We start from the raw sequence: 54,662 nt of genomic DNA, 5'->3' as shown, positions 1-54,662 counted from the left end.
ACCGCGCCCCTGAGGGGGTGCGACGGGGCGGGCCGGTGCGGTCAGGTCCAGGTGGCGGTGACCTTGCGGGTGTCGACGTGCATGCCGAGCGGTACGCGCCAGCTGTCCACGCAGACGGTGTACGTCTGTGTCCGGGAGGCTCCGGCGGCGAGGGGGCCGGGGAGGGGCTGTGTCGTGTGGATGGTGGCCCAGTCCACGCCGAGGGAGCCGATGATGTGGGTGGCGAAGGTGACCGTGCCGGTGCGGGCGGGGGTGCCTCCGGTGTTGCGGAAGGTCACGGTCACGCGTTCGCACCAGCGTGTGTCGGCGTCCGCGCGGACCGGCGCGGAGAGGGTGAGCGCGGCCGGTGCCGGCGGCGGTGCCGGGGGTGTGGGCCGGGGTGCCGGTGGCGGTGTCGTGGTGCCCGGTTTCGGTGGGCCTGGCCGGGGGGCTTCCGGCCCGGGTGTGCCGGGAGGGGTGGTTCCGGGGGTGTCGGGCCGGTCCGGTGTGGCGGGGGTTCCCGGGGCGGGGGCCGTACCGGCTGCCGTCTGCGTGCCCGCGCCCGGGTTCGTACGCGCGTCCCGGTCGTCGTCCGACGGCTCGCCGCCGGCCTCTGGGGGTGGGGACGGTGAGGAGGTGCTGGAGGTCGTGCCTCGGGCGGAGGGGCTGTCGAGGGGGACGAGGGTGACCTTTCCCGGCGGGCCTTGCGGCCCCTGGGGGGTGGCGCCCGCGCCCACCGCCGCGTACCCCTCGCCGTCGCCTCCGCCGCACGCGGTCAGCGCTCCGCCGAGGCAGAGCGCGAGCGCGACTCCTGTCAGACGTGACCTCTGTCGCCGCATGGCGCCAGTGTGGCTGACGGATCGTCAGTCGACCAGGGGTCGGGGGGTTCCGGTCCGTACCGTCCGGCTTCCTGGGCGCCCGGTCTCCCGGCGATCCGCGCTGGGGCGAGCCGCCGGGTGTCCCGCGTCGGGTCAGTCGGCGATCAGGCCCTGGCGCAGCTGGGCCAGGGTCCGGGTCAGCAGTCGGGAGACGTGCATCTGGGAGATGCCGACCTCCTCGCCGATCTGTGACTGGGTCATGTTCGCGAAGAACCGCAGCATGATGATCTGCCGCTCCCTGGGCGGCAGTTTGGCGAGCAGCGGCTTCAGCGATTCCCGGTACTCGACGCCCTCCAGGGCCGTGTCCTCGTACCCGAGGCGGTCGGCGAGGGAGCCCTCGCCGCCGTCGTCCTCGGGGGAGGGGGAGTCGAGCGAGGAGGCGGTGTAGGCGTTGCCGACGGCGAGGCCGTCGACGACGTCCTCCTCGGACACGCCGAGCACGGCGGCGAGTTCGGGGACGGTCGGGGAGCGGTCGAGCTTCTGGGCGAGCTCGTCGCTCGCCTTGGTCAGCGCGAGCCGCAGCTCCTGGAGCCGGCGCGGCACGCGGACGGACCAGGAGGTGTCGCGGAAGAAGCGCTTGATCTCGCCGACCACGGTCGGCATGGCGAACGTCGGGAACTCCACGCCGCGTTCGCAGTCGAACCGGTCGATCGCCTTGATCAGGCCGATGGTGCCGACCTGGACGATGTCCTCCATCGGTTCGTTGCGGGAGCGGAAGCGGGCCGCGGCGTACCGCACGAGCGGGAGGTTCAGCTCGATGAGGGTGTCGCGGACGTAGGTGCGCTCCGGGCTGTCCGCCGCGGTGCCTTCGTCGTCGAGGGCGCGGAGCCGCAGGAAGAGGGAGCGGGAGAGCGTGCGGGTGTCGAGGGCTTCCGACGAGACGACAAGCGGCGTGGTGGGCGCTTCGCTCGGCACGGACGTCTGCTCCGGTACGTGAATCTGTACCGGCGTCTGCGCGGGCGTGAGCGTGAGCACCTTCGAGCTGCCCTGTTCTGCGGACATGCCACCCCCTTGAGGTCGCGGACGGTCGCGGCGGCCACGACCATCGGAGGAACGCAGCCTCCACCTGAATACCGGAGGCGGGGCTGCGGCAAACGCGGTTCCAGCAGAATGTCACATGTCGGCAACACGCTGTAGTGACTTGTCGACACAGCGGCGGTGGATTTCCGCAGGAAACAAGGGGTGTGCGGCTTTTGGTGTGCCGAACTTCCGCGCAGAACTGCTCCGAACCGGTCTACCCGTTCCGGTTACGCCTCGATCCTGTTTGCGGACCTCAATCGGGCGAAGCTGCGGGCGAGGAGCCTTGACACGTGCATCTGCGAGACCCCGAGCTCCTGGCTGATCTGGGACTGCGTCAGATTGCTGTAGTAGCGGAGCATCAGGATCCGCTGCTCGCGTTCGGGCAGCTGTACGAGCAGGTGGCGTACCAGGTCCCGGTGCTCGACGCCGGCGAGGGCCGGGTCCTCGTAGCCGAGCCGGTCGAGGAGGCCCGGCAGGCCGTCGCCTTCCTGGGCCGCCTCCAGGGAGGTGGCGTGGTAGGAGCGGCCCGCCTCGATGCAGGCCAGGACCTCGTCCTCGCCGATCTTCAGCCGCTCGGCGATCTCGGCGGTGGTGGGGGAGCGGCCGTGGGCCGTCGTCAGGTCCTCGGTGGCGCCGTTGACCTGCACCCACAGCTCGTGGAGCCGGCGCGGCACGTGGACGGTCCGGACGTTGTCGCGGAAGTAGCGCTTGATCTCGCCGACGACGGTGGGCATCGCGAAGGTGGGGAACTGGACCCCGCGGTCGGGGTCGAAGCGGTCGATGGCGTTGATCAGGCCGATCGTGCCGACCTGGACCACGTCCTCCATCGGTTCGTTGCGGGAGCGGAAGCGGGCGGCCGCGTACCGCACGAGGGGCAGGTTGGCCTCGATGAGGGCCCCGCGCACCCGGTGGTGCTCCGGAGTACCCGGCTGCAGCTCCTTGAGCTGGCCGAAGAGCACCTGGGTGAGGGCCCGGGTGTCGGCGCCCCGGGTGCTCTGGGGCCGCGGGCGCGGGGTGTCCGGGCCGCCTGCCTCGGGCCGTGGGCGCGGGGCGTCCGAGCCGCCTGCCTCTGGCTGGGGCGGGACTTGAGGCGCTGTACTGGCCGGCACGTTCACGCCACCCCTTTGTCTGGTCTTGCTGGTCAACTACGGTCAACTCATCCGTCAAAAGCGGTCATAGCATCACAAGACATGTCCACTGTGTGCAAGCACCGTATAACCACGTGTTGACGGCAAGTTGGGCTAAAAGGGAAGGCCAAGAAGCCGAAAGGCCCCCCGCCGTGACGGCGGGGGGCCTCGGAAGTGGGAGGAGGAGCGCCTCAGAACTCGTAGTCCGCGATCACCCACGTGGCGAACTCACGCCACTGGGCGACGCCCGCCTGGTGGGCCGGGTGCTCCAGGTAGCGCCGGAGCGCATCGGTGTCCTCGACCGCCGAGTTGATGGCGAAGTCGTACGCGATGGGCCGGTCGGTGATGTTCCAGTCGCACTCCCAGAACGTCAGCTCCGGGATGGCCCCGCCCAGCGCCCGGAAGGCCTCGACGCCGGCGACCACGCGCGGCTCGTCGCGCTTGACGCCGTCGTTGAGCTTGAAGAGGACCAGATGGCGGATCACGGGGGGACTCCTAGTTGATGAGCGCGGTCATGAACTCGCCGACGCCCTGCGCGGCGCTCGATATGCCCTCGAACCCTACCTGGACGAGATCGGCGGCCCGGCTGGGGGAATTGATGATCGTGTACAGCACAAAGACCACGATCGCGTAGAGCGCGATCTTCTTCGCTTGCGCCATCTGCCGCGCCTTCCCCTGTGTGCCCCGTCGGTCTGCCCTTGCCCGGCCTGCCCGTGCCCCCCGCGGGGTCGGGTGAGTCTAACCGAGCCTTTTCACGGGGTCTTTATGGACCAAGGACCCGGTGATCGGGGCCTTTCGCCGCCCCCCGGAAGGGTGACGGCGGAGCAGGATGGATGTCGAGCCCCGGCGGATCCGGCAGGAGTCCGCGGGGGCCTGGAACCGGTCTCCACTGCGGGGTCCGTGCCGCGGGCTTCCCCCTGATCGCGGCCGGACTTGCGGGCCCGGTTCTCGTCGGGGGGAGCGGCTTGTCCCCCCGATGCCGCTCCCCCCGCCCCTGCGAAGCGAAGGCCCCGGCCGCGTGAGACCCACGCGCCGGGGCCTTCTCGCTGCCCCCCGACCCCCTCACCGGCCGACGCCGGATCCTGCGGGCCGACGTTCGCCCCTGTCACCGCCCGGTGGGGTGAGCGTCACCGCCGTCGCCCGGCGCGAGCCGGCCGGCGAGACCGTCGAGGATCCGGTCGAGTCCGTACGCGAAGCGGTCCTCGCGCACCTGCCGCGGGTCCGCCTCCTCGCCGAGGTCCGAGCTGTGGCCCGACAGCCATTCGCGCTCGGGGACACCACTGCGGGCCACCAGGGAGAGGTATGCGGCCTCGCTGGTGGCGATCCCCACGACATAGGCCATGAGGGCCCCCGCGGCCTGGTCCTCCTCGTCCGCGGGGAAGCCGGCCGCCTGGAACTGTGCGAGGAGGCCCGAGGTCATGCGGAGGGCATTCGGGCCGACGTGGAGCAGCCCGACCTGGCCGAGTTCGGGGCCGACCCAGGGGTGGCGCAGGACCATCGCCCGCAGGTCGGTGGCGGCGCGGGCGGCCGCCGTGCGCCAGGTGCCGTGGGTGGCGGCGACCGGCGGGTCCAGCTCACCGAACACGTCGTCCACGGCCAGCTGGATCAGCTCGTCCCGATTGGCCACATGCCGGTAGAGGGACGTGGCGCCGGCCTTCAGCCGGGTGCCGAGTTTGCGCATGCTGAGCGCTTCGACACCCTCCGCGTCCAGCAGCTCGATCGTCGCGGTCACGATCTGCTCCCGTGTCAGCTGCTCTCGCTGCGGGCGATGCGGACGTGTCCACACCGAGGTGATCGGGTTCGCGTCGGCAGGCATGTGCGCTCATTTCCCTCGGTCGATCCGCCGCTTGGCGTCCCTCACCGTAGCCGACACCGTACGCCTGTTGCGAACGCTGACTCTTGATGCGTACAGTGTGCGCATCGAGGAACGCTGTACGAATCAAGGGGGAGTAGACCGTGCCGAACCACGTGACATCCGACGAACGAGGCAACTGGAGCGCCGCGGGGGCGTGGGGGACCCGGAACTCGGCGGGGCGGAAGCTGGACCTCGCCCGCTGGCAGGCCCGCCTCGACCGGCTCTGCGCCGAGCACCACGTGCCGGGAGCGTCCTTGGCCGTCCTCGTCGACGGGACCGTCCACGCATGGGCGAGCGGCGTCCTGCACCGCGGCACGGGCGTGGAGACGACGACCGACTCGGTCTTCCAGATGGGCTCGATAGCCAAGATCTACACGGCCACCCTGGTGATGCAGCTCGTCGAGTCCGGCCGGTTCGAGCTGGACGCACCGGTCACGGACGTGCTGCCGGAGTTCTCGCTCGGCGACCCCGAGGTGACCAGGATGATCACCATCCGCCGGCTGCTCAGCCACACGAGCGGACTCACCTGCGACTTCAACCACGACAGCGGGCGCGGCGACGACTGCCTGGAGAAGTACGTCGAGGCCGCGAAGGCCGTCGCGCTCGACTGCCCGCCCGGCAGCGCGATCTCGTACAGCAGCGTCGGCTACAACGTGCTCGGCCGGATCGTCGAGGTGGTGACCGGCAAGACGTGGGACGAAGCGCTCAAGGACCTGCTGCTGACCCCGCTCGGCCTCACCCACACCATGACCCTGCCCGAAGAGGCGCTGCGCTTCCGCGCGGCCATGGGGCACCTGGGCGAGCCGGGCGAGGATCCGGCACCGGCACCGCAGTGGGACATGATGCCGCGATCGGCGGGCCCGTACGGCAGGGTCATCGCCTCCGCGGGCGATCTCGCCCGGCTCGCACGGATGCACCTCGCCGGCGGCGTGGCCGAGGACGGCACCCGGGTGCTCTCCGAGGAGTCGGTCGCTCTCATGCGACGCCGGGTGGTGGACTGCCCCGACAAGTGGACGGTCAGCTCGGACGGTTGGGGTCTGGGCTGGACCCTGTACGACTGGAACGGCGTCGAGGGCTACGGCCACGACGGCGCCTCCATCGGCCAGTACGGCTACCTGCGCGTGGTGCCGTCGGCCGGCGTCGCCGTCGCCCTGCTCACCAACGGCGGTGGCGCGCGTGAGGTGTACGCGGCGCTCTACCGCGAGCTCCTCGCCGATCTGGCGGGAGTGACCATGCCGGAGCCCTTCGCCCCGTCGGCCACGCCGCCCGCGGTGGACTGGGAACCCCTCGTGGGCACGTACCGGCGCGAGGGTGTGGTCATCACGGTGACCGAGAAGGACGGCGCCGGGCACGCGCTCTACGAGTTCGTGGACGGCATGAAGGACCTCTCCAAGCCCCTGGGGATCGACCTGCTGCCGGTCACGGAGACGGCCTTCGCCGGCACGGGTGTGGGTTCGGCCTTCAGCACGGACTACACACCGGTGGTCTTCTCCGTCCTGCCCGACGGCACCCGCTGCGTCTACATCGGCATGCGCTGCGCCCCCAAGGTCGCCTGAACGGCCCGACGACGTCTCCGCGGCCCGCACCTGTCGTGACCTGAGCGGCGGTGGTGGGCGGGACCCCCGGGCCGCGGGTGCAACTCCCCTGCTCGTCCCGGGGGATGAGGGAAGCGCCGCGGCCACGGCCGCACTCCGCTTACACGAAGAACACCCCTCCGACCGCATTTCTGCGGGTCGAAGGGGTGTTTCTGGCGGTAGCGGAGGGATTTGAACCCTCGGTGACTTGCGCCACACTCGCTTTCGAGGTCTGTTCGTGCTGGTCAGGGGGTCATTCAGGTCAGTTCAGCCTGGTTCATTCGCGCGTTCCCGCGAGCCGAGTGAACCGCGCTGGACTACTCCGGACGGGGATGAATGAGACGGAAACTGAGACGGAGAGCGCCTACCTGACCTGCGCGTCTGCGCCTCTGGCAGGTCAAGGGCGAGAGTCGTCCAGGGCCGCGATCACGGTCTCAGGGTCACCGTCGTACGACAGGTGGGGTTCGTCGGCCTGAGGGGGGATGAACCGGGTGCGGTATCGCTGTAGGTCGCTCTCGGAGAAGTAGATCGAGTTCGGATCGTTCGCGTGGAACTCGTTGCGCGTACTGATCCGCTCCCACAGCTCTTCATGGCTGGCTTCGAGGTAGACGAGCACAGGGGTCGCGTCGGCGTCACTCGCTATCGCTCGCCACTTGGCCCGGTCCTCCGGTGTCCAGAAGCCGTGGTCAACGACGACATCGTGCCCTGCCTTGAGCTTCTCCCTGAGATCAGCCGCCACGTCTTCTAGGACCGGACGCTCAAGGGTCGGGAAGACACCCCGGGGGAAATCCACTCCATAGACGCCATGCCGACGGAACATTTCTTCGTCCGGGCACAGCCGCACGAACCCGCGATCGGTGAGCGCGCGGGAAAGGGTGGTCTTGCCGGAGCCGGGGAGACCGGCCATCAGGACGCAGAGTGGCGGGCGTGGAGGCATGGATCTCGTCAGGGTCCGGGAGATGGCAGCCACCTCCGCTTCGGCTTCGGGCGTGATTGTGCCAGCCCTGCCGGCCGCCAGGTGGGCGCCAAGCCGGGCTTCGAGCACATTCGTGAGCGTGTCATCCATGACCGTCACGAGACCTCCGATTCCGTGCGCCACGTCCGGCCGGGTCCCCCAAGGTCTACGCCGTACTCCACGATGTTGCCCTCACTGTCGACGAACTTTGCCGTCATGACGACGACGGGGGCCGTGGGCAGGTTGTCGGCGTCCAGTTCCAGGAGCTGCGCGTGCTCCGGTGTCAGCAGGGATGCAGAGGCGGTGTCGATGCGGTGGCTGATCGGATGGCCGGTTGCCTCGGCAATGAGCTGGAGCGACGTACCCCCAGTCAGGCGCTCGCTCTCCGCTAGCTGGGGGATCAGCTTGCCGTACCGGGCCGGAATCCACGACGTGCTGTGAGCGACGATGCCGTGCCGGTCCCTATATACGCGGCTGCGGCGGACCACGTCCGAGCCGGGCTGAATGTCCAGCGCTTGCGCCACGTCGGCGGGCGCGGGTACTACGGCCGCCTGGTGCGAGTCGGACCTCTCGCCGTCTCCCCAGCTAGACCCGGTACGACGCCCCCGGTCCTGCCGCTGAGAGCCCGAGGACATGGGCGCCGGCTGGTCGAGAACCTCGGTGCCAATGCCGTGGATGCCTCGCACGAGCCCATCGTTGCGCAGCTTGCGCAGGGCCTTTTCGGCGGTAGCGGTGCTCACCTTCCACTCTTCCGCGAGGTTCTTGATGCTCGGCAAGAGGGTGCCCGGCTGTAGCTGGCCGGTCGAAATCAGCTCTGTGTAGTGGGCAGCGATCTTCGCGTACGGCGCCCGATTGTCGGCCTGGCCTGCCATGTCGCCTGCTCCCTGTCGTGACTTCCCTGAGGTTCCCTAGCTTACTGCTTGACACCGCAGGGAACCCTAGGGAACCTTAGGGATGTGCCCGCCGGTCGGTTCAACTGGCCAGGGGGTGCGGGACGTCGACGTGCCCAACTCAGGGCCGTTCGAGGTCAAGGGGCCCGGGACAGAGCGGGCCGAGGGTCCCGGGTCCCTGGTCAACCGGAGGGCAAGGCCGAAAGGCCGCCGTCTCGCAGCCTGCAACGGGAGCGCGCTCCCGAAGGCGAGACAGGAATGACGAACGTCGCCGCGCTGCTACACGGCGGCCGGTTGCCTCCTCCGCCCGTCTCGTACGGGCGGGGCTGAGGGGAGCCGGAATTTCCCGGACTACTTTCAAGGGAGTGCACTGTGGAAGCTGTTGTCACCAGCGTCATTGCGGTCCTCGGCACCCTGCTGGGTGCGGTCGTCGCCGGGACCCTTCAGCACCGACTGGCCCGTGAGGCGCGGGCCGGTGAGTTACGCCGTGAGCGCCTGACGGCCCTGACCGGCCTGATTGCCGCGCTCGCTGATCACCGGCGGGCCATGTGGGCCCGCGAGGACATGCGGCTGAGGGGCGCCGACGCCGCCAGTTACGAGCAGGCGCGGGCCGCTAGCCACGCCACACGATCCACGATCACCGCTCCGCTCACGGCCGTGCAGATTCTCGCCCCGGTGCTCGCCGATCGGGCCGACGCGGCGGCTCGCGCCGTCTACGGCCTGCGGCACGCCGCCGACGCCGACATGCTCACCGCCCGCCGCGAGGAAGCGATCGAGGCGGCCGAGCGGCTGGTGAAAGCCGCCGCCACCGTGATCTGACCACAGCCCCGAATGGTCGAAGGCCGGGTTCGACTCCCGGCCGGGGCGCTGCCCGCGCCATAAGGCGAGAGGCCCCGGAGGTGCAACTCCGGGGCCTCGGTTCGGGCCGTTCCTTCTCGAAGGGAGCACGACCCAATGAAGTCCATCGCTGCACTTCAGGCCGTCGTTACGGCCGTCCCGTTCGACGGTGAGCCGTCGGGCGCGGAGCTGGACGCGATCGAGAGCGAGATGCCGCTGATCCTGGCGGAGGTCGACCTGCTCGACGCGCAGATCATGACCCTCGACCGGCCGGTCACCGAGCTGGACGCCCGCCGGATCCGCAGGGCCCGCAACCGGGTCATGGCGGCCCGCCGGGACCTGACCAACCGCACCGGCGTAGTCCAGTCGGGCGGTGCCGCATGAGCACCCAGCCCAACGTTCCGCTCACGTCTGAGGCGCGGGTGGAAGCGAACCTGACCGCCGCGCACGCGGAGGTGAAGGCGGAGATCGCCCGCACCGACACCAAGGCGTCACTGCTCCTGGCGTTCGACGGCGCGGCCCTCGCCGCGTGCTGGACAGCCGTCACCGGCCTGCGCCTCCCGACCGCGTCCCTGGTGGTCGCTGGTGTCGGTGTCGCGCTGCTGGTCGCCGCCGCCGGCGTGCTGCTCGCGGTGGTCCGCCCCCGGCTCGGCGGCCCGGCGCCGGTCGGCTTCCCCCGGTGGGCGACGCTCACGGCCGAGGAGATCCGGGCCGAGCTGCGCGGCGATCACCGGCCGCAGGACATCGCGGCGCTGGCCCGGATCGCGGTGGCGAAGTTCGCCCGACTCCAGAGGGCCGTGGATCTCACCCGCGCGGCCGGCGTCGTGTTCACCCTCGCCGCCGTGATCGCCGTGGCGGCGCGGATCGGCGGTGGGGCATGAACCGCGCGGGGAAGACGCTGCTTGTTCTCGCCCTGGTCGTCGTGGTCGGCATGGCGTTCCGCGTCTCGTGGAACGCGCTGCGGGACGTGGCCACCGCCGTGGGGGCGGACGAGACCGGCGCGAGGCTCTACCCGTTCGTGGTCGACGGCCTGATGGCCCTCGCCCTGGTCGCCACGCTGGTACTGACCGATCGGGCGGACAAGCGGTTCGCGCTGCGGGTCCTGGCCGCCTACACCGCCGCCTCACTCGTCCTCAACTTCGTCCACGGACTCGTCCCCGAGCTGCACGGCGAATCGGTCGACTGGACCCGACTGGCCGACTGGGACCCGGTCAACTGGCTGCTCGTCCTACTCGCCACCTCCCTGCCGGTCGGGTCGATCTACTTCGGCTCCGATCTCGTCGCCAAGGTCCTGCACCATCGACCGGCCGACCCCGCCGATGCGGAGGAATCGACGCAGATCGATACAGAACGGTCTACCTCTGACGTGGCGGAACCCGCCCCAGAGCCAGTCCCCGCGCTGGTCGAGCCGGTCGCTATCGAGCCGCCCGCACCGGTCGATTCCCCGCTCGATGAGGAGTCGACTGATCGGGTCATCGTGCGTGCGGTCGCGGCCGAGCAGTCGGCCCCGCGTCGGGCGACCGGTCGGGTCCCCGAGGCGGCCCGATCGACCCGACCGCGCCGCACGGCCGATGAGCTGCTGGCCGAGGCACGGCAGTTGACCGAGTCGTGGCCCATCGAGCAGTTGACCGCCGAAGGCATCCGCAAGGCGCTGCGCACTTCCCCGGACAGGGCCCGGATGCTGCGCGAGACTCTGCGGGCCGAGCGGCCCGCCGGGCAGGTGGCTGAGCCGGTCGCGGTCGCGTGATGGGCACCGTCCCCGTCTACCGGTGGCGTCTCGCCCCCGATGGGTTGGCGACGTTCCGGCAGTTGCGTGCGATGGGGCTGCGCCCGGCCGGTCAGCCGGTCGTGGCGCAGCTCGAACGCCCCCGCCGCCGGCGGGGGCCGCTGGTCGCCTACCTCTACCGGATCGACCAGGCCAAGCCCGTACGCCCCATGACCCCCGCCCGGTGGGCGGCCCTGCGACGGGCGAACGCCGCCCGGCAGATCTGCCCCGAGTGCCGCCGGGATGCCGGATACCGCATCCCGCCTTCCCTCGGCATGTGCACCCCCTGCGCCTTCCCCGAGCAGCCAGAAGGGACATGACCGTGAACCATCTGCCCGAGCCCGCGCCCGTGGTGCGGCTCCCTGACGGCACCTACGTCTACGCCGACCACCTGCCCGCGCCCCTGCCGGCCGCGCCGCAGGTGGTCCACCAGCACATCCACCAGGCCGCCCCGGACCGCACGGTCCAGCGGCTCGCGCTCGGCTCCGGGGTCGGTGCCGGAGCGGTCGCCGCCGGGGTCTACTTCGGCCCGCTCCTGGTCGGCGCGCTGACCGCGATCGCCGCCAATCTGGCGATCCTGGCATTCCTCGCCGTCGTCCTCGCCTGGGGCGTCGTGTCGGTCGTGAAGACCGTGGGCGGCACGGACGGTAAGGCTGCCGCGAAGACGGTCCGCAGGGCTCGTCGCCGTCGCTGACGGCTGCCTGTCCGCCCCGGATGCCCGGGGCGGGTGGGGAGCCGGACAGACCGGCCCCGGAAGGGAACGTCTGCTGTGACCAGCAACGAGTACCGCGAACGCGCCGAGAAGCTCCTGGCCGCTCAGGTCTACCGCGACCAGTGGCCCGGGATCGTCGCCGAGGCCGCCGTGTGGGCCCAGCTCGCCCTCGCCGCCGCCCTCACCGAGACCGTCGCCCAGAGCGCGGAGGTGAAGTGATGGCCGATCACCCCAAGCTCACACCGGGCGAGCACGCCCGGATCGCGTGGAACGTCGCCCGCATGGCCAAGCGCTCGATCGCCGGGGAGAACGTCCACCAGGCCGACCTTGAACGCAAGGTCGAGCGCGTCATCGAGGGCGCCCGTAAGCGCGCCGAGAAGGACGCCAAGCGCAAGAAGTAGCGGTGCCCCGGGGCGGCCGACAGCCGCCAAGCATCCCGACCGCCCCGGGCCCATCCCTCCACCCTTACGAGCAGCAGGAGAACCCCAGCATGACCGAGAACGTCATCCCTCTGTTCAAAGACCCTCAGACCGACCAGCCCGCCGCCCCGCCCATCCTCGCCGCCGTTGCGCCCGTGGTGGAGCCGGTCAAGCCGGTCCGGGTGTGGAAGCGAACCGGCCGCGCCGTCGCCGACGTCGTCACGCATGACCGCACGAAGGGCGCCGGCCGGGCCGTCGTCCGCCACGGCTCCTACGTCCTTGGCGGCACCCGGATCGTCACGCGTCGGGCGTGGGACGGCCGGACCGGCGCCCGCTACGAGCGGCTGCTGCGTGCGGCCGAGGCGGCGGGCAACTACGAAGCCGCGGGCGACTGGGAGGAGCGTCTGCACCGCTTCCGCGAGCAGCGGCACAAGCGGCGCATGGATCTGCTGATGGCCCCGGAGAAGCTGGTGAAGGGCGCCGCCTACGGCGCCGGCGGCGGCATCGGCGCGCTGGTGGCGATCGGGGTCGCGCTGGCCATAGCGAACAAGGACATCACCGACGTCGTCACCCCGCTGATGGCGCTGGTGGAGCTGATCCGGCTGTTGGTCACCCTGGTCACGATCCTGTGGGGGCCGCTGGTCGCGGTCGGGCCGTGGCTGGCGCTGGCGGGGGTGTGGGCGGTCGGCCGGCACCGGGGCGCCGCCCCGCAGTGGGCCCTCCCCGCCCACTCGCGCAGCGACGATGCCGGGGCGCCGATCACCCCGTCCATCGTCGTCACCGCCCTGCGGGACCTGGGCATCGCGCCGCTGCGGAACGCCATCAAGGAGATGGGCGACGCCGGGGCGGCCATGCTCGGCCCCATCCGGATCGCCGGATGCGGCGTCGAAGTCGACGTCACCCTCCCCTCGGGCGTGTCGACGGCGGAGGTGCGGGCACGGCGCAAGAAGCTCGCGGAGAACCTCAACCGGCACGAGCACGAAGTGTTCATCACGATCCCCGAAGCGGCGCGCACGGTCCGGTTGTGGATCGCCGACTCCGGCGCCCTGGACGAGCCCATCGGACCGTCCCCGCTCACCACGGACGAGACGATCAGCGCCGACTACGCCAAGGGCAAGGCCCCGTGGGGCCAGGACCTGCGGGGGGACGCCGCCGAGCTGAGCGTGTATCAGCGTCACCTGCTGATCACGGGTAAGTCCAACCAGGGCAAGACCGCCGCCGTGCGCTCCCTCGCCCTGTGGCTCGCCCTGGACCGCTCCGTGGAGTTCCGGATCGCCGACCTCAAGGGTGTGGGCGACTGGGGCATGTTCGACGGGATCGCCACCGTCCTGATCCAGGGCCCGACCGATGAGCACGTCATCGAGGCCACAGAGATGGTCGAGGCCGTGGTGGCGGAGATGGAACGGCGCATCCAGGCACCCCCCGGCACGAAGTTCACGCCGCTGATCTGCCTGGTGGACGAGGCGCAGGTGGCGTTCATGTGCCCGGCCGTCGGAGACGACAGGCGGCCCTACGGCGGCACCAAGGCCACGTCCCGCTACTTCCAGGCCGTCCGTAAGGTCCACAACCAGGGCCGGGCCGTGGACGTCCTGATGTGGCAGGGCACGCAGGACCCGACCGACCAGAACCTTCCCAAGCTGGTCCGCGAGGGCGCCCACACCCGCGTCTCCCTCGTTCTCGGCACCGAGTCGCAGGCCCGGATGGCGCTGGGCGACAGTGCCGTTGACGGCGGCGCCGCACCGCACATGCTCCGCCAGGGCCTGGACAAGGGCACCGTCGTGGTCGCGTCGGACGGCATCAAGATTCCCGCCGGGCAGCCGTCGATCACCGTGCGCACGCACTACATCGACACCGACACCGCGACCGCCATCGCCGAGCGGGCCAAGGCCCGGCGCGACGGGGTCACGACCCTGCATGTCATCGATCAGGGCGAGGAGCGCGACGCGCTCGCCGACATCGCCACCGTCCTCGGTGACACCGCCCGGGTTCTGACGGCTGACGTGCTCAAGCGGCTGTCCGCGCTTAGCGAGAAGACCTACGGCACGTGGACGCCCGGCGACCTCAAGCGCGTTCTGGAGGACGCCGGCGCCGAGCCGTACAAGTCCGATGGCCGCATGGTCGTCGGCCGTGAACGCGTCGCCCGCGCCCTCGCCAACCGCACCCCTGAGGGTTCCACTTCCGCCGAAGCGTGACAGGGAAGCGACCCCCCCAACCGGCAGGGAGGCAGGGAGAACTCCCTGAACCCCTCCCTGACCCCCTCTCTGGCCCTGACCTGCGAAAACAGTCGATCAGGGAGGCAGGGAGACACCCCGCCGCCACCTGCGGGAACCCCCTCCACAAGCCATCCGGCAGGGGGTACCTCCGCCTCCCTGACCCACCGCAAGCCGTGGTTCCGGTTGTGGTCCCCACGAACGCCGAGAGCGGCCCACATACGTCCGCCAAGACCGGGCCGCTCTCGTCCACCAGCCCCTGTGAGAGAACTGGAGACATCCAGCATGACCCATGACCCCCGTCTAGCGCTGCTCCGCGCAGCGCTGGACGCAGCCGAGCGCGGCTGGCCCGTCTTCCCCTTACGGCCCGGCGACAAGCGGCCTGCTGGCCACCCCGAAGCGAACTGCCCCGGCACCGGCCGGTGCGCGGAGGGGCACCGCAAGCCCGAGGAGCGCGCCACCACCGACCCGGAGCTGATCCGGGCCGCGTGGAGCGCGCGGCCGTACAACGTTGGGATCGCGACCGGCCCGGCCGGGCTGCTCGTGGTCGACCTCGACACGCTCAAGGCGAAAGACCCGAAGGGGACGCCTGACGGCGCCGCTTCCTTGCAGGCGCTCTGCGAGCGCGCCGGGCAGGCTGTCCCCGCCACCTACCGGGTCCGGACTGCGAGCGGCGGAGCACACCTGTACTTCACCGCCCCGCCCGGAATCCGCCTGACCAACACGGCGGGCAAGCTCGGCCGGCACATCGACACCCGCGCGTGGGGTGGATACGTCGTCGCCCCCGGCTCCATTGTCCCCAGCGGGTCGTACGCCGTTGTGGACGCTCTCCCGGTCGCCGACCTTCCCGCGTGGCTCGTGGAGGCTCTGACTCCCTCACAGCAGCCCGTACGGCCGGTCACGCTGTCCATGCCGAGCCGTAAGAGCCGGTACGCGGATGTGGTGCTGGAGCGCGAGACCGCCGCCGTCGCCTCTGCCCTGGAAGGGGGCCGTGAGGCGGAGTTGTTCCGGGCCGCCCGCGCCGTGGGCCGGTTCGTCGCGTGGGGCGACCTCGACCGGCACGTGGTCGAGGAGGCTTTTCAGGCAGCGGGGGCGGCGGCGGGGCTGCGGCCGGCCGAGTGCCGCTCGACCCTGCGCAGCGCCCTGAACTGGTCCATCCGTACCGCCCGGCCCCGGGAGACGGCATGAACCCCCGCCCCACTCCCCGCCGGAAAAGCAACCCCCCGAACACCGACCGCGCTGCAGCCGCCGAACGGCCCCGGCACCTGCGGCTGGTAGGCGCCCCGAAGGGCGTCGCCGAAGGCGTCCCCTCTGCTCTCCTCTCGGACCCCGGTGACCCGACACCGGATCAGCCCGGAATCCGCATCTACGCGGCGCCGGTATACCGCTCGCACTACGACGGCGCCCGGTGGTCCAAGCGCACCGACGGCGCCCCGAACGCCGCGTACGCCTGCGCATGCGGGCAGACCGGTACCGCCACCGGTTTGGACACCGTGGCGGTCCTGGTCGCCGAGTACGACCACCACAAGACCACCTGCACCGGGACCCGGGTCCCGCTCACCGAAGGGAGGGGTGCCGCATGAGCGAGCAGCCCATTGACGGCGCCACCTTGCTCGCCGAAGTCGAGACCTTCCACCGACGGTTCAACGTCTTCCCCCGAGAGGCCGCCTACGTCGCCGTGGCCCTGTGGGACGCCCACGCCCACCTGATCGACGCGTTCGACTCCACGCCCCGCATCGCGTTCCTCTCCCCGGAGCCGGGGTCGGGCAAGTCCCGCGCGCTGGAGATCATCGAAACCCTCGTCCCCAACAGCATGGCCGCCGTCGACGCCTCCGCCTCGGCTCTCTTCCGCGCCGTGTCGGGCGTGGACGGAGAGCGGCCCACGATCATCTTCGACGAGATCGACACCGTGTTCGGGCCGAAGGCCGGGGACAACGAACAGCTCCGGGGCTTCCTGAACGCCGGGCACCGCCGGGGGCGGCTGATGTACCGGTGCGTCGGCGACGGCTCCAACCAGACCGTGCAGGGCTTCCCCTCGTACTGCGCCGTGGCCGTCGCCGGACTCGGCTCGTTGCCCGACACGATCCTGACCCGCTCCGTCATCATCCGGATGCGCCGCCGGGCCAGGAACGAGAAAGTCGAGCCCTACCGGATCGGCGACCACGAGAAGCAGGGCCACGCCATCCGCGACCGGCTCGCCAAATGGGCCGACCAAGTCCGTGACCGGGTGGGCGGCGCCCGACCCGTCATGCCGGACGGGGTCACCGACCGGCCGGCCGACGTGTGGGAGCCGCTGCTCGCCGTCGCCGACGCCGCCGGGGGCGACTGGCCCGAACGTGCTCGCGCCGCCTGCGCCGAGTTGGTGAAGGCCTCGCAGACCGACGACAAAGGCTCCCTCGGCGTCCGACTGCTGACCGACCTGCGTGACCACGTCCTGATCGGTATGGACAAGCTCCCCACCGTCGCCATCCTCGACCGCCTCAACGCCCTGGAAGACGCCCCGTGGGCCGACCTCCACGGCAAACCGTTGGACAACCGCCGCCTGTCCAAGATCCTCCGCGAGTACATGACCGGCGACAACGAACCCATCGTCTCGCGCAACATCCGCACCGCCGGCGGGATCCTCAAGGGCTTCTTCGCCAAGGACCTCCACGACGCCTGGACGCGCTACTGCCCGCCGCCCCAGGAAGCCGCTACAACCGCTACGCCGCTACAGCCCAGCTCAGACCCCCTCTTCGCGTAGCGGCACATCCGCGTGTAGCGGCTACACCGCCACGCTCCGGACGCCCCACCCGGGACCGCCGCGAGCGGGCCGTAGCCGCTACACCCAACCTTCCCGCTACACAAAACCCGCCGCTGACCTGCGATGTAGCGGCGTAGCGGATGTAGCGGACTTCTCAGAAGGGGGCCAAGAGCCTCCCCTCACTACGTCAGAGGAGCACCGCATGGACGCGGCCCTTTCCGAAGTGACCGTTGATTCCACGCTCGTCCTGCTCACCGTCGAAGAGGCGGCCCGCCGACTCCGCGTCGGCCGCACCACGTGCTTCGCCCTCATCCGATCCGGAGCGCTGGAGTCCCTGATGGTCGGCGGACTCCGACGCGTTCCCGCCGACGCCCCCGCCGCCTACGTCGCCCGACTCCGCACGGAGCAGCGCGCGGCCTGATTGCGCCGCCTCACACCGGAGCGCCATCCCACCAGGGAGGGCGCTCCGGTCTTTCCACCCAACCCAACCTGAAGGAGTCCGCCAGTGGCGGAGGACAAGAAGCGCACTCGGCAGCCCAACGGCCGGTCCTCGATCTATCTCGGCAAGGACGGGAAGTGGCACGGCCGAGTGACGGTCGGCATCCGGGACGACGGCAAGCCGGACCGCCGGCACGTCGAGCGGAAGACCCGGGCCGAAGTGACCGAAGCCGTACGCGAGCTGGAGCGGCAGCGCGATGCCAAGACCGTGAAGAAGCCGGGCAAGGCGTGGACGGTCAACACATGGCTGACGCATTGGATCGAGAACATCGCCCCGCTCAGCGTGAACGAGAACACGATGGTGGGATACGGCGCCGCTGTACGGAAGCACCTGATCCCCGGACTCGGTGCCCACCGCCTTGACCGGCTCAAGCCCGAGCACATCGAGACCTTCTACGCCGCGATGCAGGCCAAGGGCAGCAAGCCCGCCACCGCGCACCAGGCACACCGCACGTTCCGGACCGCGCTCAACGAGGCGGTACGACGTGGACACCTCGGACAGAACCCCGTACGTCTCGCCAAGGCCCCACGCGTGCGGGAAGACGAGATCGAGCCGTACAGCGTCGAAGAGGTCCGCAGCTTGCTGCGGGCCGCCGACAAGCGCAGGAACTCGGCACGGTGGGCCGTGGCCCTCTCGCTCGGGCTTCGGCAGGGCGAGGCACTCGGGCTCAAGTGGACCGATGTGGATCTGGACGGCGGTGTCCTGATGGTGCGTCGCAGCCGTCGGCGCCCGCGCTACGCCCACGGGTGCGGCGACACCTGTGGCCGGAAGGCCGGGTATTGCCCGGAGCGGAAGCGCACCAACCCGGAGACGGCCGACACCAAGTCCCGTGCCGGGCGCCGGGCGGTCGGGCTCCCTCCACAGCTTGTGGACCTGCTTCGGACGCACCGGAAGCGGCAGGACGTCGAGCGGGCGACGGCCGGTGACAGGTGGACGGAGGAGGGCTGGCTATTCGCGACGGAGGCCGGTCGGGGCACTTCGCCTCGAACGGACTACGACGGCTGGAAGGAACTTCTAAGCGACGCCAAGGTGCGGGACGGTCGGCTGCATGACGCGCGACATACGGCGGCCACGGTCCTGCTCATCCTCGGAGTGTCTGAGCGTGCCGTGATGGGGCTCATGGGCTGGTCGTCCACATCCATGGCCGCGCGATACCAGCACATGGTGGATACGGTCCGCACCAACATCGCCCGGCAGGTCGACGGGCTCATCTGGCAATCGGGCGCAGAGGGGCCGGGCGACGAAAACGGCGCGCTCGGGGGGACCTCTGTGCGGACCGACTGAACAGAACGTGAGGCGCCCGCGGCTGGGCGCCTCACGCTTGCCTCTCAACTTCCTGCGGGCTGCCGGTCACTCGCGGCATTCTGCAGCCATGGATGCGGAGATAGTGGCGCTCGTGACTGCTGGAGTCGGGCTCCTGGGGGCAATGGGTGGTGCTGCCATCGGGGGCATGGCGGCTACGCGTGGAGCGCGCATCGGGGCGGAAACGGCGGCAAGGGCGACGGAGAAGCAGGTGCGAGAACAGGCTCTCAACGAACATGAGCACTGGCTGCGAGAGCAGCGCGTCCAGGCTTACAGGCAGTTTCTTGTCGCATACGACGAGTACGCAACAGCCGCCACGCAGATGAGCAGCATGCTGGATTGGCTCAGGAGTGACGCTAATCCGAATCCGGTCGATGTTGGAGCACCAGCAAACGCAGTCACTAGCGCTTACGTGCTCATCAAGATGCTTGGGCCTGAGGACGTTCGGGGTCCGGCCACGGAACTATGGGAACGCGTGCACGAGGGCTTCGCCTGCCTGTCGAGGTGGAGGAAGGCGTTCATTCGACAGGATGACGAAACGTCCGAACAGGCTAGGGCCGAATGGGAGCGCCTGGGCAGCATGGGGAGTCTGCACGGTGCTTTCGTTCAGGCGGCGACCGAAGCAGTGGCCAAACCAGAGGCAGCGCGACGTGGTGAATCCTCCATCCCCAGTGCGTAACTGAGACGGAAACTGAGACGGAGTACTACGAAGGGCCCGGTCCATCGGACCGGGCCCTTCGTCTACCAGCGGTAGCGGAGGGATTTGAACCCTCGGTGACTTGCGCCACACTCGCTTTCGAGGCGAGCTCCTTCGGCCGCTCGGACACGCTACCGAGAGAGAGCTTAGCCCAAAGGTGCCCCTGCGATGAAATCCGTATCCCCCCGCAGGTCACGGAGGTGTCGGGAGGGCCCGGGGCGGGGAGCGGACGGCGTTTCAGAAGGCGTCTCGGAAGGCGTCCCGGAACGCGGCTCAGAGGGTGCGGAAGAAGGCCGTGAGCTGCTGGGCGCACTCCTCGCCGAGGACGCCGGCGATCACCTCGGGGCGGTGGTTCAGCCGGCGGTCGCGCACCAGGTCCCAGAGCGAGCCGGCCGCGCCCGCCTTCTCGTCGTACGCGCCGAACACGACGCGCTCCACCCGGGACTGCACGAGCGCCCCCGCGCACATCACGCAGGGCTCCAGGGTGACGACGAGCGTGCAGCCGGTCAGTCGCCAGGCGCCGGTCCTCGCCGCGGCCCGGCGCAGCGCCAGGACCTCGGCGTGGGCGGTCGGGTCGCCGGTCGCCTCGCGTTCGTTGTGGCCGGTGGAGAGGAGCTCGCCGTCGGCGGACAGCACGAGCGCGCCGACCGGTACGTCACCGGCCGGCGCGGCCCGATCGGCCTCCGCGAGAGCCATGCGCATGGCATCCCGCCAGGGGTCCCGTACGGGGTCGTGCTCCGGGGCGGGCCCGGGTCCTGCGGGGGTCACAAGCGAACGGTCTCCAGCACCTCCGCGGCGCCGAGCGCGTCCGCGATGTCGGCCAGCGCCTCGGTGTCGAGCGCCAGCAGTTCCTTCTCCGACAGGCCGAGGTCGGCCAGGATCTGCCGGTCGCCGACCGGGGCGGCCGGCACGGCGTCGGCGGCGACGTCCGGCGCCGCGTCCGGGTCCTCCTCGTCCTCCCGGTCGAGGGGCTCGCCGTCCTCCGTGCCGTCGAGGTCCAGCGCGTCCAGGTCGTCGGCGTCGTCCAGGTCGTCGCCGAGGAGTTCCCTGGTGAGGATCTCCCCGTACGAGGAGCGGGCGGCGGCCGCTCCGTCCGACACGTAGATGCGAGGGTCGTCCTCGCCCTCGACCCGGAGGAGGCCGAACCAGGCGTCCTCCTGTTCGATGAAGACGATGACCGTGTCGTCGTCGACCGCCGCCTCACGGGCCAGTTCGGTCAGATCCGACAGGGTCTCCACATCGTCGATCTCTGTGTCGCTCGCTTCCCACCCGTCTTCGGTGCGCGCGAGCAGTGCGGCGAAGTACACCGTGACTCTCCCACTGATCAGAGGTGTGACGATCCGGCGGTGCGCTCCTGGTGCCCCGCCCAATCGGCATCGTGGCAGAAACGGCGGCTTCAGGAGAGGTCTTCGGCTCTTGCGTCGTGCATCAGTCTGATCGAGACGGCGAACGGACGGGCGTACGGCCCCGGCGCGCGGACGGCGCACGACCGCGCCCCGCGAGCCTCCGACCGCCGCCCGGGTCACCAGCGGAAGGTCCGCATGCGCATCGCCTGGCGCATCCTGGCCGCCCGCGCGCGCCGGGGCTGGACGCGGTCGCGCAGCGCCTTCGCCTCGTGCAGTTCGCGCAGGAACTGGGCGCGGCGCCGACGGCGCTCGGCGTCGGTCTCCGGCGGCTCGTCGTGCGTGTCCTTCGTCTTCTTCGGGTCCTTCGTGTCCTTCGTGTTCGGCATGGGCCACACCACCCCGCGACTGGGTTTCCGTGCACCCCCACCTTCCCTCCACGGCATGGGTTGATGCCAGTCCCGGTTACTGTGGTGACCATGCGTCTCCACGTCGTCGATCACCCGCTGGTCGCCCACAAGCTCACCACTCTGCGCGACAAGCGCACGGATTCCCCGACCTTCCGCCGTCTGGCGGACGAGCTGGTCACCCTGCTCGCCTACGAGGCCACGCGGGACGTGCGCACCGAGCAGGTCGACATCGAGACCCCCGTCACGCCGACGACCGGTGTGAAGCTGTCGTACCCGCGTCCGCTGGTGGTGCCGATCCTGCGCGCCGGTCTGGGCATGCTGGACGGCATGGTGCGGCTGCTGCCGACCGCCGAGGTGGGTTTCCTGGGCATGATCCGCAATGAGGAGACGCTGGAGGCGTCGACCTACGCGACGCGGATGCCGGAGGACCTCTCGGGCCGCCAGGTGTACGTCCTGGACCCGATGCTGGCGACCGGCGGCACGCTCGTGGCGGCGATCCGGGAGCTGATCAAGCGCGGTGCGGACGATGTGACCGCCGTGGTGCTGCTCGCCGCCCCCGAGGGCGTCGCGATCATGGAGCGCGAGCTCGCGGGCACCCCGGTGACGGTGGTGACGGCCTCGGTCGACGAGCGTCTCAACGAGAACGGCTACATCGTCCCGGGTCTGGGCGACGCGGGCGACCGCATGTACGGCACGGCCGACTAGTCCCGGCCGAGGCTGGTACCGGCCGCTGCCGGTGCCGTCCCCGGCCGGACCGGCCGGGGGTGTGAGCCTCGGGGGGCGGCCGTCGGCGGTGCCTCGTGCCGTCTCAGCACTTACCGGCGGGCGCGGGCTTGGGCTTGTTCAGAGCGACCAGGGCCGCGTCCGCCGCCGTTTTCGGGTCCAGGGCCTTGAAGGCGGTCCCCAGGATCAGGTCCACGTCCGCCGTGGCGCGGGCGTCCGTCTTGGTGGTGGCGGTCTTCAGCTGGGTGCCCAGCACGGGGAAGGCGCCCTTGGTGGCCCCGGGGGCGGCCAGCAGGATCGCGGCGCCGGGGACCTTCTTGTCGTAAGCGACGGGCGCGTTGCCGACCTTGCCGATGGTGAAGCCGCGCTTCTTCAGCTCGTCGGCCGTCGACTTCGCGAGGCCGCCGCGCGGGGTCGCGTTGTAGACGTTGACGGTGATCTGGGCGGGTTTGGGGAAGGCCGCGACGGCGGCGGCGGTGGGCTTCGGGGCCGGCTTGCAGTCGAGGCCCGCGCCACGGGCGGCCGTCGTCTTCGTGCCGTCGCCCGAGAAGACCTGGACGAGCTGCAGGGTGCCCCATCCGGCGGCGCCGAGCACGACCACTGCGGTGGCGGACGCGATGACGATCCTGCGCCGGCGGCTGGGGCGGCGCATGCGCGGGTAGGTGTCCCCCGTGATGCGGTACTTTCCGCCCATACCGGGGGGAGTGAGCATGCTCATGAGCGCAGCGTAATGCCGCTCGTCGGGGATGCCTACTGGATGATCATGTGATCGCGTCCGGATGGGTGGAAGTGGCCCCGAAAGGGTCAGTGACGAGGCCGAGCGCCTGGGCTCGATCCGGACGAAAGGCCCTAGTCCATTTCCAGCACACGGGCGTGCAGCACCTGCCGCTGCTGGAGCGCGGCGCGGACCGCGCGGTGCAGGCCGTCCTCCAGGTAGAGATCGCCCCGCCACTTCACGACGTGCGCGAAGAGGTCGCCGTAGAAGGTGGAGTCCTCGGCGAGCAGCGTCTCCAGGTCCAGCTGGCCCTTGGTGGTCACCAGCTGATCGAGGCGGACCGGGCGCGGCGCCACGTCCGCCCACTGCCGGGTGCTTTCCCGGCCGTGGTCGGGATACGGCCGCCCGTTACCGATGCGCTTGAAGATCACACGGAAAGCCTACCGGGCGAGCGGCTCCCGGCGCAGCCACGAGGGCGCGGTGGGATGCTGGGGCGAACCGCCGCAAACCGTCGTAAAGCCCGGAACGGGGTCCTCCATGAGCGTGCGTGAACAGCCTCTGAACGGGGAGAGTCCGCAGGTCGCGGAGATCGCGGCGGGATACGCCTTCGGCGGGGCGGCACTCGAATTGGGGGCGCTGCTGTGGGACGGCGCGTGTCACCCGGACGTGCCGGTCCGGGTCCCGCTGGCCATGCTCAACCGCCACGGCCTGGTCGCCGGAGCGACCGGCACGGGCAAGACGAAGACCCTCCAGCTCATCGCCGAGCAGCTCTCGGCGCACGGTGTGCCGGTCTTCCTCGCCGACATCAAGGGCGACGTCTCCGGCGTCTCCGCGCCCGGGGAGGACGGCGCGCGGGTCCGGGAGCGGGCGGCACAGGTGGGGCAGGCGTGGGAGGCGAAGGGGTTCCCCTGCGAGTTCTACGGGCTCGGCGGGAGCGGCCCCGGCATTCCGGTGCGGGCGACGGTGACCAGCTTCGGGCCGGTGCTGCTGGCGAAGGTGCTGCAGCTGAACCGGACGCAGGAGCAGTCGCTCGGCCTGATCTTCCACTACGCGGACTCCAAGGGGCTCGAGCTGGTCGACCTGAAGGACCTGCGGGCGGTGGTGGCCTTCCTGGTGTCGGACACGGGGAAGGCGGAGCTGAAGGGGATCGGCGGTCTCTCGACGGCGACGGCCGGGGTGATCCTGCGGGCGCTCACGGCGTTCGAGCAGGAAGGGGCGGGCGGGTTCTTCGGTGAGCCGGAGTTCGACACGGGTGAGTTCCTGCGGACGGCGGAGGACGGGCGCGGGGTGGTGTCGGTCCTGGAGCTGCCGGCGGTGCGGGACAAGCCGCGGCTGTTCTCGACGTTCCTGATGTGGATGCTGGCGGACCTCTTCCACGACCTGCCGGAGGTCGGGGACCTGGAGAAGCCGAAGCTGGTCTTCTTCTTCGACGAGGCCCATCTGCTCTTCGACGGGGCGTCGCAGGCGTTCCTGGAGTCGATCACGCAGACGGTGCGGCTGATCCGGTCGAAGGGGGTCGGGATCTTCTTCGTGACGCAGACGCCGAAGGACGTGCCGGGGGACGTGCTGGGGCAGCTGGGCAACCGGGTGCAGCACGCGCTGCGGGCGTTCACGCCGGACGACGCGAAGGCGCTGAAGGCGACGGTGCGGACCTTCCCGAAGTCGGGGTACGACCTGGAAGAGGTCCTGACGAGCCTGGGGACGGGCGAGGCAGTGATCACGGTCCTGAGCGAGACGGGCGCCCCGACGCCCGTGGCGGCGACGCGGCTGCGGGCGCCGGAGTCGCTGATGGGTCCGGTGGAGGCGGCCGCCCTGGAGGCGGCGGTGCGGGGGTCGGCGCTGTACGGGCGGTACGCGGAGGCGGTGGACCGGGAGTCGGCGTACGAGCGGCTGACGGCGGCGGAGACGGCGCCTGCCGCGGAGACGCCGGCGCAGGGAGAGGCGGCGAAGGAGAAGGAGCCGGGGCGTCCGGCCGCGCCGCGCGAGGACCCGTCGGTCGTGGAGCAGGTGGTCGGCAGCGGCGTCTTCACCTCCCTCGCCCGCTCGGTCGGCACCCAGCTGGGCCGCGAGATCACCCGCTCCCTCTTCGGCACCACCCGCCGTCGACGCCGCTAGCGCCGGGGGGCGGACGGGACGACTGCGGCCCGGCGCGCGGGGATCGCGTGCCGGGCCGCCGGGGTCGTGCGGGGCCTGGCCCCGGACCGAGTGCGCCCGAGGGCTACTCGGTGACCTCGTGGTCGTGGCCGTCGTGCAGGCCTCCGCCGCTGCCCGCGTCGCCGTCCGTCGGGGTGGAGACGACCGGCTTGCGCAGGGAGCTGATGTCGTGGGCGTAGGTGCCCACGGCGTTGGCGATGACGTCGATGTTGACGTCGAAGGCCGTCATGTTGATGTTCGACAGGTCGTCGCCGGCGGCGTGGTAGTTCACGTCGTACGCGACACCCGCCGTCCCGCCGAACTTCGCCGCCTGCGCCGCCGTCTTGATGCCCTCGGCGCCGGTGAAGGTGCCGCCGGACGGGATGCCGACCTCGATGAACGGGCCGTAGTCCGAGCGGCCCGTGAAGTCCGTACCCTCGTGCGGCTTGCCCTGCTTGTCCAGGAAGTCGTTGATGTCGCGCTCGAGCTGCGCGGAGCCCGCCGGGCCGGCGCCCGAGCCCACGCCGTCGGAGTTGTCGCCGTCGTAGACGAAGAGGCCGTAGTTCGGCGAGGCGATCATGTCGAAGTTGAGGTAGAGCTTGACTTCCTTCTTGTCCAGCTCGCTCATCTTCGCGACGTAGTGCTCGGAGCCGAGCAGCCCGTTCTCCTCCGCCGACCACCAGGCGAAGCGGACCTTGTTGCGGACCTTGTCCTTCGACTCGGCGAGTTCCAGGGCCGCCTGGAGCAGGCCGGCGGAGCCGGAGCCGTTGTCGTTGATGCCCGGGCCCGCGGTCACCGAGTCGAGGTGCGCGCCCAGCATCACGGTGTTGGCCGCGTTGCCGCGCTTGGTCTCCGCGATGACGTTGTTCGTCGTGCGGTTCTCCTGGAGCTGGCGGATCTCGAAGGAGACGGTGACCGGGCCCTTGGCCAGGTCGGCGGCGAGCTTGGCGCCTTCCGCCTGGGTGATGCCGCCGGTCGGGATCTTGCCGGCCGCCGGCTCGCCGAGGGTGCCGGAGAGCACGCCGTCCGCGTTGTTGTAGATGATCGCGCCGGCCGCGCCCGCGGCCGCCGCGTTCTCCTGCTTGACGGCGAAGGCGCAGCCGCCGCGCTGGATCAGCGCCACCTTGCCGGTGAACGCGCCGGCGGCGAAGTCGCCCGGCTCGCACCCGGTGGTGCCGTCGGCGTCGACCGGGACGGCGGCCAGGGCGGCCTTGATCCCGCCGACCGGCGTCGACTTGGTGTACGTCATCGCCTTGATGTCGAGCTCGCGCGGGGCGGGCGAGACGACGGACGCCTTCTCGGCCAGCGTCTCGGTGTAGACGAAGTCGAACTTCTGGTACGAGACGTTGTAGCCGGCCTTCTTGAGCTGCTGGTACACGTACGCCGCGGAGGCGTCGTGTCCGAGCGAGCCGGCGGCGCGGTGGCCGCCGGTCGAGTCGGCTATGGCCTGGAACTTCTGCAGGTGCTTGTAGGCGCCCGCGGCGGACGTCTCGCGGACGAGCTTCTTCGCCAGCTTCGCGGCGTCCCGTGCGGGTGCGGCCCCCGGGTCGGCGGTGGCGGTGGCGGGGGAAGCGGCGGCCAGCAGGAGCGGGGTCGCGAGTGCGGCTGCGGCCAGAGTGGCCGCGGCTCTGCGATGGGATGCGTTCACAGAGGTCCTTCCCGGGTGCGAACGAGGATGAGGGGAAGTTAGCGATCTCTGGCGGTCCCTGTGAACAGCTTGGTCGCAATTCCTGTCACTTTTAGCAGGATTGACATCCGGAATCATCAATTCCCCGTAGGTTTCGCGGCTTTCGCCGCTTTCTCGGCCTTCGCGGCGGCCTTCGCCTCCTGCTTGAAGGCACGCACCTTCGCGAGCGACTCCGGCCCGGTGATGTCGGCGGCCGACCGGTACGCGCCCTCGTCGCCGTAGGAGCCCGCGGCCTCCCGCCAGCCCCCCGGACGCACCCCGTACTGCTTGCCGAGCAGGGCGAGGAAGATCTGCGCCTTCTGGACCCCGAAACCGGGCAGCGCCTTCAGCCGCTCCAGCAGCTCCTTGCCGGTGGCCGCGTCCGACCAGACCGCCTCGGCCTCACCGCCGTACTCGTCCACCAGGAACCGGCACAACTGCTGGATCCGCTGCGCCATCGACCCGGGGTAGCGGTGCACGGCCGGTTTGTCGGAGAGGAGCGCGGCGAACGCCTCCGGGTCGTACGCGGCGATCTCCCCGGCGTCGAGGTCCTCCCGGCCGAGGCGCCGCGCGATGGTGTACGGACCGGAGAACGCCCACTCCATGGGCACCTGCTGGTCCAGCAGCATGCCCACGAGCGCGGCGAGCGGGGAGCGGCCGAGGAGCTCGTCGGCCTGGGCCTGCTGGGCGAGACGGATCTGGGTTCTCATACTCCGATGATCGCGCGACGGGCTGCCCGGCGCGCGGGCTGTGGACAAACCCTTCACCCGTCCGCGAAACGCTCCAGCGCCGCCAGGATCCGGGCCCGGGTGGCGTCGCCGCCGAGGTGGCCCTTGCCGGCCTTCGGGGCATCCCCGGGGCGTCCCTAGGGCGGGCCAGGCGTCGCGGGCCAGGCGGGGCTCCGGACGCGACCTACGGGCGCAGGCCGAGCACGTCCGCGATGCCCGCCTTGAGTTCGGCGGCGGTGAGGTGCCGTTCGACCGAGAGGTGGTGCATCAGGCTCGGCGAGAACGGTGCCAGCAGGAGATGCGCGAGGAGCGCGCCGTTCGCGTCCGGCCGGACCTGGGAGACCAGGACGGCGACGTGCGTGTGCATCGCCAGGTACGCGCCGCTGGTGTAGCGGGCGCTGGGGGCGGCGGCCTGGGCGGCGAGGAGGAGTTCGCGCTGCTCGATGACCCGGTCGACGAGCGCGTCCAGGAACGCGGCCAGCCGCTCGGCGGCCGGGGCCCCGGGACCGAGCGGCGCCGGGCCGCTCATGTACGCCTCCTGGAACTGCCGTTCCCGGTCGTCCAGGAGCGCCCAGAGGAGCTGGGCCACGTCGCCGAAGCGGCGGTAGACCGTGCCGACGCCGATCCCGCTGGCGTGGGCGACCTGGTTCATGGTGACGGCCTCGGGCCCGACCTCGGCGACGATCCGGGCGGCCGCGTCCAGGATCTTGCGCCGGTTGCGTGCGGCGTCGGCGCGCTCGGGAGCAGGCCGGTCGGCGGTGGGCAGGAGGGTGAGCGCCGACGGGGCGGGCCGGGTGAGGGCGAGGGCGGCCGGGCCGCTCCCCTCGGCCGGAGCCGCGCCCCGCGCCGGGGCGTCCACGGGCGCGTCCACCGTCGTGCCCCGCGGGGTGTCCCGCGGTGTCCCCTGGGGTTCCGGCCGGGTGCCTCGCGGCGCCCGCCGGGGTGTCTTCGCGCTCATCGTGGTCCGCCTGCCCTTCGTCCCGTGCCCCCTCGTTCCGCCTGTGTCACGAGCATAACGGGAGCCCTATCCGGTTCCCCCAGGCTTCCGCTTGCGAAGTGGATGGCTATCCGCTTAACCTCGTGGTGTGAAGCGGAAAAGAATCCGCTTAAGGGATTGCGTCGAGGGATCGAGGGCTCGCCATGTCCGTCAAGGTTGCTGTCATCTACTACTCGGCCACGGGCAACGTCCACGCGCTCGCCCAGGCCGTCGCCGAAGGCGCCGAGAAGGCCGGCGCGGAGGTCCGTCTGCGGCGCGTGCCCGAACTCGCCCCGGACGCCGCCATCGACGCCAACCCGGCCTGGCGCTCCCATGTCGACGCGACCGGTGACGTGGAGGTCGCCACGCTCGACGACCTGGAGTGGGCGGACGCGTACGCGCTCGGGTCGCCGACCCGGTTCGGGAACGTCGCCGCGCAGCTGAAGCAGTTCATCGACACCAGCGGCGGGCTGTGGCAGCGGGGCGTGATGGCCGACAAGGCGGCCACCGGCTTCACCAGCGCCCACAACGTGCACGGGGGCAACGAATCGACGCTGCTCGCGCTCTACAACTCCTTCCACCACTGGGGCTCGGTCATCGTCTCGCCCGGCTACACCGACCCGGCGGTCTACGCCGCCGGCGGCAACCCCTACGGCACCGCGCACCCCGGCGGCAGCGGCGCCCCGGAGGAGAACGTCCTCCAGGCCGCCCGCTACCAGGGCACTCGCCTCGCGAGGATCGCCAAGCGCCTGAAGGGGCTCGCGACCGACTGACGGTCGTGATCGGTCGGGCTTCGTGATCGGTCGGGCTTCGGATGGATCGGGCTTCGCGGCCGGTCGAGGGAGGTGGCCGGCCGTTAGAAGGTGGCGTTCGGTCGGGCATCACGACCGACGGAGGTCCTGGCCGAAGGCGGCCCGCCCCGCTCACTCTCCCTGGGCGAGGCGGGCCGCCTTCGTCCGCAGGTAGTGGCGTTCCGGGACGCTGAGGGTCAGGCGGGCCGCCGCCGTGTAGGCGGCGCGGGCGGCCTCGGGGTCTCCCGCGCGTTCCAGGAGGTGCGCGCGGACCGCCTCGAGGCGGTGGTGGCCCCGCAGCCGGGGCTCCAGGACGGCCAGGTCGCGCAGCCCGGCCTCGGGGCCGTGGACCATGGCGACCGCGACCGTACGGCCGAGTTCCGCCATCGGGTCCGGGGAGTCGGCGACGAGCACGTCGTAGAGGGCGAGGATCTGCGGCCAGTCCGTGTCCTGGGGGCGGGCCGCCTCGTCGTGGAGGGCCGCGACGGCCGCCTGGAGCTGGTAGGGGCCGGGCGGGCCCTCCGTGAGGGCCTCCTCGACCAGGGCCGTCCCCTCGGCGATCGCCGCCGCGTCCCAGCGCGTCCGGTCCTGCTCGTCGAGGGGGATCAGCTCCCCGTCCGGTCCCGTACGGGCCGGGCTGCGCGCCTCCGTCAGCAGCATCAGCGCCAGCAGACCGCTCACCGCGCCCTCCCGGGGCAGCAGCCGGCGGACCTCCCGGGTCAGCCGGATCGCCTCCGCCGCCAGATCGGCGCGGTGGAGGGCCGGGCCCGACGTGGCGGTGTACCCCTCGTTGAAGATCAGGTACAGAACGTGCAGGACGGCCGGGAGCCGGTCACCCTGCGGGTCCTCGTGCTCGTCACCGTGCCGGTCGTCGTCTCGCCACGCGCCCGGTGTGAAGGGCCGGTCCTTCAGCTTCCGCTTCGCCCGGCTGATCCGCTGCGCGATCGTCGCCTCCGGTACGAGATGGGCCCGGGCGATCTCCGCGGTGGTGAGACCCCCCACCGCGCGCAGCGTCAGCGCGACCCGGGCGGCAGGTGTGAGCACCGGGTCGCAGCAGAGGAAGAGGAGCGTCAGCGTGTCGTCGTCGGACGGCGCCGCCCGGGCCTCGCGCGGCTCCAGACGTACCGCCGTCTCCTCGCGCCTGGCCCGTGCCTCGTCCGCCCGCAGCTGGTCGGTCAGCCGCCGCGCGGCCACCCGGATCAGCCAGCCGCGCGGATTGTCGGGCGTCCCCGTCTCCGGCCACTGGCGTGCCGCGGCCAGCAGGGCCTCCTGCGCGGCGTCCTCGGCGGCGTCGAAGTGTCCGTACCGCCGCACGAGCGCGCCGAGGACCTGCGGCGCGTTGCGGCGCAGCAGGTCCTCGATGCGGGTCTCCTCCACGATCAGACGTCGCCTCCGCCGCTCTCGTCGATCTGCCGGATCACCACCGGGTAGTCCTTCGACCCGGCCGGCACCGGGCACTGCGCCACGCGGGCCGCGATCTCGGTGACCCTCTCCAGGCTCTCGCAGTCGAGCACCCAGTACCCGGCGAGCAGCTCCTTCGTCTCCGGGTACGGGCCGTCCGTGACCACCGGCCGGCCGTCCTGGTCGGCGGTGACGAACCGGGTCTTCGCGGGCTCGACCAGGCCCTGCGCGTCGACCATCTCGCCGGATTCGGAGAGGTCGTCGTTGATCGAGTTCATGTAGGCGAACATCGCCCTCAGGTCCTGCTCGTTCCACGCCGGGCTGTCGGGGGAGGGCTTGCCGTTCATGGCGTCGTAGTCCGCCTGCGAGCCCTGCACCATGACGAGGTACTTCATGACGTGCTCCTTACGTCGTCTTCCTCGGCTGTATGCCTTTCACAGGGGACGTCGGAGCGGGGTCCCGATTCTCGACACCGCGCGGAAGCCGATCCGGATTTTCCCGGGATTCCACTCGCAGGAACCCATGATTCCGGGGGTGAACGCTCTCAGCTTCTCCGCCGCCTTCATCACCTTCTTCTCGGTCGTCGGCCCTCCGAAGGTGCTGCTGGCCTTCGCCGGTCTGGCCCAGCTCCACCCGACCCGCCAGGTCCGGACGATCGCCCTGATCGCGTCCGGCGCCGCCGTCCTCGTCGGGCTGCTGACCGGCATCACCGCGCCGTGGCTGCTCGACCTCTTCCACATCAGCACCCCCGCCCTCCAGCTCGCGGGCGGGGCCATCTTCTTCCTGTACGCGGTGGGCCTCGTCCTCGGCCTGCACCTCGGCTCCGACGGCCCCGACCAGGACGCACCCGACCTGATCAGCGGGGTGCGGGCGCTGCTCATGCCGTACGTCGTGAGTCCGCTGGCGATGACGGCGGTACTGATCGAGGCGGCGGCCCGCGACTCCTGGAGCTGGCGCTCGACGGTCGTCGGCGCGTACGTCTGCGTCATCGCGCTCGACCTCGTCTGCGTGCTGGTGCTGGCCCGCGTCCTGCGCCGCACCCACCACGCCACGATCGAACTCCTCGGCCGCCTCCTCGGCCTGCTGCTCGCGGCGGTCGGCGTGGACCTGGTCCTGGACGGCCTGGCGGAGCTGGGGGTGAAGGGCCTGGACCGCGACGGCCACTGAGACGCGCGTGCCCTGGTCGACGGTCAGGGGCCCGGGGCCGCCAACTCCCGCTCCAGGGGCGTACGGAAGCGGGGGGTCACGCGTACGGGACCGACCCAGGCGGTGAGGCGGGCCGCTTCGGCCGCGACGGCCGTACGGGCCTCCTCGCCGATGTCGTCGAGCAGCCGCCAGGCGACCTCGCCGTCGGGCCGCTGGGCCCAGCCGCCGACGATCCGGCCGTCCCACCAGACCGTCGGACCGATGTTCCCGCTGCGGTCGAAGAGGGCCGGGCGGTGCGCGGGGTCCAGGAACCAGTCGCGGAGCTGCCAGCCCATCGCCGTCGGGTCGAGCGCGGGCAGCAGCGCGGCCCAGGGCTCCGGTGCCGCTGCCGGACCGGTGTCGTCACGCAGTACGTACCCGGTGCCCTCGGCCAGCTCCACGGTCTGCGCGCCGACCGCCGCGAGGGCCTTGCGGACATCGGTGACCCTCCAGCCGGTCCACCACTTCAGGTCGGCCTCGGTCGCCGGGCCGTAGGCCGCCAGCCACTCCCGTACGAGCGCGGCGTGGGCGTCGGCGTCGGAAGGGTCGGGCAGGTCGGGTGCGAGGGACCAGCGGAAGCGGCTGGAGGTCCAGGCGCCCTGGGGGCGGCCCCGGGCGATCCTGCCCTCCATGCCGAGGACGCGGAGCAGCCGGCTGGAGAGCGGCTGCGGGCCCTCCCCCCGGGTGCCGACTCCGTAGACGTACTGCACCCGCAAGCGCGGGACGGCGGTCCCCAGTTCGGCGCCGGTGGCCTCGCCGCGCGCCGCCAGCTCGGCGAGGACCAGCCGCTCGGTCTCGGCGAGCCAGTCCGCGTCGTAGGAGCTGCCCGCCGCGAGGTGCGCGAGGAGCGAGGCACGCTCGCGGATGGCGACATCGCGGGTGGTGGAGGCGTGCACGGCCGGGACGAGGGAGGTGGGGAAGACGAAGATCGTGTGCCGCATCCCGTGCATGCGGGTCAGCGACCGGTCCTCGTACAGGGCCCGCTCCAACCGTGCGACGGGCCCGGTTTCGCCGGGATCGCGGGCCTGTTCGGTCCCTCGGGCCTCTTCGGGACCTCGGGTCTCTTCGGGGCGGTCGGCCCTGTCGGGGCTCCCGGGCGCTGGGTCGGACGGTGCGCCCCGGCCGCCCACCTCGCCCCCCGCCCCTTCCGTTCCGTCCCTCTCATTCGATTCGTCCCTCAGACGGGCGCCGACGGCCAGGAAGACGGTGGCCGGGTCCGTCGCGTGCAGGGCGACCAGCGAGGCGGCCACCTCCTCGACGGTCCGCGCCTTCGCCGTGCCCGCCAGCCGGTGTCGTACGGCCAGCCGGGCACGGCGCTCCGCCGCGTCGATCCGTCGCCGGCCCTGCTCGGTGCTCCCCATACGGACAAGCATGGAGGAAGGGTCTGACAACGCACGTCAGGCGCCAGGGAGTCGGCGGGGGCCGCCGGCCGGCGTGGGGCCGCGGGGAACCGTCCGGCACGGGCCGGCCGGGGCGACCTCACTCCCCGGCGGCGCGGTCCCGCACGGGCAGGCGCCGCAGCGAGGCGTCCGTCAGGGCGGGCGGGCGCCAGACCCCGTCCGGCTGGTAGAGGTTCGTCCCGGGCGGCACGATCGCGTCGACACGGTCCAGGACCTCGTCGTCCAGGACGAGGGGGGCGCCCTTGAGCAGGCCCTCCAGCTGGTCCATCGTCCGGGGGCCGATGATCACGGAGGTGACGGCCGGGTGCGCGGCCGGGAAGGCGACGGCCAGTTCGGGCAGCGAGCAGCCGATCTCGTCCGCGAGGGCGACCAGCCGCTCCACCGCGTCCAGCTTGGCGTCGTTCCCGGGGGCCGCCGGGTCGAAGCGGTGCGGGGTGAGCGCGGCCCGCCCGCTGGTCATGTCGACCGGCCGGCCCTTGCGGTACCGGCCGGAGAGGAAGCCGGACGCCAGCGGAGCCCAGGTCAGCACGCCCATCCCGTACCGCTGCGCCACCGGCAGCACCGACGCCTCCACACCGCGCGCGAGCAGGGAGTACGGCGGCTGCTCGGTGCGGAAGCGGCGCAGCCCGCGCCGCTCGGCGACGTGGTGCGCCTCGGCGATCTCCTCGGCGGGGAAGGTGGAGCAGCCGAACGCCCGGATCTTGCCCTGGGTGACGAGGTCGCCGAGGACGCCGAGGGTCTCCTCGGTGTCCGTGCGGTGGTCGGGCCGGTGGACCTGGTAGAGGTCGATCCACTCCGTGCCGAGCCGCCGCAGGCTCTCCTCGACGGCCCGGGTGATCCAGCGGCGGGAGTTCCCGCTCCGCCCGCGCCCCTCGCCCATCGGGAAGTGCACCTTCGTCGCGAGGACGACGCCGTCCCGCAGCCGGGGTTCGCGGAGCGCCTTGCCGACGATCTCCTCGGACTCGCCGGCGGAGTACATGTCGGCGGTGTCCACGAAGGTGATGCCCTGGTCGAGGGCGGCGTGGACGATCCGTACGCAGTCGTCGTGGTCGGGGTTGCCGACGGCGCCGAACATCATGGTGCCGAGGCAGTACGTGCTGACGTCGATCCCGGTCCCGCCGAGTATTCGATAACGCATGGGCGCACCTTACGAATTGGAGTGCGCTCCAAGGCAAGGGCCGAGGAAGTCCGCGATCAGGGCGTGGAGGGCGTCCGGCCTTTCGAGGTGGAGGTCGTGGCCGGTGCCGGGGACGCTCGCGGCGCGGGTGTCGGGCCGCAGGCGCACCATGGTGTCGAGGTCGTCGGCCCGGATGATGCCCTTCTCGGCGACGACGGCGAGGGTGGGGCAGTCGACGGCCCGCCATTCGTCCCAGAAGGAGCGGGCGGCGTTGTCGGCGAGCGAGCGCACCATCACCCCGGGGTCGAACCTCGGCCACAGACCGGGCCCTTCGCCCTCCCGCTCCTCGAGTCCGTCGGCCCATCCCTCGCCGACGGGGCCGCCGCCGAGGAAGCGCACGGCCGCCTCCCGGGAGGGGAAGGGCAGCGGCCAGGAAGCGAGCCAGCGGCCAATCCCGTCGGCGACCTGCGGGTCCGGCCCGCCGGGCCCGGCTTCGACCAGGACGAGACCGCCCAGCCGGCCGGGGCGGGCGGCGGCGGTGAGCAGGGCGGTGTGGCCGCCGAGCGACTGGCCGACGAGGACGGGACGGTGGAGGGCGAGGTGGTCGAGTACGGCGAGGGTGTCGGCGACGTACGCGGCCCGGGAGACGTCCTGCGGATACCGCTCGCCGGCGCCGTGCCCCCGCTGGTCGAAGGCGACGATCCGGTGCCCGTCGGCGTGCAGGAGCCGGGCGAGGACGTCCCACTCGCCGGCATGCCCGGCGAGCCCGTGCAACAGGACGACGTCCCGCCCCCGGGCCCCCTCGCGCGGGCCCGACTCACGGCAGGCGAGCCGTACCCCGTCGTCCCGTACGACCGTGTGCGCGGTCCAGTCGGGACGGGCGGGCGGTGCGGGCGGTGTCATTCGGCGAGGGTGTGGGCGACCAGGGCGTTGGCATGGCCGTGGCCTAGGCCGTGCTCGGTCTTGAGCCAGGTGACGAGCTCCATGTGCTTGGTCAGCGGGGAGGTGCGGATCAGGTCCTTCCACTCCTCGATCGGACGGCCGTACTTCTTCTCGATGGAGGGGAAGTAGCTGGCGGGGCCCTTGACGGGCTGGGGCTGGGACATGGGTACGGCACCTCTCGGGGGGCGAACTCGCTCTTGCGAGGATTCTGACCGAACCCGTGAGCGAAACTCATCGGTTCAGTCGCGCCGGATGTGCTCCGGATCGACATGCCGCCGCACCAACGGCACCGACGCGACCCCACCGGCGACCAACACCCCGAGCGTGCACCCCAGCAACAACGGCAACCCACTCCAGTCCCAGTGCACGGCCCCACCCCCGGTGATCAGATAACTCGACTCGGCCAGCCACCCGGTGACGACGGCGGCCCCCAACCCGACCCCCAACGGCACGACCACCTGCACACACTGCACCACCCTCAACGTCCCGGCCCGCGCCCCGAGCAGCACGAGGGCGGCGACCTGACTGCGCCGCTCCATGGCCCGATCGGCGACGGAGACGACGAAGGCGGCGACGCTGATGACGAGACCGAGGACCATGCCGGAGGCGAGGAGGCTGCGGATGACGGTGAGTTGCTGGAGGGCCTCGATGTTGATGCCGAGGGGACGGACGTCAACAGTCGGGGCGATGGCTCCGATGCTGTCGAGGACGTTGCGGACGGTGTCCGGGTCGGATTCGCTCAGCAGGGTCAGCTCACCCTCCGCAGGGAGGGCTCCCCCGGGGAGATGTGAGGGAGGCACGAGTACGTCCGGTGCGACACCGGGCAATGCGAAGTTCTCCACCGTGGCCGGTTGCTGCGGGAGGTTGATGGAGAGCGTCCCGCCATTGTCCAAGGGGAACGGGTAGGGAATCTGCGCTTTGGTGTTCTGCTCGTCCGTGAGGTTGGCGTGGTTCAGCTCGGTGATCCGGCCGTCGACGCATCCCCTCACCGATTTGGTGAAGGTGGCGTACTGCTCACAGGTCGCGATCGCCGCGGTGATGGAAGGGCGGAAGGAGTCGTCGTCCGAGTTTTCCGAGCTCATGACGATCGCGTGCGCCCGCACATCGCGCACTCGGGTCATCTTCTCCCGTTGTGGGGCGGTCAGCTCCTCCAATGTGAGCCGGTAGGCCTGTACGGGATCGTTGTTGCGGTTCACCTGGCTGAGTTCGACGAGTACGCCTTGGGTCAGCGACGTCGCGTAGACGAGCAGAACGAGTCCGGTGACGACCCGCAAGGAACTCCCCGGTTCGACTTCCATCCGGCGCATCGCGAGTGTCAAGGGAAGCGAACGCGCGGTACGCGCGAGACGGCGGGCCAGCCACGAGGTCACCGGCGCCAGCCCGAAGACCAGGCCCGCTCCGGTCAGAAGAACGGCGCCGGGTACGAGAAGCGAGCTTGCGGATCCCCCGGACGGGTCCCTGCCGAGCATGCTGAGGACGCAGTACCCGCCGATGACCCCAAGGCCTGGAACGAGAAGCAGAGTCCCGTACTTGTTGGGTGACTTGCGCACCGCACTGCGGCGGACGTTGAGCGGGGTGAGCGCGGCCTCGCGCGCGTGGTGCCGTCCGACGAACCAGGCGAGGGCGGGGCAGGCGATCAGGCAGACGGCGAGGGTGGAAAGGGTCGGGTATCCGTCGGCGGGATACCAGTGGAGGCCCGGCAGCCCGATGCGAGCCATGGCCTCGTTGACGACGAAGTAGCCGCCGACTCCCATGAGTGCCCCGAGGAAGGCCGCTGCGACGGTCTCCGCGGCATTGACCCGGAGCGTGCCCTTGATGCTCAGCCCCACGAGACGCAGAGAGGCCAGTCTCCGCGCACGGGACTCGGCGGAAAGCCGTGCACAGACGGAGAGGAATACGGCGAGGGGCAGCAGGACCACACAGGCGAGCGTGAAGCGCAGGATGTCGAGCGTTGATTCCTCCACCACGTTGAATTCGGGGTACCGGCTGCCGAAGTGATGCAGTGGGGCGGCTTCCTGCAGCCGGTCAGGGGTGATGCCGATGTAGGCGTACAGCTCGTCCGGACTGGTCAGCCCTTCCGGCCCGATGGTTCCGGTCACCCTGCCCGGCAAAAGCCCTGCCAGACTCGGGTGATCGGTCAGAGTGGCCCGAAGCCTCGGCGACACGATCACCTCCCCGGCACCGGGCAGTCGGCTCACTCCTGGCGGAACCGGTGCGGAGTTCGTGACCGGCCCGGCAAGAAAGACCCGGCGGAGACGCTGCGCTCCGTACGCGTCCTCGTGGGTGAGGAAGACAAGGCCGGAGTTCGGGCTTCGGTCGTCCAAATCCGCCGACTGCGGCTCTCTGGTGGCGGTTCGAGCGTCCTGCGCGTCGAGGATGGCCGGAATCGTGAGGACGGCGGCCAGGCATGCCACCCCCAGTGCACAGCCGACGGTCATGAGGACGAAGCGCGCGCGCCCTTTGCGCCCGCCGCCCCCGAGCAGACGCAGTCCCAGGAGGAACGGGTTCATGCCGCTCCCTCGCGCGTCAGCACCCCGTCGGCCATCGTGTATTGGGAGTCGGCGTGTGAAGCCACGGACGCGTCATGCGTGACGATGACGACGGCCGTCCCTTGATCGCGGGCCAGCCGCAGGAACTCGTCCAGTACGGCGGCGGCGTTGGCGCTGTCCAGCGCGCCCGTCGGCTCGTCGGCGAAGACCACCGCCGGCCGGTGGACCAGCGCTCGCGCCACCGCCACGCGCTGGCTCTGGCCACCGGAGAGCTGCGAGGTACGGCGCTGCAACAGCTCGGTCATGCCGAGCCGCCCCAGCACCTCGCCGGCCGCCGCGTGTGCCGGAGCCTTGCGCTGGCCTGCGAGCCGCAGGGGAAGGGCGGCGTTCTCCTCGGCCGTCAGCTCGGGAAGCAGTTCTCCGTACTGGAAGACGAAACCGAAGCGCTCCCGCCGCAGCGTGCTCAGCGCGTCGTCGTCGAGTGTCGAGAAGGCGACTCCGTCGAAGGAAACGCTGCCGTGGGTCGGGGCGAGCACTCCTGCCAGGCAGTAGAGGAGCGAGGACTTCCCCGAACCGCTGCTGCCCATCACAGCGGCCACTTCCCCGGCTTGTAGGGCGAAGTCAGCACCCGTGACGGCTTGGTGCGCTCCGTAGAAGAGGTCCACGCCCTCGGCGCGGAGAATGGCGTCCATCTGATGCGATCTCCTTAGCGCGGAGGCCGCGCGTCGGCGGCCTCCGCGACCGTCGAACTAGCGGCTCTGCCGCACGTAATGGACCTCGTGCGAGCAGTTGTCCGGGCGGAGCGACCCCCGGTCACGACACGCACGAAGCCGCGCATCGCGGGTCCTCTGGACGGCACCGTCGTAGATCACCTTGTTCAGGGAGACGGCGCGCTTCTGGACGCCCTTGAAACGCTTCCAGCCGTAGCCTTCCACCTTCGTGTCCAGGTAGACGTTGTGGCCGTCGCCGTGATCGGTGTCGTGAAGAGTGCCCTTGAAGCGGAGTCCGCCGTGGTCGTGCCCCTTGGGCTGCCACGTGTACAGGCCTTCGTCGAAAAGGACGCCGGAAGAGTGCAGGTCGGGGATCTTGTGCCATCCGTCCGCCACCGCCGTCCCCATCCCCCCGACGAACAACCCCACCGCCACCGCCACCGTCGCCAACTTCCGCACGCTTCCTCCAAGTGATGAGAGCGCCCATCCGGGCGTGACGGAAAGTATTCCGACGATCACAGTTCGCATGATCGGGCGGAACGTCTCTTCCCGCGCACGTCCCTCGAAGCGGTGAAAACCCCGGATTCCCCGTCACCGCCGCCCCCTCCGTGCCCCGCCCGACGGCGACGATCAGGATTTGAGAAGCGCAGCCCGCCCTCCCCCGCTTAGCGTGGCTCCCACGGGCCCCACCCCGCCCCGCCCCGCCCACCCCGCCCCGCCCCGCCCATCCCACCCCGCCCCACCCGTACCGCCGCCCACCCCCACCCCACCCCACCCCACCCCACCCCGGCGACGACGCCGACCGGAGACCGTTCGCGCGGCCCCCACCCCACGGAGGAGACACGATGAGCAAGGCCACGAGGACGGATCCGCAGTCGCCTGCGCCGCACTTCGCCGACAGTCACGATCTGATCCGCGTGCACGGAGCGCGCGAGAACAACCTGAAGGACGTCAGCATCGAGCTGCCCAAGCGCCGGCTGACGGTGTTCACCGGGGTCTCCGGCTCGGGCAAGAGTTCGCTGGTCTTCAACACGATCGCCGCCGAGTCGCAGCGGCTGATCAACGAGACGTACAGCAGCTTCGTGCAGGGCTTCATGCCGACGCTGGCGCGGCCGGAGGTGGACGTCCTCGAAGGGCTGACGACGGCGATCATCGTCGACCAGCAGCGGATGGGCGCCGACCCGCGCTCGACCGTGGGTACGGCCACCGACGCCAACGCGATGCTCCGCATCCTCTTCAGCCGGCTCGGGAAGCCGCACATCGGCCCCCCGAGCGCGTACTCCTTCAACACCGCCTCGGTGCGCGCGAGTGGTGCGATCACCGTGCAGCGCGGGGCGAAGACGAAGGCCGAGAAGGCGACGTTCGAGCGGACCGGCGGCATGTGCACGCGCTGCGAGGGCCGGGGCTCGGTGTCGGACATCGACCTCACGCAGTTGTACGACGACTCCAAGTCGATCGCCGAGGGCGCGTTCACGATCCCCGGCTGGAAGTCGGACAACGTCTGGACGGTGGGGATCTACGCCGAGTCGGGGTTCCTGGACCCGAACAAGCCGATCCGCCGGTTCACGAAGAAGGAGATGCAGGACTTCCTCTACCGCGAGCCGACGAAGGTGAAGGTGAACGGGGTCAACCTCACCTACGAGGGGCTGATCCCCAAGATCCAGAAATCGTTCCTGTCGAAGGACAAGGAGGCGATGCAGCCGCACATCAGGGCGTTCGTGGAGCGGGCGGTCACCTTCACCACGTGTCCGGAGTGCGACGGCACGCGGCTCAGCCAGGGGGCCCGGTCGTCGAAGATCAAGCGGGTCTCCATCGCCGACGCCTGTGCGATGGAGATCCGGGACCTGGCGGAGTGGGTGCGGGGGCTGAAGGAGCCGTCGGTGGCGCCGCTGCTGGAGGCGCTGCAGCAGACCCTCGACTCGTTCGTGGAGATCGGCCTCGGCTATCTCGCGCTGGACCGGCCGGCGGGCACCCTGTCGGGCGGCGAGGCGCAGCGCGTGAAGATGATCCGGCACCTCGGCTCCTCGCTCACCGATGTGACGTACGTCTTCGACGAGCCGACGATCGGTCTGCACCCGCACGACATCCAGCGGATGAACGACCTGCTGCTGCGCCTGCGCGACAAGGGCAACACCGTGCTGGTCGTCGAGCACAAGCCGGAGGCGATCGCGATCGCCGACCACGTGGTCGACCTGGGGCCGGGCGCGGGTACGGCGGGTGGCACGGTCTGCTTCGAGGGATCCCTGGAGGGGCTGCGGGAGAGCGGCACCATCACGGGGCGGCACCTGGACGACCGGGCGGCGGTCAAGGAGTCGGTACGGAAGCCCACGGGGGCACTGGAGATCCGCGGGGCGTCGGCGAACAACCTGCGGAACGTGGACGTGGACATTCCGCTCGGGGTGCTGACGGTGGTGACGGGTGTGGCGGGCTCGGGGAAGAGCTCGCTGCTGCACGGGTCGCTGCCGCGGCAGGCGGACGCGGCCGGCGAGGGTGTGGTGTCGATCGACCAGAGCCCGATCCGCGGGTCGCGGCGGAGCAACCCGGCGACGTACACGGGTCTGCTGGAGCCGATCCGGAAGGCGTTCGCCAAGGTCAACGGTGTGAAGCCGGCGCTGTTCAGCGCGAACTCGGAGGGCGCCTGCCCGACCTGCAACGGCGCCGGGGTCATCTACACGGACCTGGCGATGATGGCGGGCGTGGCGACGACGTGCGAGGACTGCGAGGGGAAGCGTTTCCAGGCCTCGGTACTGGAGTACCGGCTCGGCGGCCGTGACATCAGCGAGGTGCTCGCGATGTCGGTGACCGAGGCGGAGGAGTTCTTCGGCTCGGGCGAGGCGCACACGCCGGCGGCGCACCGCGTCCTGGACCGGCTCGCGGACGTCGGCCTGGGCTATCTCAGCCTCGGGCAGCCGCTCACGACGCTGTCGGGCGGCGAGCGCCAGCGGTTGAAGCTGGCGACGCACATGGGGGACAAGGGCGGGATCTACATCCTCGACGAGCCGACCACCGGCCTGCACCTCGCGGACGTGGAGCAGCTGCTGGGCCTGCTCGACCGGCTGGTCGACGCGGGCAAGTCGGTGATCGTCATCGAGCACCACCAGGCGGTCATGGCGCACGCGGACTGGATCATCGACCTGGGCCCGGGCGCGGGCCACGACGGCGGCCTCGTCATCTTCGAGGGCACCCCGGCGGACCTCGTCGAGTCCCGTTCCACCCTCACGGGCGAGCACCTGGCGACGTACGTCGGCGCCTGACCGACCCCGCATACGAAGAAGGGCCCCACCGCGAACGGTGGGGCCCTTCGACATCGTGCCCGGTGAGGCACTGGCGGAGGATACGAGATTCGAACTCGTGAGGGGTTGCCCCCAACACGCTTTCCAAGCGTGCGCCCTAGGCCTCTAGGCGAATCCTCCGCCGCAAACAATACAAGACGTTGAGGAGTGCTCGCGAACCTGATCCGCGGGAGGCTCTCCCGGGGGTGGTCGCCGGGGGATCGGGGAGGGAGTGGGGGGCAACGGGGGGCTGGGGATCGGGTAGTCTGGGCGCAGCCCCTCACGTGGCGCTATCTGACTGAACTCCCCCAGGGCCGGAAGGCAGCAAGGGTAGGTCGGCTCTGGCGGGTGCGTGGGGGGCGCTTGCGTTTCCGGGCGGGCCGGTTGTCGGTGGGGGCTGGCGTTTCCGGGCGGGGGCGGGGCTCGGTGGGCGCTTGCGCTTCGGGGCGGGCCGGCTGTCGGCGGGCCTGGCGTTTCCGGGCGGGGCCGGTTGTCGGTGGGTGCCTATAACCTCGTATACGTGTCGTCTCTCGCGCTGTACCGCCGTTATCGCCCCGAGTCGTTCGCCGAGGTCATCGGGCAGGAGCATGTCACCGACCCGTTGCAGCAGGCCCTGCGGAACAACCGGGTCAATCACGCGTACCTGTTCAGCGGGCCCCGCGGCTGTGGAAAGACGACCAGCGCGCGGATCCTCGCGCGCTGTCTGAACTGCGAGCAGGGCCCCACGCCGACCCCCTGCGGGGAGTGCCAGTCCTGCCGGGACCTGGCGCGCAACGGCCCCGGTTCGATCGATGTCATCGAGATCGACGCCGCCTCCCACGGTGGTGTGGACGACGCCCGTGACCTGCGGGAGAAGGCGTTCTTCGGCCCCGCGGCGAGCCGGTACAAGATCTACATCATCGACGAGGCGCACATGGTCACCTCGGCGGGCTTCAACGCCCTGCTGAAGGTGGTCGAGGAGCCTCCGGAGCACCTCAAGTTCATCTTCGCGACCACCGAGCCCGAGAAGGTCATCGGGACCATCCGGTCGCGGACGCACCACTACCCCTTCCGCCTCGTGCCTCCCGGGACCCTGCGGGAGTATCTGGGCGAGGTCTGCGGCCGCGAGGGCATTCCCATCGAGGACGGCGTCCTGCCGCTCGTGGTGCGGGCCGGTGCCGGATCCGTGCGTGACTCGATGTCCGTGATGGACCAGCTGCTGGCCGGCGCCGCGGACGACGGTGTGACATACGCCATGGCGACCTCTCTGCTCGGTTATACGGACGGGTCGCTGCTCGACTCCGTGGTCGACGCCTTCGCGTCCGGGGACGGCGCGGCCGCGTTCGAGGTCGTGGACCGGGTCGTGGAGGGCGGGAACGACCCCCGCCGGTTCGTGGCCGACCTGCTGGAGCGGCTGCGTGACCTGGTGATCCTGGCCGCCGTGCCCGACGCCGCCGAGAAGGGCCTCATCGACGCGCCCGTCGACGTCGTGGAGCGCATGCAGGCACAGGCCTCCGTCTTCGGCGCCGCCGAGCTGAGCCGCGCCGCCGACCTCGTCAACACCGGGCTCACCGAGATGCGCGGTGCCACCTCGCCGCGGCTCCAGCTGGAGCTGATCTGCGCGCGTGTGCTGCTGCCCGCCGCCTTCGACGACGAGCGGTCTCTGCAAGCGCGCCTCGACCGGCTGGAGCGGGGCGCCGCCGCCGCGCCCGCGCCCGTCTTCACCACCGGCTCGCCCGCCCCTCCGATGGGGTACGTCCCCGCTCCCGACGTCCACGGGCCGGTGCCGGTACCGGAAACGGCCGCGCCCGCCCCCGCTCCTGTACAGCCCCCGCCCACCCCGCAGCCCGTCCCTCAGGTCGCACAAGCCCCCCAGACTCCGCAGGCCCCGGCCCCGGCCCCGGCCCCGGCCCCGGCTCCCGAGCCCGCCGCCGCCGAGGCTCCCCGGCCCGGCGCCTGGCCCGGTGCCGCACGGCCCGGGAGCGGGGGGAGCGCCCCCGGCGCCTGGCCCGGCGCCTCCGCTCCGGCGGCCCCCGCCGCACCCCAGACGCCCGCCCCCGCACCCCAGGCCGCCGCGCCCGCTCCCACCGCCCCCGCCGGGGACATGGCGCAGGGCGCGGCCCAGGTGCGGAACATGTGGCCGTCCATCCTGGAGGCCGTCAAGAACCGGCGCCGGTTCACCTGGATCCTGCTCAGCCAGAACGCCCAGGTCGCGGGCTTCGACGGCACCACCCTCCAGCTCGGCTTCCTCAACGCCGGCGCCCGCGACAACTTCGCGAGCAGCGGAAGCGAGGACGTGCTGCGGCAGGCGCTGGCCGAGCAGTTCAACGTCCAGTGGAAGATCGAGGCGATCATCGACCCCTCGGGCGGGGTCACGCCCCCGCCCGCCGCGGCCAACTTCGGCGGCGGACGCGCCGCCTCCCCGCCCCCCTCGCCGGCCCCGCAGCACCAGCAGTCGTACCAGCAGCAGCCTCCGCAGCCCCCGCAGCAGCAGTACGCCCCCGCTCCGGCGCCGCACAGCCCGGCGTCCGCCCCGCAGGGCCCGTCCGCCCCCCAGGGCGCCGGTTCCGCGCCGGCCCGGCAGGCGCCGCCCGCGCCGCGGCCCGTCGCGCCCGAGGACGACGTACCGGAGGAAGACGATCCGGACCTCGTCGACTCCGCGCTCTCCGGCCACGACCTGATCGTGCGCGAGCTCGGAGCCACGGTCCTGGAGGAATACACGAACGAGTAGCGCCGTCTCGCTCGGTGGCCCGCACAAGGGGCATCCCGCCCCGCGGGCTACCCTGGCTGGCGTGAAGGTCCTCGTCATCGGCGGCGGCGCCCGCGAACACGCCCTGTGCCGCTCTCTCTCCCTCGATCCCGACGTCACCGCTCTGCACTGCGCGCCCGGCAACGCCGGAATCGCGGAGGTCGCCGAGCTGCACCCCGTCGACCAGCTGGACGGCGACGCCGTCGCCCGGCTGGCCACCGACCTCCGGGCGGAGCTGGTCGTCGTCGGCCCGGAGGCCCCGCTCGTCGCCGGTGTCGCCGACGCCGTCCGCGCCGCCGGCATCCCCTGCTTCGGCCCGTCCGAGGAGGCGGCGCAGCTGGAGGGCTCCAAGGCGTTCGCCAAGGACGTGATGGCCGGGGCGAACGTCCCGACCGCCCGCAGCTACGTCTGCACCACTCCCGCGGAGATCGACGAGGCGCTGGACGCCTTCGGCGCTCCGTACGTCGTCAAGGACGACGGTCTCGCCGCCGGCAAGGGCGTGGTCGTCACCGACGACCTCGCCGAGGCCCGCGCCCACGCGCTCGCCTGTGTGTCACAGCGTCGCGAAGCGACTCGTTCCGGGGCGGTGGCGGGCGACGGGCGGGCCGTCATCGAGGAGTTCCTTGACGGCCCCGAGGTCTCCCTCTTCGCGATCACCGACGGTGTCACCGTCCTCCCGCTCACCCCCGCGCAGGACTTCAAGCGCGCGCTCGACGGCGACGAGGGCCCCAACACCGGCGGCATGGGGGCGTACTCCCCGCTGCCCTGGGCGGACCCCAAGCTGGTCGACGAGGTCATGGACAGCGTCCTGCAGCCCACGGTCGACGAGCTGCGCCGCCGCGGTACGCCCTTCCAGGGGCTGCTGTACGCGGGTCTGGCGATCACCGGCCGGGGCGTACGGGTCATCGAGTTCAACGCCCGCTTCGGCGACCCGGAGACCCAGGTCGTCCTCGCCCGGCTCAAGACCCCGCTGGCGGGCGTCCTGCTGAACGCCGCCAACGGCACCCTCGAGAACCAGCCGCCGCTCGCCTGGCGCGACGACGCCGCGGTGACCGTGGTCGTCGCCTCGCACAACTACCCCGGCACCCCGCGTACGGGCGACCCGATCGAGGGCCTCGACGAGGTCGCGGCCCAGGATGCCCCGCACGCCTTCGTCCTGCACGCCGGCACCAAGCGGGACGGCGACGCGACCGTGAGCGCCGGCGGTCGCGTCCTGTCGGTCACCGCCACCGGCAAGGACCTCGCGCAGGCCCGCGAACGGGCGTACGCGGCGGTCGGCCGCATCCGGCTGGACGGTTCCCAGCACCGTACGGACATCGCGCTCAAGGCCGCCGGGGAGTAGCCGCCGCCGCAGGACCCCTCGTCCGCCGCACCACGCCGGGGGCCGGATCCGTCCGCCCCCGGCGCGCCTCACGAGCCCCGCGCCACGAGCCCCGGGCCACGAGGCCCCGCGCCACGAGGCCCGCACTACGAAGCCCCGCGCGACGAAGCCCCGCGTCACGAGGCCTCCGTTCCTGAGGCCCCCGTTCCTGAGGCCCTCGCCCCTGAGCACGCCCTTGCCGAGGCCCCCGCGGGCCCGCCCGCGCCCGCCTCCCCCGCCAGGCCGCGGAAGTGAACCCCTCAGCACGCCGGACCGTCATCACCTTTGCCCAAAGCCATTCCATCGAGTGACGACTCGCCCATCCGGATGACGCCCGCCACAGGCCCAACTAGGGTGCGGCGAAGGCGTTCCGGCACTTGGCCCACCGGCATTGCGATGTCAGTGCCGGGTGCCACAGTGGGGGAGTGAGCAACACCGCCACAGGCAGACCCGACGCGAGCTGAAGGGGGTGATGTACGGCGTGTCCGGTACCGGTTCCGTTGTCGGCGAGGAAATGGGTGCGCGCGCCGCGCGCTCCCGGGCCCTCGCCGTGCTCCGCGTCCGCGGCAGGGCACTCGGCCTCGCGCTGCTCCCGGCCGCCGCGGCCGTGATCCTGTACGCGGGGGGCGTCACCGGCCATCTGGCCGGCCCCGGCTGGGACACCGCCCGCTGGGTGGTGACCGTCGTCGCCGTGGTCGTCCTCCTCGCCGCCGCGGCCGTCGCGCTGGTCGTCGCCCGCGCCCGGCCCGCCGTCACGCCGACCGTCGAGCTCGCCGAGACCGCCGCCCCCGACCTGTACCGCATGGTCAGAGACCTCGCCGACCGGCTCGGCGTCCCCGCGCCCTCCTCGATAGCCCTGACCCCGGACTGCGACAGCTGGCTCGAGGACCGTACGCACCCCGCGCACGACCGTACGGCCGGGCTGCGGCGCTCCACCGACGCGCCCGTCCTCGTCATCGGCTCGCCCTTCCTGTGGTGGATGCGCGTCGGCGAGCTGCGGGCGGTCCTCGCACCGGTCGTCGCCGGTACGGCCCCGGCCGCGCACCCGGACATAGCCGCCGCCCGCCGCTTCGTGCAGGGCCTGGACGCCGCCGTCGCCTCGCCCCGCAGCCCCGGCCTCGACCCGCTCCGCCGGCTCGGCGCCCACGGCGTCGGGCACGTCGCGCGGGTGCTGCTCCGCAGCTGCCGCGGGCACGCGGCCGAGATGGAGCGGGGCGTCGCGGCGGCGGGCTCCGAGCGCGCCCAGGAGGTGGACTACGGCATCCGGATCGTCGCCCAGGAGCAGGTCGGCCTCGCCTACGCCGGCTGGGACCGGCTCCTGACCCGGGTCGCGCTGCCCGCCTGGCGGATGGGCCGCTGGCCGTCGAGCCTCGACGTCGGGGTGGTCGCGGCGCTGACCGAGCTCTCCCGCCGGGACCGCCTCGCGGAGGGCTTCACCACCCGGCTCGGCGAGCGGCCGGCCTGTGACCTGCTCGAAGAGCCCGGCGCGGTCGACGAGGCGGCCTCGCTGCTCGCCGCCCGGCTCTTCCACGGCGGCCCGGCGGAGGCCGGACCCGACTGGTCGCCGGTGGACTGGAGCCAGTACCCGGAAGAAGTGGTGGACCGTAAGTGGCGCGCGGACGCGGCCCGCCTCCACCAGGTTCTCGACGAGCTGGGCGTGCTCCCCACGGGCCCCGCCGGCCGCCCGGCCACCGGCGGACCGACCCTGACCCGCGTGATGTCCCACCTCTCGGTGCCCCTCCGCACGGCGACCCCGGACCAGCCGGACGGGACGCGCGATCCGGACCCGCCGCCCGCGCCCGAGACGCCCGACGCGCCGGGCCGCCCCAACCCCGCGGACACCGCCCCCGCCGCTCCCGAGGCCCTCCCGGCCGAGACCGCCCCCGAGGGCCTCCCGGCCGAGACCGTCCCCGACGTCCTCCCCCCGGCCAACGCCGCCGCCGACTCCCTCGCCGCGGCCCTCACCGCCCATGTGGCCCGCGAGGAGGCCGCCAAGCCCCCGGCGCCCGCGCCCGGCGCGCACGCCGCCGTGCCGGACGGGGGCGACGACGACCAGCTGCCGCTCTTCCCGCTGCAGCCGCCCCGGACCGGCCGCGACCTGCTGGCCGACCATGTGACGGCGATGGTCTGCTGCGCCGCCGTCGACACCGCCGGCGCTGTCCCCGGCCTCGACTGGCTCGACGGTCCCGCGCTCCTCGTCGGCGGAGCCCGCAGCACGGACCTGGCCGCCCGCGTCCTCGCCCTCGTCGAGGACGGCGACCCCGAGCCCCTGCGCGCCTGGCTCACCGAGACCGGCGTCCGCCCCGAGAAGCCGGTACGCCTCGTGTGAGGCCGAGCCCACCGGAAGCCTGCCTTCCGTTCACGTCAATTCACGACGAACGGTGACGGAGTGCGTGCGTTATGTGATGTGCTGGAGACCGGCACTGACAGCAGCACATGACAGTGCGCCAGGCGCCCAAGCCATCGCGTCACGAGCACAACTGACGCCACGACAGCAGACAAAGCCACAACACGGCACAGACACCGGCACCAGCAGCATCAGCACCAGCACCAGCACCAGCAAGGACGACAGACGACACGGGGGAGTCGAGGGAGGGGCGCGTCATGGGGGCGGAACAGATCAGGCGGTGGGAATCGGGCGCACTCGCCCATGCCGTCACGGACCCGTTCGGGCAGGGACCGCTGCCCTGGCTGCGCGGGTCGGAGAACTACTTCGACGACACCGGCCACGTCGTCCCCTGGTACGCCGACACCACCCTCGCCCGGGGCGGCAGCGGCGGACCCCGCACGGCCGACGACGTACACCGTCAGATCAAGGGCTTCACGTCCAGCGGGGCCGTCGCGCCCGGCGAGGCGATCGATTTCCACATCACGGTGGACCCGCCGCAGCAGTTCTCGGTCGACATCTACCGCATCGGTCATTACGCCGGCGAGGGCGCCACCAAGATCACCACCAGCCCGCGGCTCTCCGGCATCGTCCAGCCGGCGCCGCTCACCGCCGACCGGACCGTCTCCTGCCACCACTGGTGGCAGTCCTGGCGCCTCCAGATCCCGTCTCTCTGGGCGATCGGCGCGTACGTCGCCGTGCTCACCACCGCCGACGGCTACCGCTCCCACATCCCCTTCACGGTCCGCGACGACCACCCCGCCGACCTCCTCCTCGTCCTCCCGGACGTGACCTGGCAGGCGTACAACCTCTACCCCGAGGACGGCCGGACGGGCGCCAGCCTCTACCACGCGTGGGACGAGCAGGGCCGGCTCCTCGGCGAGGAGGACGCGGCGATCACCGTCTCCTTCGACCGGCCCTACGCGGGCGCCGGGCTGCCCCTGCACGTCGGCCACGCCTACGACTTCATCCGCTGGGCCGAGCGGTACGGCTACGACCTCGCGTACGCCGAGACCCGCGACCTGCATGCCGGCCGCGTCGACCCCACCCGCTACCGCGGCCTGGTCTTCCCCGGCCACGACGAGTACTGGTCCGTCCCCATGCGCAAGACGGTCGAACTCGCCCGCGACCAGGGCACGTCGCTCGTCTTCCTCTCCGCCAACACCATGTACTGGCAGGTGGAGCTGGGCCCCTCCCCGTCGGGCGTCCCCGACCGACTGCTGACCTGCCGCAAGCGCCGCGGCCCCGGGCGGTCCGCGCTGTGGCGCGAGGTCGACCGGTCCGAGCAGCAGCTGCTCGGCCTCCAGTACGCCGGCCGGGTGCCCGAACCGCACCCCCTGGTCGTACGGAACGCGGACCACTGGCTCTGGGAGTCCACCGGCGCGGGCGACGGCGACGAGATCGACGGCCTGGTCGCCGGGGAGGCGGACCGCTACTTCCCGCGCACCGCCCTGCCCGAGCACGACGGCCGCATCCTCCTCGCCCACTCGCCCTACCAGGACAGCGAAGGCGCCCTGCGCCACCAGGAGACCTCCCTCTACCGCTCCCCGTCCGGCGCGTGGGTCTTCGCCTCCGGCACGTTCGCCTGGTCCCCGGCCCTGGACCGGCCGGGCCATGTCGACCCCCGGATCCAGCGCGCCACCGCCAACCTCCTGGACCGCATCTGCAAGCGTGACTGAGACCGGGGCGGGCCCGGGCGCCGCCCCCGCGTCCGGGTGCGAGAGAATCGAAGCGCTCCTGGATCAACCTACGCGGAGGAACCGTGTCCGGATTCGTAGAAAAGCCCGAGCCTGTCCAGGTCCCGGGTCTGACCCACCTCCACACGGGCAAGGTGCGTGACCTCTACCGGAACGAGGCCGGCGACCTCGTCATGGTGGCCAGTGACCGCATCTCCGCGTACGACTGGGTCCTGCCCACCGAGATCCCCGACAAGGGCCGGGTCCTCACCCGGCTCTCGCTCTGGTGGTTCGACCAGCTGGCCGACCTGGCCCCGCACCACGTCCTCTCCACCGACCTGCCGGCCGGCGCCCCCGCCGACTGGGCGGGCCGCACCCTCGTCTGCAGGTCGTTGCGGATGGTTCCGGTCGAGTGCGTGGCGCGCGGCTATCTGACGGGCTCCGGGCTGGTCGAGTACAAGGCGTCCCGTACGGTCTGCGGCCTCGCGCTCCCCGAGGGGCTGACCGACGGCTCCGAGCTGCCCACCCCCATCTTCACGCCGGCGACCAAGGCCGCGGTCGGCGACCACGACGAGAACGTCAGCTACGAGGAGGTCGCCCGGCAGGTCGGCGCGGAGACCGCCGCCCGGCTGCGGCAGCTGACCCTCGCCGTCTACGGCCGGGCCCGTGACATCGCCCGCGAGCGCGGCATCATCCTCGCCGACACCAAGTTCGAGTTCGGCTTCGAGTCCACCGAGGACGGCGAGAGGCTGGTCATCGCCGACGAGGTGCTGACCCCCGACTCCTCCCGCTTCTGGCCGGCCGCGAGCTGGGAGCCGGGCCGCGCCCAGCCCTCGTACGACAAGCAGTACGTCCGCGACTGGCTGACCTCCCCGGCCTCCGGCTGGGACCGCACGAGCGAGCGCCCGCCGCCCCCGCTCCCGCAGGAGATCGTCGACGCGACCCGGGCGAAGTACCTGGAGGCGTACGAACTGCTCACCGGCAGCCCCTGGCGCTGACCCGCGCCGCTCCGTTCCGGGCCCGGCGGCAACAGCCCGCAGCGGCCCGGAACGGCCCGCGCCGTAGCGGCCGGAGCGAACAGCGTCCGGAGCGGGACAGCGGCCGGAGCGGAGCTGCGAACAGCGGAAAGCCCCCCGGTCGGATCGACCGGGGGGCTTTCTCGATGGAGCGGACGACGAGATTCGAACTCGCGACCCTCACCTTGGCAAGGTGATGCTCTACCAACTGAGCCACGTCCGCATGCGCCGTAGCGCGGAGCCAACTATACCCAACCTTTCTCCCGGGCGAGACGTACCGCCGTATGACGGTTCTCGGCGCCCAGTTTCGTGGCGGCCGAGGAGAGGTAGTTCCGGACGGTTCCCTGGGAGAGCGAGGCCCGTTCGGCGATCTCCGCGACCGGGGCGCCGTCCGCCGCGAGCTCCAGGACCTCGGCTTCGCGGGCGGTCAGCGGGGAGTCGCCCGCGGAGATGGCGTCGGCCGCCAACTCCGGGTCCACGTAACGGTTTCCGGCGTGGACGGTACGGATGATCTCGGCCAGCCGCTGGGCGCTGACGGTCTTCGGCACGAAGCCGCGCACCCCGGCCGCGAGGGCCCGCTTGAGGTGCCCGGGGCGGCCGTGCCCGGTCACGATCATGGTCCGGCACTCCGGGACCTCGCCGCGCAGGGATGTGGCGACCTTCACACCGTCCGCGCCCGGCATCTCCAGGTCCAGGACCGCGACATCGGGCCGGTGGGCGCGGGCCATGGCGAGCGCCTCGGGGCCGGTGGCGGCCTGGGCGACGACCACGAGGTCGTCCTCCAGGGCGAGCAGCGCGGCGAGCGCGCCCCTGATCAGATGCTCGTCGTCGGCGAGCAGGACCCGTACGGTCACGACGTCTCCCTCCCGGCCCGCGGACGTACGTCCCCGACGCCGGCCCCCTCGGCGACCGTCGCGTCCCGCGCGTCCGACTCCTCCGACGCCTCCGACGCGGCACCGGCCGTGGCCCCCGATCCCCGGCCCCCCGACGGGACCCGGGCCGTCACCCGGAACGTGCCCCCGGTGGCGGGACCCGCCTCCAGCGTTCCGGCCACCGCCGCGAGCCGTTCGCGCAGCCCCGCGAGGCCCGTGCCGCCGCCGACCCGCTGCCCCGGCACCTCCCGCACGCCGTTCACGCCCGTACCGTTCACGCTCACGCCGTCGTTCTCCACGGTGAGCAGCACCGAACCCTCCTCTCCCCGCAGGGTGATCGTGCAGCGCGACGCGTCGCCGTGCCGCAGGACGTTCGTCGTGGTCTCCCGGACCACCCAGCCGAGCGCCGACCGGACGTCGGCGGGCAGTTCGAGCTCCAGGGAGTCCACGGAGCAGGCGATCCCGGCGGCGCTCAGCACTCCGCGGGCGCCCTCCAGCTCGACCCGCAGGTCGGCCTCCCGGTAGCCGCGTACGACATCGCGCACCTCGCGCTGCGACTCCCGGGCGATCCGCTGCACCTCGATCATCTGGTCGACGGCCTCGGGGCGTTCGCGCCGGGCGAGCTGGACGGCCAGTTCGCTCTTCAGCGCGATCACCGAGAGGTTGCGGCCCATGACGTCGTGGAGGTCGCGCCCGAAGCGGAGCCGTTCCTCCGCGACGGCGAGGCGCGCCTTGAGCTCCCTGGACCGTTCCAGCTCCCACACGGTCTTCATCAGCCAGCCGGAGAACCCGCAGGCGCCCACGAGGCCCGTGCCGGCGAGCAGGATGCCGACCGCGTAGCCGGCGGCCTCCGCCAGTCCGACCCCCATCAGGGCGACCACCGCGCCGGTCGCGAGGCCGGCGAGCGGTGCCACGGCCAGCATGTGCCGGACCCTCTTCATGCACAGGACGAGGGCGCCGAGGCTGAAGGTGATCGTGCCGTTGACGATGCTCGCGGCGACCGATCCGTCCGAGAGGACGCCGGTGGCGCGCAGGGTGATCGCCGTCAACGCGCCGGCGGCGGTGAGGGCCACGAGCGCCGTCGCCAGCCGGACCGGCCGTTCGCGCCGGTCCAGGGCCCAGTCGAGGGCGCGGGAGCAGAGGGCGGCGGTCAGGAAGGCGTGCGCGCAGACCAGCAGTCCGAGCGCGAGACCGAGGGGGAGGCCGATCGGGCCGCGTTCCTTCTGGGCGAGGGGTACGCCGCCGATGGCGAGGATCTCCAGGAACGCGAAGAAGTGGAAGGTCCACCGCGTGTAGAGCTCGACCTTGGCCGCGTTGCTGCGGCCGACCCACCATCCCGTCAGCCTGGACACCCGCCCGGCCCCCGTTCCTCGCGTCATGCGCCGTGGGCGCGTCGTGCGTCGTGCTTCCTGCCTCGTGCGCGGGCCACGACCTCGCGCCCGTCGCCCCGCCACCTCGCGCCCGTCACCCCGCCCCGCCGTTTCTGGCGTCGGGCCCCCGGCCCCGCGACTCCTAGCGTCGCGGTTCCCAGCGGAACCACCGCTGGACAGCAAACACGGTGACGGCGCCCCAGGCCAGGGTGGTGAGGGCGGCGGTCAGCAGGTCGCCGGAGTCGTCGACCCCGAACCAGCCGGCCCGGACGAACTCCATGATCCCGCTCAGCGGCAGCAGGGCGCAGACGTCGGCGACCGCGTCCGGCAGGACCTCGGTGGGGACCATCATCCCCGAGCCCATCGCCGAGACGAGGAAGAAGGGGAGCGTGGTGAGGCCGGCGCTCTCGACGTTGCGGGTGAGGGCGGTGGTGGCGGCGGCGAGCCCGGCGAGCAGCGGCACGCCCGCGAGGAGGCCGACGAGCAGCAGGTCGGGCCGCTCGGGCGCCGCCACGTCCAGGACGGCGATCCCGCCGACCGCGAGCACCGCGCACTGGGCGAGCGCGATGGCGGCGGAGGGGAGGGCGGCGCCGGCGAGGATCTCGCGGTCGGTCGCCTCGCCGGTGCGCAGCCGCTTGAGGACGAGCTCCTCGCGCCGGGCCACGTAGGCGGAGACGAGGCCCATGTAGACGACGAGGATCAGGACGAGTCCGGTGCCGCCGACGAGGGTGGCTCCGGCGGTACCCATGGGCAGTTCGTCGCTGCCCATCTGCGTGATCGAGGACCGCAGTACGAAGATCATCAGCAGCGGCATGAGGAGGGCGATGAACAGGTTGTTCTTGTTCCGCCCGAGGAGGGTGAGTTCGGCGCGTCCGAGAGCGGTGAGCCGGGTGACGGAGGCGTTCATCGGGCACCTTCCAGATCGGTCGCGTGCGGGCCGGGAGTGTTCGGCCCGGGGGCGGCGGGGGTCTCGTGCCCGGCGGCGATCTCCAGGAACGCCTCCTCGAGCGAGGCGGAGCGGGCGTCGAGCGCCTCCAGCCGTACGCCGGTCTCGCGGGCCCAGGTCAGCAGCTCGGTGAGCGCGTCCTGGAGCGTGTGCGTACGGATCTCCACCCGGCGGCCGTCGGCGGCGGCCCGCAGTCCGAGGGGCAGGCGTCCGGCCGGGACGTCGTCGGGGGGGAGGAAGCGGATGCGGGAGGGCCGGGCGGCGGTGACCTCGGCGGGGGTGCCCGAGAGGACGACCCGGCCCTGGTGCATGATCGCGAGCCGGTCGGCCAGGGTCTCGGCCTCCTCCAGGTAGTGCGTGGTGAGGAGGACGGTGGTGCCTCCGTCCCGCAGCTCCCGCACCAGCCGCCAGGTGTCGCGGCGGCCTTCGGCGTCCAGGCCGGTCGTGGGTTCGTCGAGGAAGAGGACCTCGGGACGGCCGAGGAGCGCGAGCGCCAGGTCGAGGCGTCGCCGCTCACCGCCGGAGAGCTGCTTGATCCGTACGTCGCGGCGGGCGCCGAGGCCGACCATGTCGAGGGCTTCGGCGGTGGGCCGTGCGCCGCTGGTGCAGCCGGCCCACATGCGTACCGTTTCGGCCACCGTCAGGTCGGAGGGGAAGCCGCCCTCCTGGAGCATCACGCCGATGCGGGGGCGGACGGCGGTCCGTTCGCGGTACGGGTCGTGGCCGAGTACCCGGACGGTGCCGGCGCTGGGTTCGGCGAGGCCTTCCAGCAGTTCGACGGTGGAGGTCTTGCCGGCTCCGTTGGTCCCGAGCAGGGCGAAGATCTCGCCTCGGGGGACGGCGAA

At 71.8% G+C, this 54,662-nt stretch carries 56 protein-coding genes, 3 tRNA genes and 1 other RNA gene (2 of these 60 cut by a window edge); 28 read left to right on the top strand and 32 right to left on the bottom strand.

Features of this window, described 5'->3' with window-relative positions:
- Positions 1 to 13: the final stretch of a hypothetical protein gene (locus tag ACZ6RC_RS19155; protein ID WP_469584628.1), read on the top strand. Its footprint begins 332 nt before the window's first position; the window shows 13 of its 345 coding nt (coding positions 333–345); its start codon lies beyond the left edge, outside the window; its stop codon occupies positions 11 to 13.
- Between the two features lie 28 nt (positions 14 to 41).
- On the opposite strand, the gene ACZ6RC_RS19150 is transcribed toward ACZ6RC_RS19155, so the two are convergent.
- From ACZ6RC_RS19150 to ACZ6RC_RS19125, 6 genes are all read right to left on the bottom strand, one after another.
- The gene (locus tag ACZ6RC_RS19150; RefSeq protein ID WP_453616231.1) at positions 42 to 284 is read right to left on the bottom strand and encodes a hypothetical protein; all 243 of its coding nucleotides are present in this window, start codon (positions 282 to 284) and stop codon (positions 42 to 44) included.
- 666 nt (positions 285 to 950) lie between these two features.
- Positions 951 to 1,859, bottom strand: a complete 909-nt coding sequence (locus ACZ6RC_RS19145; protein WP_391139805.1) for an RNA polymerase sigma factor SigF — start codon at positions 1,857 to 1,859, stop codon at positions 951 to 953.
- Between the two features lie 245 nt (positions 1,860 to 2,104).
- Positions 2,105 to 2,986 carry an RNA polymerase sigma factor SigF gene (locus ACZ6RC_RS19140; protein ID WP_469584625.1) on the bottom strand — a complete coding sequence of 294 codons (882 nt, stop codon included), beginning with the start codon at positions 2,984 to 2,986 and terminating at the stop codon, positions 2,105 to 2,107.
- 209 nt (positions 2,987 to 3,195) lie between these two features.
- Positions 3,196 to 3,489 carry a Dabb family protein gene (locus ACZ6RC_RS19135; RefSeq protein WP_391139802.1) on the bottom strand — a complete coding sequence of 98 codons (294 nt, stop codon included), beginning with the start codon at positions 3,487 to 3,489 and terminating at the stop codon, positions 3,196 to 3,198.
- Between the two features lie 10 nt (positions 3,490 to 3,499).
- Entirely contained in the window at positions 3,500 to 3,664 is a 165-nt protein-coding gene (locus tag ACZ6RC_RS19130; RefSeq protein WP_391139800.1) for a hypothetical protein, read from the bottom strand.
- Between the two features lie 445 nt (positions 3,665 to 4,109).
- Positions 4,110 to 4,820 carry a TetR/AcrR family transcriptional regulator gene (locus ACZ6RC_RS19125; RefSeq protein WP_469584623.1) on the bottom strand — a complete coding sequence of 237 codons (711 nt, stop codon included), beginning with the start codon at positions 4,818 to 4,820 and terminating at the stop codon, positions 4,110 to 4,112.
- 140 nt (positions 4,821 to 4,960) lie between these two features.
- Here ACZ6RC_RS19125 and ACZ6RC_RS19120 point away from each other — a divergent pair, with 140 nt between their 5' ends.
- A complete protein-coding gene (locus tag ACZ6RC_RS19120) occupies positions 4,961 to 6,415 on the top strand; it encodes a serine hydrolase domain-containing protein (protein WP_469584620.1) in 1,455 nt (484 codons plus the stop codon).
- 415 nt (positions 6,416 to 6,830) lie between these two features.
- Here the strand turns inward: ACZ6RC_RS19120 and ACZ6RC_RS19115 are convergent, their stop codons facing one another.
- Positions 6,831 to 7,508 (bottom strand): P-loop nucleotide/nucleoside kinase family protein, encoded by a 678-nt coding sequence (locus ACZ6RC_RS19115; protein WP_469584617.1) that lies wholly within the window; start codon positions 7,506 to 7,508, stop codon positions 6,831 to 6,833.
- Positions 7,505 to 8,260 carry a GntR family transcriptional regulator gene (locus ACZ6RC_RS19110; protein ID WP_469584614.1) on the bottom strand — a complete coding sequence of 252 codons (756 nt, stop codon included), beginning with the start codon at positions 8,258 to 8,260 and terminating at the stop codon, positions 7,505 to 7,507. Before ACZ6RC_RS19110 ends, ACZ6RC_RS19115 begins: the two co-directional genes overlap by 4 nt.
- Positions 8,261 to 8,650: 390 nt before the next feature.
- On the opposite strand from ACZ6RC_RS19110, the gene ACZ6RC_RS19105 reads away from it, so the two are divergent.
- The 15 genes from ACZ6RC_RS19105 (at position 8,651) to ACZ6RC_RS19035 (ending at position 19,444) form a co-directional block, all read left to right on the top strand.
- On the top strand, positions 8,651 to 9,097 hold the full coding sequence (locus ACZ6RC_RS19105) for a protein kilB (protein WP_469584611.1): 447 nt from the start codon (positions 8,651 to 8,653) through the stop codon (positions 9,095 to 9,097).
- Between the two features lie 135 nt (positions 9,098 to 9,232).
- On the top strand, positions 9,233 to 9,499 hold the full coding sequence (locus ACZ6RC_RS19100; protein WP_469584608.1) for a DUF6284 family protein: 267 nt from the start codon (positions 9,233 to 9,235) through the stop codon (positions 9,497 to 9,499).
- Entirely contained in the window at positions 9,496 to 9,996 is a 501-nt protein-coding gene (locus ACZ6RC_RS19095; protein ID WP_469584605.1) for a Pycsar system effector family protein, read from the top strand. The genes ACZ6RC_RS19100 and ACZ6RC_RS19095 overlap by 4 nt, the downstream gene beginning before the upstream one ends.
- Positions 9,993 to 10,862, top strand: coding sequence for a DUF2637 domain-containing protein (locus ACZ6RC_RS19090; protein WP_469584601.1), 870 nt, complete (start codon positions 9,993 to 9,995; stop codon positions 10,860 to 10,862). The genes ACZ6RC_RS19095 and ACZ6RC_RS19090 overlap by 4 nt, the downstream gene beginning before the upstream one ends.
- Complete coding sequence (locus ACZ6RC_RS19085) at positions 10,862 to 11,200, top strand: RRQRL motif-containing zinc-binding protein (protein WP_469584598.1); 339 nt, start codon at positions 10,862 to 10,864, stop codon at positions 11,198 to 11,200. Before ACZ6RC_RS19090 ends, ACZ6RC_RS19085 begins: the two co-directional genes overlap by 1 nt.
- A complete protein-coding gene (locus ACZ6RC_RS19080) occupies positions 11,197 to 11,574 on the top strand; it encodes a DUF6251 family protein (RefSeq protein ID WP_469584595.1) in 378 nt (125 codons plus the stop codon). The genes ACZ6RC_RS19085 and ACZ6RC_RS19080 overlap by 4 nt, the downstream gene beginning before the upstream one ends.
- A gap of 75 nt (positions 11,575 to 11,649) precedes the next feature.
- Entirely contained in the window at positions 11,650 to 11,811 is a 162-nt protein-coding gene (locus ACZ6RC_RS19075; RefSeq protein WP_469584591.1) for a hypothetical protein, read from the top strand.
- Positions 11,811 to 11,993 carry a DUF6257 family protein gene (locus tag ACZ6RC_RS19070; protein ID WP_469584588.1) on the top strand — a complete coding sequence of 61 codons (183 nt, stop codon included), beginning with the start codon at positions 11,811 to 11,813 and terminating at the stop codon, positions 11,991 to 11,993. The genes ACZ6RC_RS19075 and ACZ6RC_RS19070 overlap by 1 nt, the downstream gene beginning before the upstream one ends.
- A gap of 89 nt (positions 11,994 to 12,082) precedes the next feature.
- Positions 12,083 to 14,203: an FtsK/SpoIIIE domain-containing protein gene (locus tag ACZ6RC_RS19065; RefSeq protein WP_469584584.1), complete on the top strand. Its 2,121-nt coding sequence runs from the start codon at positions 12,083 to 12,085 to the stop codon at positions 14,201 to 14,203.
- A 303-nt stretch (positions 14,204 to 14,506) separates the two neighbouring features.
- Positions 14,507 to 15,409 carry a bifunctional DNA primase/polymerase gene (locus ACZ6RC_RS19060; protein WP_469584581.1) on the top strand — a complete coding sequence of 301 codons (903 nt, stop codon included), beginning with the start codon at positions 14,507 to 14,509 and terminating at the stop codon, positions 15,407 to 15,409.
- Positions 15,406 to 15,804, top strand: coding sequence for a hypothetical protein (locus tag ACZ6RC_RS19055; protein ID WP_469584578.1), 399 nt, complete (start codon positions 15,406 to 15,408; stop codon positions 15,802 to 15,804). The genes ACZ6RC_RS19060 and ACZ6RC_RS19055 overlap by 4 nt, the downstream gene beginning before the upstream one ends.
- Positions 15,801 to 16,964, top strand: a complete 1,164-nt coding sequence (locus tag ACZ6RC_RS19050) for a DUF3631 domain-containing protein (RefSeq protein ID WP_469584574.1) — start codon at positions 15,801 to 15,803, stop codon at positions 16,962 to 16,964. The genes ACZ6RC_RS19055 and ACZ6RC_RS19050 overlap by 4 nt, the downstream gene beginning before the upstream one ends.
- Positions 16,965 to 17,166: 202 nt before the next feature.
- A complete protein-coding gene (locus ACZ6RC_RS19045; protein WP_469584571.1) occupies positions 17,167 to 17,385 on the top strand; it encodes an excisionase family DNA-binding protein in 219 nt (72 codons plus the stop codon).
- A gap of 84 nt (positions 17,386 to 17,469) precedes the next feature.
- Entirely contained in the window at positions 17,470 to 18,747 is a 1,278-nt protein-coding gene (locus ACZ6RC_RS19040) for a tyrosine-type recombinase/integrase (protein ID WP_469584568.1), read from the top strand.
- 88 nt (positions 18,748 to 18,835) lie between these two features.
- On the top strand, positions 18,836 to 19,444 hold the full coding sequence (locus tag ACZ6RC_RS19035; protein ID WP_469584565.1) for a hypothetical protein: 609 nt from the start codon (positions 18,836 to 18,838) through the stop codon (positions 19,442 to 19,444).
- A 69-nt stretch (positions 19,445 to 19,513) separates the two neighbouring features.
- Here ACZ6RC_RS19035 and ACZ6RC_RS19030 read toward each other — a convergent pair.
- From ACZ6RC_RS19030 to ACZ6RC_RS19015, 4 genes are all read right to left on the bottom strand, one after another.
- Positions 19,514 to 19,598: transfer RNA gene (locus ACZ6RC_RS19030), tRNA-Ser, on the bottom strand.
- Between the two features lie 137 nt (positions 19,599 to 19,735).
- Complete coding sequence (gene tadA / locus ACZ6RC_RS19025) at positions 19,736 to 20,164, bottom strand: tRNA adenosine(34) deaminase TadA (RefSeq protein ID WP_469585702.1); 429 nt, start codon at positions 20,162 to 20,164, stop codon at positions 19,736 to 19,738.
- A gap of 62 nt (positions 20,165 to 20,226) precedes the next feature.
- Positions 20,227 to 20,769, bottom strand: coding sequence for a tRNA adenosine deaminase-associated protein (locus ACZ6RC_RS19020; protein WP_469584562.1), 543 nt, complete (start codon positions 20,767 to 20,769; stop codon positions 20,227 to 20,229).
- Positions 20,770 to 20,984: 215 nt separating this feature from the next.
- A complete protein-coding gene (locus ACZ6RC_RS19015; RefSeq protein ID WP_453616246.1) occupies positions 20,985 to 21,194 on the bottom strand; it encodes a hypothetical protein in 210 nt (69 codons plus the stop codon).
- Between the two features lie 90 nt (positions 21,195 to 21,284).
- Between ACZ6RC_RS19015 and upp the strand changes: the two genes are divergently transcribed.
- Positions 21,285 to 21,920 carry a uracil phosphoribosyltransferase gene (upp, locus tag ACZ6RC_RS19010; protein ID WP_391139790.1) on the top strand — a complete coding sequence of 212 codons (636 nt, stop codon included), beginning with the start codon at positions 21,285 to 21,287 and terminating at the stop codon, positions 21,918 to 21,920.
- Positions 21,921 to 22,023: 103 nt separating this feature from the next.
- Here upp and ACZ6RC_RS19005 read toward each other — a convergent pair whose 3' ends face one another.
- On the bottom strand, positions 22,024 to 22,656 hold the full coding sequence (locus ACZ6RC_RS19005; protein ID WP_469584558.1) for a LytR C-terminal domain-containing protein: 633 nt from the start codon (positions 22,654 to 22,656) through the stop codon (positions 22,024 to 22,026).
- A gap of 131 nt (positions 22,657 to 22,787) precedes the next feature.
- Complete coding sequence (locus ACZ6RC_RS19000) at positions 22,788 to 23,084, bottom strand: type II toxin-antitoxin system VapB family antitoxin (RefSeq protein WP_009067182.1); 297 nt, start codon at positions 23,082 to 23,084, stop codon at positions 22,788 to 22,790.
- Between the two features lie 106 nt (positions 23,085 to 23,190).
- On the opposite strand from ACZ6RC_RS19000, the gene ACZ6RC_RS18995 reads away from it, so the two are divergent.
- A complete protein-coding gene (locus ACZ6RC_RS18995; protein WP_469584555.1) occupies positions 23,191 to 24,768 on the top strand; it encodes a helicase HerA-like domain-containing protein in 1,578 nt (525 codons plus the stop codon).
- A gap of 103 nt (positions 24,769 to 24,871) precedes the next feature.
- Here the strand turns inward: ACZ6RC_RS18995 and ACZ6RC_RS18990 are convergent, their stop codons facing one another.
- From ACZ6RC_RS18990 to ACZ6RC_RS18980, 3 genes are all read right to left on the bottom strand, one after another.
- A complete protein-coding gene (locus tag ACZ6RC_RS18990; protein ID WP_469584552.1) occupies positions 24,872 to 26,434 on the bottom strand; it encodes a M28 family metallopeptidase in 1,563 nt (520 codons plus the stop codon).
- Positions 26,435 to 26,550: 116 nt separating this feature from the next.
- Positions 26,551 to 27,162 carry an HhH-GPD-type base excision DNA repair protein gene (locus ACZ6RC_RS18985; protein ID WP_469584549.1) on the bottom strand — a complete coding sequence of 204 codons (612 nt, stop codon included), beginning with the start codon at positions 27,160 to 27,162 and terminating at the stop codon, positions 26,551 to 26,553.
- A 202-nt stretch (positions 27,163 to 27,364) separates the two neighbouring features.
- Positions 27,365 to 28,051, bottom strand: a complete 687-nt coding sequence (locus ACZ6RC_RS18980) for a TetR/AcrR family transcriptional regulator (RefSeq protein WP_453616258.1) — start codon at positions 28,049 to 28,051, stop codon at positions 27,365 to 27,367.
- Positions 28,052 to 28,320: 269 nt separating this feature from the next.
- Between ACZ6RC_RS18980 and wrbA the strand changes: the two genes are divergently transcribed.
- The gene (wrbA, locus tag ACZ6RC_RS18975) at positions 28,321 to 28,929 is read left to right on the top strand and encodes an NAD(P)H:quinone oxidoreductase (protein WP_391139781.1); all 609 of its coding nucleotides are present in this window, start codon (positions 28,321 to 28,323) and stop codon (positions 28,927 to 28,929) included.
- 150 nt (positions 28,930 to 29,079) lie between these two features.
- Here wrbA and ACZ6RC_RS18970 read toward each other — a convergent pair whose 3' ends face one another.
- Positions 29,080 to 30,324 carry an RNA polymerase sigma factor gene (locus tag ACZ6RC_RS18970; protein WP_469584544.1) on the bottom strand — a complete coding sequence of 415 codons (1,245 nt, stop codon included), beginning with the start codon at positions 30,322 to 30,324 and terminating at the stop codon, positions 29,080 to 29,082.
- A 2-nt stretch (positions 30,325 to 30,326) separates the two neighbouring features.
- A complete protein-coding gene (locus ACZ6RC_RS18965) occupies positions 30,327 to 30,743 on the bottom strand; it encodes a YciI family protein (protein ID WP_391139777.1) in 417 nt (138 codons plus the stop codon).
- Positions 30,744 to 30,882: 139 nt separating this feature from the next.
- Here ACZ6RC_RS18965 and ACZ6RC_RS18960 point away from each other — a divergent pair, with 139 nt between their 5' ends.
- Positions 30,883 to 31,515, top strand: a complete 633-nt coding sequence (locus tag ACZ6RC_RS18960) for a MarC family protein (protein ID WP_391139776.1) — start codon at positions 30,883 to 30,885, stop codon at positions 31,513 to 31,515.
- A 23-nt stretch (positions 31,516 to 31,538) separates the two neighbouring features.
- Here ACZ6RC_RS18960 and ACZ6RC_RS18955 read toward each other — a convergent pair whose 3' ends face one another.
- The 7 genes from ACZ6RC_RS18955 to ACZ6RC_RS18925 form a co-directional block, all read right to left on the bottom strand.
- A complete protein-coding gene (locus ACZ6RC_RS18955; RefSeq protein ID WP_469584538.1) occupies positions 31,539 to 32,894 on the bottom strand; it encodes a winged helix DNA-binding domain-containing protein in 1,356 nt (451 codons plus the stop codon).
- 118 nt (positions 32,895 to 33,012) lie between these two features.
- Entirely contained in the window at positions 33,013 to 34,071 is a 1,059-nt protein-coding gene (locus ACZ6RC_RS18950) for an aldo/keto reductase (RefSeq protein ID WP_469584535.1), read from the bottom strand.
- Positions 34,072 to 34,080: 9 nt separating this feature from the next.
- A complete protein-coding gene (locus ACZ6RC_RS18945) occupies positions 34,081 to 34,953 on the bottom strand; it encodes an alpha/beta fold hydrolase (RefSeq protein WP_469584532.1) in 873 nt (290 codons plus the stop codon).
- A complete protein-coding gene (locus ACZ6RC_RS18940; protein ID WP_391139772.1) occupies positions 34,950 to 35,156 on the bottom strand; it encodes a DUF4287 domain-containing protein in 207 nt (68 codons plus the stop codon). Before ACZ6RC_RS18940 ends, ACZ6RC_RS18945 begins: the two co-directional genes overlap by 4 nt.
- A gap of 75 nt (positions 35,157 to 35,231) precedes the next feature.
- A complete protein-coding gene (locus ACZ6RC_RS18935; protein ID WP_469584528.1) occupies positions 35,232 to 37,502 on the bottom strand; it encodes an ABC transporter permease family protein in 2,271 nt (756 codons plus the stop codon).
- A complete protein-coding gene (locus ACZ6RC_RS18930; protein ID WP_469584526.1) occupies positions 37,499 to 38,173 on the bottom strand; it encodes an ABC transporter ATP-binding protein in 675 nt (224 codons plus the stop codon). The genes ACZ6RC_RS18935 and ACZ6RC_RS18930 overlap by 4 nt, the downstream gene beginning before the upstream one ends.
- A gap of 57 nt (positions 38,174 to 38,230) precedes the next feature.
- Complete coding sequence (locus tag ACZ6RC_RS18925) at positions 38,231 to 38,710, bottom strand: hypothetical protein (protein WP_469584524.1); 480 nt, start codon at positions 38,708 to 38,710, stop codon at positions 38,231 to 38,233.
- A 326-nt stretch (positions 38,711 to 39,036) separates the two neighbouring features.
- Between ACZ6RC_RS18925 and ACZ6RC_RS18920 the strand changes: the two genes are divergently transcribed.
- Entirely contained in the window at positions 39,037 to 41,445 is a 2,409-nt protein-coding gene (locus ACZ6RC_RS18920; RefSeq protein WP_469584523.1) for an ATP-binding cassette domain-containing protein, read from the top strand.
- Between the two features lie 71 nt (positions 41,446 to 41,516).
- On the opposite strand, the gene ACZ6RC_RS18915 is transcribed toward ACZ6RC_RS18920, so the two are convergent.
- Positions 41,517 to 41,604, bottom strand: a tRNA-Ser gene (locus ACZ6RC_RS18915).
- A 130-nt stretch (positions 41,605 to 41,734) separates the two neighbouring features.
- Here ACZ6RC_RS18915 and ffs point away from each other — a divergent pair.
- From ffs to ACZ6RC_RS18885, 6 genes are all read left to right on the top strand, one after another.
- Positions 41,735 to 41,833: signal recognition particle sRNA small type (gene ffs, locus ACZ6RC_RS18910), an RNA gene on the top strand.
- Between the two features lie 150 nt (positions 41,834 to 41,983).
- Positions 41,984 to 44,173, top strand: coding sequence for a DNA polymerase III subunit gamma and tau (locus tag ACZ6RC_RS18905; protein WP_469584520.1), 2,190 nt, complete (start codon positions 41,984 to 41,986; stop codon positions 44,171 to 44,173).
- Between the two features lie 61 nt (positions 44,174 to 44,234).
- Entirely contained in the window at positions 44,235 to 45,533 is a 1,299-nt protein-coding gene (gene purD / locus ACZ6RC_RS18900; RefSeq protein ID WP_453616340.1) for a phosphoribosylamine--glycine ligase, read from the top strand.
- A 490-nt stretch (positions 45,534 to 46,023) separates the two neighbouring features.
- Positions 46,024 to 47,880 (top strand): M48 family metalloprotease, encoded by a 1,857-nt coding sequence (locus ACZ6RC_RS18895; RefSeq protein WP_469584515.1) that lies wholly within the window; start codon positions 46,024 to 46,026, stop codon positions 47,878 to 47,880.
- A gap of 275 nt (positions 47,881 to 48,155) precedes the next feature.
- The gene (locus ACZ6RC_RS18890; RefSeq protein ID WP_453616345.1) at positions 48,156 to 49,616 is read left to right on the top strand and encodes a N,N-dimethylformamidase beta subunit family domain-containing protein; all 1,461 of its coding nucleotides are present in this window, start codon (positions 48,156 to 48,158) and stop codon (positions 49,614 to 49,616) included.
- An 83-nt stretch (positions 49,617 to 49,699) separates the two neighbouring features.
- Complete coding sequence (locus ACZ6RC_RS18885; RefSeq protein ID WP_469584511.1) at positions 49,700 to 50,611, top strand: phosphoribosylaminoimidazolesuccinocarboxamide synthase; 912 nt, start codon at positions 49,700 to 49,702, stop codon at positions 50,609 to 50,611.
- A gap of 165 nt (positions 50,612 to 50,776) precedes the next feature.
- Here ACZ6RC_RS18885 and ACZ6RC_RS18880 read toward each other — a convergent pair.
- The 5 genes from ACZ6RC_RS18880 to ACZ6RC_RS18860 form a co-directional block, all read right to left on the bottom strand.
- Positions 50,777 to 50,852: transfer RNA gene (locus tag ACZ6RC_RS18880), tRNA-Gly, on the bottom strand.
- Between the two features lie 22 nt (positions 50,853 to 50,874).
- The gene (locus tag ACZ6RC_RS18875) at positions 50,875 to 51,483 is read right to left on the bottom strand and encodes a response regulator (protein WP_391139756.1); all 609 of its coding nucleotides are present in this window, start codon (positions 51,481 to 51,483) and stop codon (positions 50,875 to 50,877) included.
- Entirely contained in the window at positions 51,480 to 52,853 is a 1,374-nt protein-coding gene (locus tag ACZ6RC_RS18870) for a sensor histidine kinase (protein WP_469584508.1), read from the bottom strand. The genes ACZ6RC_RS18875 and ACZ6RC_RS18870 overlap by 4 nt, the downstream gene beginning before the upstream one ends.
- 160 nt (positions 52,854 to 53,013) lie before the next feature.
- Positions 53,014 to 53,778, bottom strand: coding sequence for an ABC transporter permease (locus ACZ6RC_RS18865; protein ID WP_469584505.1), 765 nt, complete (start codon positions 53,776 to 53,778; stop codon positions 53,014 to 53,016).
- Positions 53,775 to 54,662: the 3' portion of an ABC transporter ATP-binding protein gene (locus ACZ6RC_RS18860; protein ID WP_469584501.1), read on the bottom strand. 75 nt of this gene lie beyond the right edge of the window; only the last 888 of its 963 coding nucleotides appear in the window; its start codon lies off the right edge, out of view — the gene reads right to left on this strand; the stop codon is at positions 53,775 to 53,777. Before ACZ6RC_RS18860 ends, ACZ6RC_RS18865 begins: the two co-directional genes overlap by 4 nt.

Source organism: Streptomyces sp. NPDC048353 (assembly GCF_055587165.1).
This window is presented reverse-complemented; position numbering and strand designations above follow the sequence as displayed.

Bases quoted from the DNA above. Each gene is read 5' to 3' on its own strand.
- ACZ6RC_RS19145 (WP_391139805.1), bottom strand. From the start codon at position 1,859: ATGTCCGCAGAACAGGGCAGCTCGAAGGTGCTCACGCTCACGCCCGCG.
- ACZ6RC_RS19015 (WP_453616246.1), bottom strand. From the start codon at position 21,194: ATGCCGAACACGAAGGACACGAAGGACCCGAAGAAGACGAAGGACACG.
- ACZ6RC_RS18995 (WP_469584555.1), top strand. From the start codon at position 23,191: ATGAGCGTGCGTGAACAGCCTCTGAACGGGGAGAGTCCGCAGGTCGCG.
- ACZ6RC_RS18895 (WP_469584515.1), top strand. From the start codon at position 46,024: ATGTACGGCGTGTCCGGTACCGGTTCCGTTGTCGGCGAGGAAATGGGT.
- ACZ6RC_RS19085 (WP_469584598.1), top strand. From the start codon at position 10,862: ATGGGCACCGTCCCCGTCTACCGGTGGCGTCTCGCCCCCGATGGGTTG.
- ACZ6RC_RS18945 (WP_469584532.1), bottom strand. From the start codon at position 34,953: ATGACACCGCCCGCACCGCCCGCCCGTCCCGACTGGACCGCGCACACG.
- ACZ6RC_RS19060 (WP_469584581.1), top strand. From the start codon at position 14,507: ATGACCCATGACCCCCGTCTAGCGCTGCTCCGCGCAGCGCTGGACGCA.
- ACZ6RC_RS19035 (WP_469584565.1), top strand. From the start codon at position 18,836: ATGGATGCGGAGATAGTGGCGCTCGTGACTGCTGGAGTCGGGCTCCTG.
- ACZ6RC_RS18890 (WP_453616345.1), top strand. From the start codon at position 48,156: ATGGGGGCGGAACAGATCAGGCGGTGGGAATCGGGCGCACTCGCCCAT.
- ACZ6RC_RS18865 (WP_469584505.1), bottom strand. From the start codon at position 53,778: ATGAACGCCTCCGTCACCCGGCTCACCGCTCTCGGACGCGCCGAACTC.
- ACZ6RC_RS18940 (WP_391139772.1), bottom strand. From the start codon at position 35,156: ATGTCCCAGCCCCAGCCCGTCAAGGGCCCCGCCAGCTACTTCCCCTCC.
- ACZ6RC_RS18935 (WP_469584528.1), bottom strand. From the start codon at position 37,502: ATGAACCCGTTCCTCCTGGGACTGCGTCTGCTCGGGGGCGGCGGGCGC.
- ACZ6RC_RS19005 (WP_469584558.1), bottom strand. From the start codon at position 22,656: ATGAGCATGCTCACTCCCCCCGGTATGGGCGGAAAGTACCGCATCACG.
- ACZ6RC_RS19065 (WP_469584584.1), top strand. From the start codon at position 12,083: ATGACCGAGAACGTCATCCCTCTGTTCAAAGACCCTCAGACCGACCAG.
- ACZ6RC_RS18950 (WP_469584535.1), bottom strand. From the start codon at position 34,071: ATGCGTTATCGAATACTCGGCGGGACCGGGATCGACGTCAGCACGTAC.
- ACZ6RC_RS19125 (WP_469584623.1), bottom strand. From the start codon at position 4,820: ATGCCTGCCGACGCGAACCCGATCACCTCGGTGTGGACACGTCCGCAT.
- ACZ6RC_RS18920 (WP_469584523.1), top strand. From the start codon at position 39,037: ATGAGCAAGGCCACGAGGACGGATCCGCAGTCGCCTGCGCCGCACTTC.
- ACZ6RC_RS19080 (WP_469584595.1), top strand. From the start codon at position 11,197: ATGACCGTGAACCATCTGCCCGAGCCCGCGCCCGTGGTGCGGCTCCCT.
- ACZ6RC_RS19050 (WP_469584574.1), top strand. From the start codon at position 15,801: ATGAGCGAGCAGCCCATTGACGGCGCCACCTTGCTCGCCGAAGTCGAG.
- ACZ6RC_RS19110 (WP_469584614.1), bottom strand. From the start codon at position 8,260: ATGGCAGGCCAGGCCGACAATCGGGCGCCGTACGCGAAGATCGCTGCC.
- tadA (WP_469585702.1), bottom strand. From the start codon at position 20,164: ATGCGCATGGCTCTCGCGGAGGCCGATCGGGCCGCGCCGGCCGGTGAC.
- ACZ6RC_RS18965 (WP_391139777.1), bottom strand. From the start codon at position 30,743: ATGAAGTACCTCGTCATGGTGCAGGGCTCGCAGGCGGACTACGACGCC.
- ACZ6RC_RS19100 (WP_469584608.1), top strand. From the start codon at position 9,233: ATGAAGTCCATCGCTGCACTTCAGGCCGTCGTTACGGCCGTCCCGTTC.
- ACZ6RC_RS19130 (WP_391139800.1), bottom strand. From the start codon at position 3,664: ATGGCGCAAGCGAAGAAGATCGCGCTCTACGCGATCGTGGTCTTTGTG.
- ACZ6RC_RS19070 (WP_469584588.1), top strand. From the start codon at position 11,811: ATGGCCGATCACCCCAAGCTCACACCGGGCGAGCACGCCCGGATCGCG.
- upp (WP_391139790.1), top strand. From the start codon at position 21,285: ATGCGTCTCCACGTCGTCGATCACCCGCTGGTCGCCCACAAGCTCACC.
- ACZ6RC_RS19095 (WP_469584605.1), top strand. From the start codon at position 9,496: ATGAGCACCCAGCCCAACGTTCCGCTCACGTCTGAGGCGCGGGTGGAA.
- ACZ6RC_RS19090 (WP_469584601.1), top strand. From the start codon at position 9,993: ATGAACCGCGCGGGGAAGACGCTGCTTGTTCTCGCCCTGGTCGTCGTG.
- wrbA (WP_391139781.1), top strand. From the start codon at position 28,321: ATGTCCGTCAAGGTTGCTGTCATCTACTACTCGGCCACGGGCAACGTC.
- ACZ6RC_RS19055 (WP_469584578.1), top strand. From the start codon at position 15,406: ATGAACCCCCGCCCCACTCCCCGCCGGAAAAGCAACCCCCCGAACACC.
- ACZ6RC_RS18985 (WP_469584549.1), bottom strand. From the start codon at position 27,162: ATGAGAACCCAGATCCGTCTCGCCCAGCAGGCCCAGGCCGACGAGCTC.
- ACZ6RC_RS19045 (WP_469584571.1), top strand. From the start codon at position 17,167: ATGGACGCGGCCCTTTCCGAAGTGACCGTTGATTCCACGCTCGTCCTG.
- ACZ6RC_RS18955 (WP_469584538.1), bottom strand. From the start codon at position 32,894: ATGGGGAGCACCGAGCAGGGCCGGCGACGGATCGACGCGGCGGAGCGC.
- ACZ6RC_RS18930 (WP_469584526.1), bottom strand. From the start codon at position 38,173: ATGGACGCCATTCTCCGCGCCGAGGGCGTGGACCTCTTCTACGGAGCG.